This is a genomic window from Yokenella regensburgei, from assembly GCF_051486985.1.
GTDB lineage: Bacteria > Pseudomonadota > Gammaproteobacteria > Enterobacterales > Enterobacteriaceae > CBFFRJ01.
Map to the genome: position 1 here is coordinate 1 of NZ_JAHVDV010000027.1, position 57671 is coordinate 57671.

Genomic DNA, 57671 nt, shown 5'->3' on the forward strand with positions numbered 1-57671 from the left:
GAGTCAAACCGGCCGCAGGCTGAGGGCCGGGAGGTGAGCGCAGTGCGCAGCACCGGTTTCGGTGCGGGGCCGCGGGGATTGCAAAGGGGGCCGCGGTGGCCCCCTTTGCACGTTCACGGGTGACTGTTTCGGCATGTTCTGCAGGTCTGAAGGTGAACGTAACACACCTCAGAGCCACCCATTCCCCTCACCCCGCCCCTCTCCCCAATGGGGCGAGGGAGAAAAGCGAGCCCTTTTCAGGTTCAGCAGGACTGACAGGGAACGTAACACACCTCAGCGCCGCCCGTTCCCCCTCATGCCAGCCCTCTCCTCAATGGGGCGAGGGAGAAAAGCGAGCCCTTTTCAGGTTCAGCAGGACTGGCGGTGAACGTAACATACCTCAGCGCCACCCATTCCCCTCACCCCGGCCCTCTCCCCGGTGGGGCGGAGGGGGAAAAGCGTGCCCCTTTACAGGTTCAGCAGGACTGGCGGTGAACGTAACATACCTCAGCGCCGCCCGTTTCCCCTCACCCCGACCCTCTCCCCAATGGGGCGAGGGGGAAAACCGTGCTCCCTGGCATGTTCAGCAGGTCTGACAGGGAACGTAACACACCTCAGCGCCGCCCGTGTCCCCTCACCCCGACCCTCTCCCCAATGGGGCAAGGGAGAAAAGCGTGCCCCTTTGCAGGTTTAAAGGACGAGCGAGAAAATCGTGCCCGAAGCGCAACACCTTCCCTCGCAAAACTGCAATCTTAATCAGAATGTCGTCCAGCCATCATCCTGACTCTCCGGCGCTTTTGCTCGCGATTGCACCTTTAACGCCGGTCGCAGTAGCGGCTGCGCAGACGTAGCCTGCTCGCCCCCCGCTTCAAGCCGGAAGGTTGCCACCAGTTGCTCCAGAAGGCGCGCCTGCTCTTCAAGCGATCCTGCCGCGGTTGAAGACTCACTCACCAACGATGCATTCTGCTGCGTGGTACTGTCGAGCTCGCTAACCGCACGCGCTATCTGCTCAATACCCCTGCTCTGTTCTTCAGAGGCCGAAGAGATCTCACCCATAATATCGTTGACACGAGTAACGGACTGAACCACCTCATCCATCGTCGCCCCGGCTTTGACCACCAGGTCACTGCCTTTAGTGATACGCGATACGGATTCACTGATTAAGTGTTCGATGTCTTTTGCAGCCTGCGAACTGCGTTGAGACAGGTTGCGCACTTCGCTGGCGACCACGGCGAATCCGCGCCCCTGTTCACCGGCACGGGCAGCTTCAACGGCCGCATTCAGGGCGAGAATATTGGTCTGGAAAGCGATGCTGTTTATCACGGCGGTGATATCAGCAATTTTGCCGGAACTGGTATTGATATCGCTCATGGTTTTAACCACTTCGCGCATGACCAGGCCTCCTTCACTTGCCGTGGTTGAGGCCTGTGCGGCAAGGCGGCTGGCGTTACGGGCGTTGTCGGCGTTGTTTTTCACCGTCGCCGTTAACTCTTCCATACTGGCTGCCGTTTCCACCACGGCGGCCGCCTGTTGCTCGGTGCGGGATGACAAATCGGTATTACCTTCCGCAATCTCCGTTGCCGCACGAGAAACTTGCGACACACTGTTACGCACTTCGAAAATCATCTCGCGAAGCTTGCTGTTCATCCTCCCCATCGCGCCGGTCAGTTTACCCAGTTCATCCTGACTATGTGCGGTTATCTGCGAACTGAGATCGCCGCTTGCGATGCGCTCCGCCAGCGCCAGATTGTGTACAACCGGACGGGTTATCTGGCGGATAATCCACCAGGAGACCACCACGCCAATCATAATCGCAATCAGGCCAATAATGGCCGCGATAGTACTGGAGGTATTAGCCAGCGCGTCATTATGCGTTTTAACCAGGCCCAGCAGCTGCTTAATGTCAGCGCTACTTTCATCACCGCCGATTTTGACGTTATCTTCAGCGGCCTTCAGCGCCTGCACCGCGGTAAAGTAATTCACACTTTGTGCGTAATAGTTACGGGTATCTTCCCAGAGTGCGTTTAACGGTGCCTGGATGTCACCCGGTAACTGAGAGGAAAGCGCCTGCACGGAAGCCTGCGTTTCATTAAAGCGGGCGTCCAGCGTACTTCGCGCCTCTTTAGTGGGACTAAAGCGTAGTATCAGCGCCGCATCACGCACGCTACCGATATTAATCAGTTGATCAAAAAGTTGCCCGGAGAGTGCACTGTCTGCCACTGGGGTACGAATAAGGGTTGTGAAACGGGTTTTTTGATCCTGCCCCGCCAGAGCATCAAGAGAGGTGCGCACAGTGTTGAGCGCATTCATGGCCTGCTGCATCTCATTCACGCTGCTCTGAAATTTTGTCAGATGACCATTGAGCGCAGTGAGCCAGTTCTTCTCTTTTTCGGTCCAGCTCATCTCTGCTGCGCTGGACGTTAACTCAGAGGCATGCTTAACATAGCCAGACATTACCTGTCCGGCTTTATCATCCCCATAGAGATACTTAAGCCGATTTATTTTGGCCTGAAAGACTTCAATGTTGACGTTGTAAATGAGATTGGTTTTTTCGTATACGTCACGGATCTCTTTAAATCTGAGCACGCTTAATACGGTCGCAATGGCGACAAGAAAGAGAACGACGCCAAACCCTACCGACAATTTTTTACTGATGGTTATATTGCTCAACCCTTGGCTGAAAGACATCCGGGACTCCTTGCTTTACATCAATGTTAGCGCCTTACTGCGCACAATAACGTTATCGGCATAGGGTTTCGGTTTTTCAGAGAGGAGGCGAAGTTTGTGGCAAAAACGTGATATGAGTGCTCCTCTATGACAAATTATCAGTGAGGAGCATAGGCAGAAGAACGATTTTTAATCTCTTATCTGGTTAACTGACGACGTCAGTGCTTAAACTGCTTACGCAAAATGATAGCGCCATCATCAATAGCACGCCATATCGCTTGTTCGCACGCTTCACCGTCCCGTTTTTTAAGACCGGTTAATAAATCGCCATAGTCATGCCCGCGGGTTAACTCATTTGATGAAGGGTAAAGATAATTAAAGCAGGGTCCAATGCGCACCCATAATTGTTCGATAATAGCCGTTAGCGTTGGCATTTGGGCAGAGTGATATACGGCGAAACGAAACACACGATTAGTTTGTAAAGAAAGTTCAGTATTACCACTTTTGACCGCTTCATGAAAAATATCAGCGAGGCTGCGTAATTCATGGAGTATTCCTGGGGTCATATTCTGGCTGGCAGCGTGCACCGCCATCCCTTCCAGTTTTTTTCGAATAAGGTTAATTTCATTGAAGCGTTCGGCACTGACTTCAGGCACCAAAAATGCTTGTGCCGGCGTTGCATGAAGTGCCCCCGCAGAGACAAGACGGAGTAAAGCTTCTCTGACGGGCGTAATACTCGTGCCCAATTGATCAGCAATTTCCTTAGTAATGAGACGCGCGCCAGGTTTTAACGCACCAATAATAAGCGCACTTTTTAAACTCGCCTCTACCTGTAAAGTAAGGCTTGTTCGTTGCGCTTTTTCCAAGTCAAGCATGTGAGTATCCTGTAAAAAATTCTTATTAGTTATCAAACTGGTAGCGTGTATGGAATCATAATGTCCCTAGGATATGTTATGCAAATGCATGCCTGGTATTGGATTGTCGCGTTAATGTTAGAACAATTAGTTATTTATTATGCACAACTACCAGAAACCGTTGCCGTAAGGTCATCGATTCCTTATGCATGATTAATTAAAGCTGTTTTTAAAAATTTTGCACGAAATATGATGGCGGTTTATCGCCGCCATCATCCTGTTAGTCTTCGGCACCTACCCGAATGACAGCCTTACCAAAGTTTTTGCCTGCCAGCATCCCGATAAAAGCATCCGGCGCACTCTCAAGATCTTCGGTAATGTGTTCGCGATAATGGATCTTGCCGTCCGCAATCCACCCGGACATCTCCTGCTGGAATTCGTCAATACGGTGACCATAATCCTGGTTAATAATAAAGCCCTGCAAACGTATGCGTTTTTTCAAAAGCGTTGCCATTAATAATGGAACCCGATCAGGACCAGCAGGTAATTCTGTCGAATTATATCCACTGACCAGACCACAAAGCGGAATTCGGGCAGAGGTATTTAATAATGGCAGTACAGCATCAAAAACCGCCCCCCCCACGTTTTCAAAATAAATATCGATACCTTGCGGGCAGGCGCTGGCCAACTGCGCGGCAAAATCGTCCGCACGATGGTCAATACAGGCATCAAAACCAAGAACCTCGACGGCATGGCGACATTTCTCTGCACCGCCTGCCACCCCCACAACACGGCAGCCTTTGATTTTGCCAATCTGCCCGACGGTGGCACCAACTGGCCCGGTCGCCGCGGCGACCACCAGCGTTTCACCTGACTGAGGTTGTCCGATATCCATTAATCCCATATAGGCGGTAAAGCCCGGCATCCCGAGAATGCCCAGCGCCCACGAAGGATGGTCAGGGTGTGCACCCAGTTTCACCAGACCTTTACCGTCCGAGATTTCGTAGTCCTGCCAGCCGCTATAACCCAGCACCCACTCGCCTTCCTGAAAATCAGCATGACGGGATTGCACAACACGGCTTACCGTGGCACCACACATCACATCGCCGATCGCCACCGGCGGAGAATAGGATGGCGCATCGCTCATGCGACCCCGCATATAGGGATCCAGCGAGAGGTAAACGGTGCGTAACAGTACCTGCCCCTCTTCAGGGTTGGCGATGGGGGTATCTTCCAGCCGGAAATTGTCGGCAACCGGCGCGCCCTTCGGGCGTGAGGCCAGTAGCCAGCGGCGGTTTTTTTCGCGTTCTTGCTTCATAAAACTCTCCTGCATCAGACAACGATCTATAGATAATAGGAGCTATCCATCAAATGTGCGCACCCGACAGCGGGCAGAGCGTGGCAGATAAGGCAGCCGGAGCGTAATGCCAGTTACGCGCTCCCCGGATTGAGACGCACAATCAGGTAACGGCAGATTTCTGTGGTTTCATTGATGAAGCGGCAATCATTTGGCGGCCCCAGCTCAAGGCAGTCCCCCGCCTGCATTTCATGGCGCGTCTCTCCTTCAACAAAAACCAGTGCCCCCTGCTGTAACCAGATAAGTTGTCGGGCATGTAAATAGGCCGAGGCTGGCATGGGAATATCGCTGCCGCCCGGTAAGTCAATTTGCACCAGGTCAAGGGGTAAATCGCTGCGAGGTGAGAGATGACGGCGGAGATAATGGCTTTGCGGATCGCGCCACACCGGCTGCTCAGCAAAGCGGAGCAATTTGCCTTCCGGCATCTCTGCCCTGGCAATGAGTGTGGACATGCTGATGCCAAACGCCCCGGAAAGTCGCGCAAGCAGGGTCGCCGTGGGGCTACTCTCCCCGCGTTCAATTTTATGGATCATCGCCCTGGAAACGCCGGCCCGCAGAGCAAGGTCGCTCAGGGACCAGCCTCGTGACTCACGTTCTACGCGAATTCGCGCACTGATCCGTTGATTTATGCTGTCTGAGATAGTATTCATATCGTAATACTATAGTGTACAACCCCTGAGGTTCAACCATGCTCATCCGTCATGCTTTAAAAGAGGACTGCGCGGCTATCGCGGCAATCTATAACCATGCTGTTTTGCATACCGCTGCCATCTGGAATGACACAACGGTGGATGCGGATAACCGCATTGCCTGGTTTGAGGCGCGCGCACTGCTGGGCTACCCGGTTCTGGTAAGTGAGGAGAACGGCGTTGTAACAGGTTATGCCTCCTTTGGCGACTGGCGTGCTTTTGAGGGTTTCCGCCACACGGTTGAGCACTCGGTCTATGTTCATCCCGACTACCAGGGACGAAAAATCGGTCAGGCATTGATGGTCAGGCTGATCGAGGAAGCCCGGAAAATCGGTAAACACGTGATGGTCGCCGGCATCGAGTCCCGAAACCTCACCTCTATTCATCTGCATGAAAAACTGGGTTTCAACGTCACAGCCCAGATGCCGCAGGTGGGCACCAAATTTGGCCGCTGGCTGGATCTGACCTTTTTACAGTTGCAACTGGATAACCGCCAGGACCCGGACGCTATCGGATGAACCAGACGCTAACACTCTGCTTTCTTGTCGCCGCAGGCATTGGTCTGGTGGTGCAAAATATGCTGATGGTGCGTATCACCCAGTCAGCCTCCACGATTCTCATCGCCATGCTGCTTAATTCTCTGGTAGGCATTGTATTGTTCGTCACTATTCTGCTGGTAAAGCACGGCACCGCTGGCTTCAGTGAGCTTGCTTCAACAGTGCACTGGTGGACGCTTATTCCCGGCCTGCTCGGCTCGTTCTTTGTTTTTGCCAGTATCAGTGGCTATCAGTATGTGGGTGCCGCCACGACTATCGCCGTGCTGGTTGCGAGTCAGCTGATTGGCGGGCTGGTTATGGACGTCGTGAGAAGTCAGGGAGTGGCGTTAAAAGCGCTGGCAGGGCCAGTATGCGGCGCGGTCATGCTGGTAATTGGCGCCTGGCTGGTTGCCAGACGCCAGTTCTGAACTTACAAAATGGTGCCACCTTTGGTGAGCTGCTCACGGCGGGCTTCAAGTTCCTCTTTATGATGCCGGCCGTGGTCAAAGATCGCCTTGCGCAGACGCTGTTGCTGGGCATAACGCTCTTCCCGGCTCAGTGCATCATCGTCGCTGAGCGCCACCAGCAATTCATTCATATGCGTGATGACGCTCTCTGCAATGGTGCTATCCACACGGGCGACAACTTCATCCAGATGTGACATGCCAACTCCTGTTAATTCAGTTTTGCTTTAGAAAAATCACTGCCCATCAAACTGACGCTGTAACCGGTCACGTTACTGCGGGTGGCAAAAAGGTTTTCCCGTTTGCCAGCGCAATCCACGGTGCCTGCTCATAGAACACCTCTTGCGCCTGGCCATAAAGCGCGGCACGTTTTGCCGGGTCGCTGGTCAGTTTAGCCTGTTGTACCGGGCCATCATAGGCTTTATCACACCAGCGTGCGGCATTAGCGCCACTTTTCACGCTGTTGCAGCCCAGCAGGGTGTCAGCAAAGTTATCCGGGTCGCCATTGTCAGACATCCAGCCAAAGAGCGCGGTATCATGCTCGCCACGGCGCATACCTGCCAGGTATTCGCCCCATTCATAAGAGACAATTTTTGCTTTTACGCCCACTTTCGCCCAGTCACTCTGGATCATTTCCGCGATGCGTCGTGAGTTCGGGTTGTAAGGACGTTGAACCGGCATTGACCACAGTGTGGTTTCAAAGCCTTTATCAAGCCCGGCCTGCTTCAGCAGCGCTTTGGCTTTCTCTGGATCATAAGCATAATCTTTTAACTCTTTCTTATAACCGAGCATGTTTGGCGGCAACGGTGACTTCGCCACGGTCGCAGACCCCATAAAGACCGCATCAATAATTGCTTTTTTGTCGGTTGCATAGTTCAGCGCCTGACGCACGAGCGCATTATCAAAGGGTTTCTTCTCGGTATTAAACGCCAGGTAACCCACGTTGAGGGCATCAACGGTGTGCAGGGTCAACGCTTTGTTGCCTTTAATCTGGTCAAACTGAACCGGTGCCGGTGCCGGAATGATCTGGCATTCGTTGGTCTGCAGTTTTGCCAGACGGGTCTGTACATCCGGGGTAATAGCAAAAATCAGATGCTTTGTCGGAACCGCGCCGTCCCAGTAATTGGGGTTTGCCAGGTAACGGATCTGAGCATCGGCTTTGTACTGCTGCAGAACATAAGGCCCGGTGCCAATTGGCCAGTTATCTACGTTTTCAGGCGTCCCTTTTTTCATCATCGCATCGGCGTATTCCGCTGAGAGGATAGACGCAAAATCCATTCCCCAGTCGGCCAGGAAGGCAGCGTTAGGCTCCGTGAGAACAAACTGAACGTGATAATCATCGACTTTTTTAACTTCCTGAATGAGTTTATCCAGTCCTACATCGCTGAAATATTCATAATTTCCCTTAGAAACATTATGATAAGGATGGTTAGGGTCTTTCTGACGCATCACCGAGAAAATAACGTCATCGGCGTTGAAATCGCGCGTAGGTTTAAAGAATTTATTGCTGTTAAATTTCACACCCTGGCGCAACGTGAAGGTATAGGTTTTGCCATCCGGGGAGATGGTCCAGTCGGTTGCAAGGGAAGGAACCGGGGTATTTTTTACCGGATCAAAGTTTACCAGACGGTTGTAAAGGACCTGGGAACTGGCAACAAAAGAGGGGCCAGAGCTGGCGATTTGTGGGTTGAAGGACTCAGGAGAGGCTTCGGAGCAGTAAACAAGCGTGTCCTGGTTAGCAGCCCATGCCGCCCCTGTGGGTAGTAAGGTGCTCAGCGCCAGCGCGAGCAGGGTTTTCCTTGCGTTCATCGTTTGAAACCTTATTTTTATATGAAACCGTAATCTCAGCACAGCAGATGTGAACTGGCAAATAACGAATCACTATCAGGTTATTCTAAAGCAGTTGTTTTCGCTGAAATCTTCGCCAGAATTAAATAATAAAATCGACTTAAGCAAATTCAGCCTCGGCAGAACGTCGCCGGATCGCCAATGGGTCGAGAATTCAATGGTTTTGCGCTCTCTTCTGCCGTTTGTCTGGCATAACAATGCGTACAGTAGACGCGTGAAAAAGTCTATGGGATGAAAACGTGGCAAAAACTCTCTTGCGCAGCGGCTGTCTGGATGATTTCCAGGCCGTTGGTGGTGGTGGTCAGGCCGTCTTTGATTCGGCACTGCAAATTCGTGAAGCCCTGCGTCTGCGAAAGCAGCAGGCTCTGGTCGACTGCCTGGCCATTCCGCAGGTTAATGACGAAGGCGATCGCGTCGACTGGTACTCTCCTGTCGAGGGGCGCGCCGTTGCGTGGAAAGCTGCAGATGAAGAGGCCCGTTTTCGCGCCCTTCGCTACCTCGACAGCACGCTGGACAGCGCTGCGGCCCTGAGCCGAAAATGCATTCAGTCGCCGAAAACAGCGCAGCAACTGTTTGGTTCGCTGCTTGAAAAAGCGCTGCAGTTTCCTGGTGAAAACCACGTTTTCCTGGTGGAGGGTAAACCCGTTATCACCTTCTGGGGATTTGTTAACCTTAACGAAAGTGCACGCGACGATGTGCTGGAATGTTTACGCAAAGAAGACGTTCCTGAGCCGGTTATTCTGATTGAGCCGGAGCCAGAACCAGAGTCCGAGCCGGAACCTGAAGGGGTTGATGAACCCGTTATCGCAACCAGTTTCACTCATGCAGACGAACCGCTTCTGAGCGCGGTGCCGCCGGTTAGCGTTCCCCGCCCAGAGGCGCCGTCAGACGAGGTTGTTGCCCCCGTTACGCCGCCGCCTCCGCCAGCGGTCGAGCAAACCGCACCGGTTAAACGTCGTCGTTATGGTGTCTGGGCACTGCCCATTGCTGCCGCCGTAGCGGTGGCGGTTGCAGCACCCCTTGTGCTTAAGCAGCAGAACAGCGCACCGGTTGCGCGCTCTGTCATTGAGCAGACGGCGAGCGCGCCTGCACCTGCGCCCGTGGTAGCGCCAGTCGCCCCGCCCACCGTGCTCTCAGCAACCCTGCCATTGCATCAGGCTGAAGTCGTCGAACCGGTTGTGGAAAAAGCCGAACCGGCGCGTAAACCTGTGGTTATTGCGGCCATCCCGAAAGACGCACTGGTGATGGATGCACAACAAATCAAAACCGGGGCGACGCGTTTTCTAAACGGTAACTGGCGCGTGGTCATGGATGTGAAAGATGAGGCCACGGGTAAAGCACCGACTATCCGCTTCCAGATCCAGAACAATAAAGGGACGGCACGCATCATTCAGGGGAATAATATCTCCTGTCGTGCAGAGCTGTTCTCGGGTTTACATGATACGGGCGTGCTGATGATCAAGAGCCGTAGTACGGCACGTTGCAGCGACGGCACCCGCTATCCGATGCCGGAAATCGCCTGTAAGGCAGGTAATAACGATGTCGCGGAATGCACGGCGCAATTTGATGCTAATACCCCCGTTTCCGTGACCTTCAGAAAAACAGGTGCCTGATTTTATGCTGGTTAATCTTTGCGATTACAAACAGAGCGTCACCCTGATTGCCAACAGTGGCGTGCAGTTTCTCGATTTTGGCCTGACGCCACAGGAGTCGGCTCAGAGCGGTCGGTTCGTGCGTAAAACGGCAAATGGCCCGCTCCTGCGACTGGATTACGATCTGGTTAACGAGCGGTACACCTTGCCGGGCCGTCATGGCAGTCAGCCCGAAGTCGTGAAGCCTGAAAGCACCCAGTCGCTGCACACCTCCCTTGCCATCCTGGATGGCATATGGCTGCCCATTCCGTTTCTGCGCTTTAACCCGCCACGTACCTTCGTGGAGGGGCCGGACAACTGGGCGCGGGTACAGATCCGTAAACTCACTGCCCCGGACGGGGCCGGTAATACCCACCGTGTCACCCTTGCGCTGGACAGCCAGATCAACGGTAACTCCCCTTCGGCCCTTGCGCCGCAGGAAAACGACATTCTCAACGGCACACGTTTTTCGCTGGCCTGGCGCGATGATGAGGTTGCCGACTTTCTTGATCAAACCTGGGTTGACGGCTGGTTGCGGGAAGCCTTTCTTCAGTACGCCAGCCAGAACGATACGCGCAGCGAGCGCGACATAGCGCAGGCGATGCGTGGCTTTGAATACCAGTCCCACTGGCTGAACCTGCTCACGCTGCTCGGCACACAGCTTCAGGTGCCGGAAGTAAAAATTGTCACCCACACCCTCAGTACCCCTGCGATCCCGGTTGATCTTATTCTCGACGTCGGTAACACCCATACATGCGGCGTTATCATCGAAGATCATGGCGATGCCAACGACGGTCTGCGCCAGACAGCGGAGCTTCAGGTTCGTTCTCTGAGCGAGCCCCAGTTCCTTAATGAGCCGCTGTTTACCAGTCGCCTTGAGTTCTCTGAAGCCCGTTTTGGCAAACAGCATTTCTCCGTAGAAAGCGGTCGTGAAGATGCTTTCGTCTGGCCGTCTATTGTTCGTGTCGGCGATGAAGCCCGTAAGCTGGCCATGCAGCGGTTGGGTACAGAGGGCAATAGCGGCATCTCCAGCCCGCGTCGTTATCTGTGGGATGAGACGCCAGTATTACAGGACTGGCGCTTTAGTCAGATGAACAGCAAAACCCAGCGCGAACCGCTGGCAACGGCGTTCCCGCTGATGAATCTGATGAATGATGAAGGTCAGCCGCTCTATACCCTGCCGCTGGACGAACGTCTGCCGGTCTTCTCGCCGCAGTACAGCCGCAGCACGCTGATGACCCATATGCTCTGCGAACTTCTGGCGCAAGCGCTCGGACAGATGAACAGCGTGGCAACCCGCTTGCGGCTGGGTTTCCCGGCATCGCCCCGCCAGTTGCGTACCCTTATCCTTACGTTACCCTCAGCAATGCCTAAGCAGGAGCGTGAGATCTTCCGTCGCCGCATGTTTGAAGCGATAGCGATTGTCTGGAAAGCGATGGGCTGGCACCCGCAGGACGAGGACTTTGCTAACCGCAAACACCAGGATAAGAGCGTGGTGCCGGTTCCGCGTATTCAGATGGAGTGGGATGAAGCCAGCTGCGGTCAGCTGGTGTGGCTCTATAACGAAGCCATTTCTCGCTATTCCGGCCAGACGGAAACCTTCTTTGCCGCTCAGGCGCGCCCGGACAGAGCAGAGCCCGAAGGGATGCCAGCAGGCCGCTCGCTACGGGTCGCCTCGCTGGATATCGGTGGCGGTACTACCGATATGGCCATCACCCATTATCAACTGGACGATGGCACTGGCAGCAACGTCAAAATCACGCCGCAGCTGTTGTTCCGCGAGGGCTTTAAGGTAGCCGGCGATGACATTCTGCTGGATATTATCCAGCGCTGCGTCCTGCCCGCGATGCAAACGCAACTGCAAAAGGCTGGCATTACGGATGCGGCCTCCCTGATGGCAACCTTGTTCAGTGATTCAGGTCGCATTGATACGCAGGCAATTTTGCGCCAGCAGACCACATTGCAGCTGTTTATGCCTGTCGGTCATGCGATTCTGGCGGCCTGGGAAGAGAGCGATATCAACGATCCGTTAGCCGGTTTACATGCCACTTTTGGTGAATTGCTTACCCAGCGCCCTACCCGCAATGTCATGAACTACTTAAGACAGGCTATCGATCATGCGCTCCCCTCTGGTTCACCGGAATTCGACGTACTCAGCGTCCCGCTTCAGGTTAATTTCCGGGAATTGCAGGAGGCCATGCTCGCCGGGCAGTTCACTCTCACCGCCCCCTTACACGCGGTGTGCGAGGCTATCAGCCATTACTGCTGCGATGTCTTGCTGATTATGGGCCGTCCGGGCTGTCTGCCAGGGGTGCAGGCGTTGATTCGTCACCTGCAACCTGTTCCGGTTAACCGGATGATCTGGCTTGATAAATACCGTGTACATGAGTGGTATCCGTTCAGTCAGCAGGGCAAGATAGGCAACCCGAAATCCACAGCGGCAGTAGGCGCGATGTTATGCAGCCTGGCGCTCGATCTCCGTCTGCCGCGTTTTAACTTCAAAGCGGCAGACATTGGTGCCTACTCCACCGTGCGCTATCTCGGCGTGCTGGACAATGTGGTGAATACCTTGCGTGATGAGAATATCTGGTATCACGACATCGATCTGGATAAGCCCAACGCCAAACTGGATGCCCGTCTGCACTTCCCACTGCGCGGCAATATTACGCTGGGATTCCGCCAGCTTGCCAATGCGCGGTGGCCTGCCACCCCACTCTATACGCTGAGTATCAACTCCGCCGAACTGGCAAAAACCATCGCCGGTGATGGCGTCCTGAATGTGCGTTTACAGTTTAGTGGTGGCAATAAGCATCAAGGACCGGAGTCCTTTATGCTTAGCGAAGCCTGGCTTCAGGATGGCACGCCGGTTCCTGCCGACGCGCTAACCTTCAAACTGAATACGCTGGCCGATCGCCGCCACAGCGGCAGCCATTACTGGATCGACAGCGGGAGTGTGTACCTGAAATGAGTGCGAGCATGAACACAACCCAGGCGCTTCGTGCATGGATCAATGAGAACCGCCAGCATTCTCCTTTGCTGGAAGATGATGCCGATGCGCTGCTGGCCCGTCTGACCGCCAGCGCGGCAGAAGAACATGCCCTGGATGAGGCCGCGCGTGCGCCCTGCACTGTCGGGCTTTATGGCCACTCCCAGGCTGCCAAAGCCCATCTGCTGGGTGCGCTCTGCCAGAGCGGCAACGGACGATTAAATGTTCAGCCTGGCGAGAAAACGCTGGATTATTTCACCCATATCAACCCCGGCCATATGCTGACCCGCATGGCGCTGCGCTTTAGCCGTCATCATGAGGCGGTGGATGAGAATTTCCCGCTGCGTCTGCGCCTCATCAGTGAAGCGGACCTGGTGCAGATTTTTATCGTTCACGCCCAGACGATGCCCGATCTGCGACGCGTGGAAAAGTCGGTGGCAGAAAATCGTATTGCTAAATGGCGTGCGTTGCGTCAGCCCAACCCCGTTCCGGGGTTAATCGCTGAGGAGGTCGGGGCTATCGGTCGTTTCTGGCGTACCTGCGTGCCGGCATCCCAACAGCATCTGGATGATGCGCTCTGGTATGAACTTGCCTGCCTGCTGCCGTCGCTGGACTTGAGCGCCCGCGCCAGCGCCTGGTCTCTGTTATGGGGTGAACATCAGGAACTGACGCAGCTTTGGTTATCGCTGGCCCACACCCTGCATCAGACCGGTAATGCCGCTGAGCTTGCGGCACCGCTGAGCCTGCTGGTGGATAACTTCGCGCTGCCGACAGAAGGTTTCCTTACCCCCGCTGCTTCGTCCTTTGAAGAGGTCGCCAGCGAGGTGGTGGTGCACCCGTGGTCGCAGGCGCAACTGCAAAACGCAGTCAGTATTCCGTTATCCACGCTTGCCCTGCTGACCAAAGAGCTGGTGCTTCCGGTCGAAGAGAGCGTGCTGGAGAATGTCGATATTCTTGATATTCCGACTCCGACCAGAGCAGAGGGTGATCCCTTATGGAACAGTAAATGCCGCTGGTTACTCGACAGTTATCGCCAGTCTTTACAACCGGATGTCCTGCTCATCTGCAACGCTACCTCGCAACGCAGTGAGACATCAGCCACGGCCAGGGCACTACTGCACTGGGTGAAGGAGACGCAGTCAGGCCAGGAGGCCGCGCTTCCGGGTCTGGTCTGGACTATTACGCCACACGATGCGCGATTTACCGGTGGGCAGAATCTTGACGAGGTTATTCAGCAACTGGTGGGCAAACCCGGCCAGCACTGGGGTACACTGCAGGCGCTGGATTCCAGCAGTCTGCAACGGGTGCTGGAATGGCTGGCGCAGGCCACCGCGCCTGCGCTTCGGCAAAATCGCCTTCATGCGCTGCGCGAGCGACATCATGCTGCTCTCCACGATCTCATGCAGGCCTGGGTGACAACACCGGCTAAAGAAAACAGTGCGCAAAAGGCCCGTGCCGAAGCCGTTGTGCGGGAGCTGCAGGCGCATGCTTCCCGTCACGGGGAGCTGCTGGAGGGCATGATGCCGGACATGCAGCAGTTTGATAATTTATGGAAAGTGCAGCAACCGCGTGAAGAGCAGGTCAGCGGCCTGTTTAATGAAGCCATCGATCTCTTTGCTGAGTCGACGGATAACCGGGAGCAACTGCATACCTCACGCGATGTGGGCCAGCAGGCCCATGCCATGTGGGTGAATCATGTTCGCCAGTGGAGCCGTAACGATGATAATGCAGCCCGCCTGGGCGTAACGCCTACAACCCTGCGACAAATGGCTGAAATCGTGATTGTCTCCAGCTATCGCCTGGGGCTGCCGGAACAGTTGCAGAAAACCATGCAGCGCGACACCGCCTGCGCCGCGCAGTTGTATGCTGAAACGGGGAACTTTGTCGCCTGGCTTGGTTATGCCGCCGTGAAGCCCTCTGAACGCCCTTCCAGCCGCGTGCTGAAGGGGACGCCTGTTTTCGTTTCGGCCCCGGTAGTGACGGGTGAACGTCTGACAAGATTAGGTGATCAGCCGGTCCATGCGGCAACCCGCTATGTCTATGACTGGTTGGTGGCGTTGTACAGTCGCGCGGTTGAAAACATGGGGTACAGCCATCCGCTCGACGTTTCCACGACGGCGCGTAAGAAGCTCAAAGCCTTACTGCCATAAAAAAATGACCCGGCCACTGAGGTGTGTCGGGTCATTTTCTTTACGCATTTCATCTATAACAGAGAAAATGCCAGTGCCACCGGAAAGCTCAGGGGCCAGGTTGCGCCTATCAGTAGCGCGCTCAATGCTTTCATACGCCGGGTCTCTTTCGACAGAAACCACGTGCTCACTCCGGCCACCACTGCCATCACCGCATAAAAAACGAGCATCCAGAAATACAGGTCCATCTTCTGCCTCCTTTCCGTGGAAAACATCTGCAGACCTATGTTGCACAAGAGTGCCTTTCTGTAATGTCTGCGCCGTCACGCATTGGCAGGAATAATGGAAAACATCAGAAGATGGAGATCAGTAATGCCACGGGAAAACTCATGGGCCACGTCGACCCTACCAGAAACGCGCTCAGAAAACGGATGCGTTTGCGATCGCTGGAGAGAAACCAGGTAATCACTGAACAAATCAACGCCATAATAGCGTAAAAAACCAACATTTTTTGATAAAGCGTCATAGCCCGCACTAATATTTTGAAAACAAAACGACCGCAATATGCTCGTTTTGTTGACGCACATCAAGTTTTATTCACATAAAATGCGGTTTTTACAACGTAGATGTTAGCCAATGTAACCCTTTCGTCCAGGTCACGGCTTACTCCCGGGTGCTACGCTCGCCCGTCTGCCAGGCTGTGCACGCCAGGCTTTCACCATTTCCGGTGTGACCTCACTGACATAGCAGATAGGGGCGTAGCCGCCGGGTTTGCTCCAGGCGCTTCGCTTACCGCAAAGGCTACCATTTCGGGTTTGATTAAAGGGACAAGCACAGGGACCGGGATAGGCGGCAATAGAAACCTCAACAATCCGCTTTTTAATTTGCTCATCGTTAATTGGCGTTACGGCATGGCTGTAGGCGGCAGCAAAAACACCAACTGTCACAAAAAAGATTGCCACCAGGTTTCTGTATCTCATCGTCTGTCCTGTAGCAGAAGCATCCACGTTTTATTTCGATTATAAGGTAATCGGTCCTGATGACCTCGCGAACGACCGGCCTTGTTCTCAGGGCATAAACGTAGCGCGCGTTAATTTAACTTAAAGCTCAATATAATCAGTCATTCAACTTTTTGAATTAACCTGTACTGAGAATGTCTCATTATTTACGGCTTATCCCCCTGCTCTTCTTTAGCGCACAGGCAGCATTTTTGATATTCTTTACGGGTAAGAAATCATTTTATACAGGGTTAATGCTATGCAAAAGTTTGACGATCTGTGGCATGCCATAGAATTACGAGTGTGTGAAAACAATGACATCACACACGAGGATATGACCAACGACGACAGCGTAAGGGGTAACGCCGCCAAACAGCGCATCGCACATATTTTCATTCTGGAAGTTCTGCTCTCACGCCACCGTGAAAAATATGCCAGCCCTTATGTCTCGCTGGCTGGTGAGGAAGCGCTTTACCACCTTATTTTTAAGCGTACCGGCTGGAAACCCTTTGAAGTTAAACAGCTCTCTTTCAGCGACGCTATGTTTGTTATCTCTGAACTCTTTCGCGAAGAGAACCTGCCTGCTGATGTACGCGGCATCCTGCGTGCCAACGGCTTACGCGATCAGCCTTATTCCTTATATGATTTCTCAGAAAAGGACTGGGCACCACGGGAAAATGAAAATATCCTGAAACGATAGCCTGCACATACTTATAATGTTAAGGGCTTATTTGGCCCTTATTCTTTTGCCGCCATCAATATTCAGAATCTGACTAATAACAGCAATACCCTGCCTGAAACTGGACATAAGCCCTGCCAGCGCATCTGTTTTTTGGGCAGTTAAATAAGAAATGGTGGATGCCTCCTCTCCTTCAGGCAAACTCTCTATCCGTGCAAAATGAAACTCTTCCCCTTCACAAAAATAGGTTTCAATCGGCAGCATATAACCAGCATGACCTGGAACTTCTGCGCTGTTGAACCAGGTAATGCTTTTCTGATCATCATCAACCGTCAAATACTCAGGCGCACCGCCGGGTATCAGTATCACCACTAACTTACTCATTAAATTATCCCCAGCCCGATGAAAAAACGCGACATTATCAGTAGCAGGCCGTGACGATTCGTTGTCGGATCAATTAACTTAATATGACAATAAGGCCAGATAAGGTCTGTCTACGGTTCGTCTTGTTTTATATTTTATGAAACGCCTTAATACTGCTGGTGCAGGAAACGTACCATTAGAGATAAACTATCTTTACGTTTATTGACAGTAGCAAAAAGATAAATCGTGAGAATTACCGCAATATTTATATCGTTATTCGATTTTTGCAATAAAGCCGATAACGCTCCTATTACATTCTTGATGATATGGCCGGGTGCGTCATCACTGCCGGTGAAGCACCTGCTCTTTCACTCTCTTGAACCACTCTATCCCATCGCGTGGCCAGCGTCCGCCATGCTTTTCTTTCCCCTGACGTTCACTTGTAACAAGGGTGCAGACGAGGAAGCCTATAAAGTTTAAGAGCTTGAAAAGGACGACGACTGATACTTTAATGACACCGACCTGCCAGCTGTGCCGTTCCCGGGGCTAACGTTGCGGGTTTAACGGCCAAAGCGCATCAATAATAAAGAGAAATCAACCATGAGTTCAGATTACAAAGGCAAGAACGTTTTCGGTGCGGATATTTACCAGGGCTCGGACGGGATTTATCACACACAAGAGGAAGCGGACAGAACCTGGCGTTCTGATTATAAAAATCAGGACGACAGCACTGACACTCCCCCTGCCTGGCAAAGCACGCCTGCTGCTGCCCCGACACAAAGTCCCTTCGGCACCCCAGGCACCGGCACTTCCGCAGGCATGTCTGACACGTTCAAAAATCGCCTGTGGGGCGTGGTGTTATGTGTGGTGGGAAGCTGGGCTATTACATCGCTTATCCTGGCGGTCCCATACAGTTATCAGCCGCCCGGTCTGTTATTCCGCCTCCTTTCCCTGCTGTCGTTAGTAGTATTCTGGCCTGCTCGTATCCTTATCGCCCTGATGGCAGACAAAGCGCTTCCCTGGCTCGGTTTACTGTTCCCGCTTGTGTCACTGGCTAATATGTTATGGCTTGGTCTGGTGGGCAAATTTTTGCTGAAAAAAGAGAAAGCATTGAAGGTTTTTGGCCTTAAGCATAAAAAATACCGCCAGCTTTCCTGGGTTAAAGTCTCGCTGTTACTGCTGGCCGTTCAGCTTGTATTGGCGCTGGCATCAAGGTTGTAGTCGTGAGTACGGGTGTCAGGGCATGCTGCCCCGACACCCGCAGCCCGTTAATGTTTTATCATTACGTGACGCACCACGGTGTAATCTTCCAGCCCATAGACTGACATATCCTTGCCGTAACCGGAGAGTTTCTGCCCCCCGTGCGGCATCTCGCTGACCAGCATAAAGTGCGTATTAACCCAGGTACAGCCATATTGCAGCCTGGCGCTCAGGCGATGCGCCCGGCCAACGTCTTTTGTCCAGACAGAAGACGCCAGTCCGTACTGTGAATCGTTGGCCCACCCCAGCACCTGCTCTTCGTCATCAAAGAGGGTGACGCTCACCACCGGCCCGAAGACTTCACGTTGCACAATAGCATCGTCCTGTTTTGCGCCCGCAAGCAGGGTTGGTTCAAAGTAATAACCCGCTCCGTCACGTTTTTTACCTCCGGTGACGACGTTGATGTGTGCCAGTGCTTTTGCATCCTCCACTGCTTTAGCCACTCGCGCCAGGTGGGCTGCTGAACTTAACGGCCCAAGCTCAGTGGTGGCATCTTCCGGTGCGCCCATTTTCAGGCTGGCGACCGCCGCACCGAGTTTTTCCACAAGCTGGTCATAAATTCCCTTTTGCGCATAAATACGGCAGGCAGCAGTGCAATCCTGCCCGGCGTTATAAAAACCAAAGGTCCGCACGCCTTCCACAACCGCATCCAGATCGGCATCATCAAACACAATAACCGGTGCTTTGCCGCCTAACTCCATATGGGTGCGCTTAATCGAGGGGGCGGTGTGGCTGATGATATGCTCACCGGTTGCAAACGAACCCGTCAGAGAGACCATGCGCACTTTTTCATGACCGGTAAGGGGGTCGCCGACGGTTGTGCCGCGACCGAAGAGTACGTTGAGCACACCTGGCGGGAAAATATCCTTTGCCAGTTCCGCCAGACGAAGCGCGGTGAGCGGTGTAATTTCCGATGGTTTAATGACTACGCAGTTACCGGCCGCCAGTGCCGGAGCAAGCTTCCAGGCGGCCATCATCAGCGGGTAGTTCCAGGGGGCAATAGAGGCAACGACCCCAACCGGATCGCGGCGAATCATCGAGGTGTGTCCTTCCAGATATTCCCCCGCCGCCAGCCCGTTCATACAGCGAGCCGCGCCGGCAAAGAAGCGAAACACGTCCACCACGGCAGGTATCTCATCATTAAGCGCGCAGTGCAACGGCTTGCCGCAGTTGAGCGATTCAAGTGTCGCCAGTGCTTCTGCATTGTCTTCAATCACCTGCGCCAGCTCAAGCAGACAGGCCGCGCGCGTTTTCGGGCTGGTCTGCCCCCAGCTTTTAAAAGCCGCATCCGCTGCCAGAACCGCGGCATCGACCTGCGAAGGGGAAGCTTCCGCTATCTCCAGCAACACCTCACCGGTAGCCGGATTATAAACGGCCTGCTTTTCCCCTTCGCCGTTGACCAGTTGGCCATTGATAAATAATTGATGTTGCATAGGGCTATCCTTATTAAGTTGTCAGTTATTTGCCGGAACCAGCGACGGTTTCACCGTCACGGGTCAGCCACCACGCGCCCAGGATAGGCAGCGCCGTCGCCAGCATGACCAGCAGAGCCACCACGTTTGTGACCGGAACATCACGCGGCCGGCCCAACTGATTTAACAGCCAGAGCGGTAAGGTACGTTCATGACCGGCGGTAAACGTCGTCACGATAATTTCGTCAAACGATAGCGCGAACGCCAGCATGCCTCCGGCCAGCAGAGCCGACCCCAGGTTTGGCAGCACCACATAACGGAAGGTCTGCCAGGCGTTCGCCCCAAGATCCATCGAGGCCTCCACAAGACTCCAGGAGGTACGGCGAAAACGGGCAATGACGTTATTGAAGACCACCACTACGCAGAAAGTCGCATGGCCTGTCACTATGGTGAAAAAACCCGGTTCCAGATCCACCGTCTTAAAGGCCGTCAGCAGCGCCAGCCCCGTCACGATGCCGGGCAATGCAATAGGCAACATTAGCAACAGCGAGATGGCATTCCTCCCAAAGAATGTGCTTCGCCAGAGAGCCATTGCAGCAAGCGTGCCAAGGAGCAGTGCAATTAAAGTCGCCAGTGCTGCCACTTTAAGTGACAGTGTCACCGCATCGAGAATATCTCCCCTTGTCGCCGCTACGCTGAACCATTTGAGCGTCAGCCCCTGCGGCGGGAAACTGAATGCGGCCTCTTCGGTATTAAAAGCATAGATGGCGATTATCAATAACGGGAAGTGCAGAAAGAGCACGCCCCCCCATGCCGCCACTTTCAGAAACCAGGGTGCGCTTTCAGAGTGCATCGAATGCTCCAAGACGTTTCACAAACGACAAATAAAGGGCAATCAACAGGATGGGCACCAGGGTAAAGGCGGCGGCCATTGGCATATTGCCGATCGCTCCCTGTTGGGAATAGACCATGTTGCCAATGAAATAGCCGGGGGGGCCGACCAGTTGCGGAACGATGAAATCACCGAGCGTCAGTGAAAAGGTAAAAATTGATCCTGCCGCCACACCCGGTATCGCCAGCGGGAGAACGACATGACGAAAGGTTTGCCGGGGTGTCGCGCCCAGATCGGCAGAAGCCTGCAACAGGGAGGGCGGCAGCCGTTCCAGCGCGGCCTGCACCGGGAGGATCATAAACGGCAGCCAGATGTAGACAAACACCAGGAATCGCCCCAGTCCCGAAGTCGATAAGGTATTACCACCAATACCAGGAAGCGTTAATAATGCAGCCAGCAACGGCTCCAGCCCCAGATGGCTTAAAAACCATCGGGCGACGCCATCTTTAGCCAGCAGTAACGTCCAGGCATAGGCCTTTACGATATAGCTCGCCCACATCGGGAGCATGACCGCGATATAAAAGAACGCTTTCCATTTCCCGCTGGTATATCTCGCCATAAACCAGGCCATCGGAAAGGCCAGAATGGCGCTGGCGAGGGTGACTGCAACCGCCATTGTCAAGGTGCGCAGAATGATGTCGTAATTGGACGGGTTGAAGAGCGCCCATAAATTTGCCAGCGTCAGATCCGGCGTCACCGACATGGTGAAGTCGTCAAAGGTATAAAACCCCTGCCAGAGGAGAGTAAGCAGCGAGCCAAAATAGACGATGCCGAACCACATCAGCGGGCCAAACAATAACAGGAACAAACCCAGCGAGGGCCTGCGCCAGAAGAAACGACTCAGACGTCCGGGTGCCGGTTGAGGATAAACGCGCGCGTCCATATCAGGCGACTCCCTGCAACGGCACCATTGCGTCACGCGACCAGGAGGCCAGCACCCTCTGGCCCGGCTCCAGTGAGGGTGGTAACAGGGCGTCTGAAAGGTTCGGCTGGGTCACCAACAGCTTGACGCCGTCGGCCAGTTTCAGTTCAAAACGCGTGGCGGCTCCCTGATATTGCACGGCCTGCACCACGCCCTGAACCTGAACCTCTCCAGGCTGGTTCAGCCGGATATGTTCAGGTCTTAGTGAGAATGTACCCTGCATGGCACAAAGTTTTCCGGCAAGGGTGTTATCAAACACATTTGACGTCCCCACAAACCCGGCCACAAAGGGGGTGCGGGGGCGCAGATAGAGCTCACGCGGCGTATCCACCTGCTCTATCCTGCCATTATTAAAGACCGCGACCCGATCGGACATCGACAGGGCTTCCCCCTGGTCGTGGGTGACAAAAATAAAGGTGATGCCCAGATCCTGCTGCAGTTTTTTTAGCTCAAACTGCATCTGTTCACGCAGTTTTAAATCCAGCGCCCCCAGGGGTTCGTCAAGTAACAGCACGCGGGGTCGATTGACCAGCGCACGGGCGATGGCGACACGTTGCCGCTGACCACCGGAGAGTTGCGATGGTTTACGGGCATGAACAAAATCCAGCGCCACCTTCTCCAGCGCCTCACGGGCACTGGCATGACGCGTTTTTTTATCGACGCCTTTGACCATTAAACCGTAGGCAACGTTATCGAGAATCGACATATGCGGAAAGAGCGCGTAGTCCTGAAAGACCGTGTTGACGTCACGCTCCCAGGGGGGCAGTTCGCTGGCTTCGCGCCCGAAGATACGGATAGCGCCGCCACTTAACTGTTCAAAGCCTGCAACCAGCCGCAGGCAGGTGGTTTTGCCGGAGCCGGATGGCCCCAGCATTGAGAAAAATTCGCCGTCATTCACCACCAGACTGACGCCGTCCACCGCGCGGATATCACCGTACAACCGCGAGACATCCTGAAATTCTACCGCGTAAGTCATGCAAAGCTCCCGCCCGGTTAACGTCCACCCATAATGGCAATATAATCCTGGGTCCAGCGGCTGTACGGTACATACTTGCCGCCCTCAGCGGTCGGGGTCTTCCAGAACGCGATCTTGTCAAAGAAGCTGTAACCGTTGGTTTCACATCCTTTTTCCCCCAGCAGTTCGCTGGCTTTGCACCCCTGTGGCACCACCGGCAGCGAGCCGAACCAGGCGGCAACGTCCCCCTGCACTTTCGGCGTCAGCGACCAGTTCATCCACTTGTAGGCGCAGTTAGGGTGTTTGGCCTGAGCATGCAGCATGGTGGTATCCGCCCAGCCGGTGACCCCCTCTTTCGGGAACACGGTAGCAATCGGCTGTTTTTCTGCTTTGAGCGCATTGGCCTGATAGGGCCAGGCGCTGGAGGCGACCACCCCTTCGTTTTTAAAATCACTCATCTGCACGGTAGTGTCATGCCAGTAGCGGTGAATCAGGCCATGCTGAGCGCGCAGCACGTTGAGTACCGCCTGATACTGGGCTTCAGTGAGCTGGTAAGGATCTTTAATACCTGACTGCGGCTGGGTTGCTTTCACAAACAGCGCCGCATCAGCAATATAGATAGGGCCGTCGTAGGCCTGAACACGACCCTGATTGCTCTTGCCGTCCGGCAAATCCTGTTTCACAAAAATCACTGCCCAGCTGTCCGGCGGTGTCGGGAAGGTGTTGGTGTTATACATCAGCAGATTTGGCCCCCACTGGTAGGGTGTGCCATAAACCTTGCCGCCTACGTTAAACCATTCCCCTTTTTCAATTTGCGGATCCAGGGTCTTCCAGTTGGCAATGAGCGCGGTGTTTATCGGCTGGACGCGTTTGCCCATGATCAGGCGCAGCGAGGCGTCACCAGAGGCGGTCACCAGGTCATAGCCGCCTTTCGCCATCAGGCTTACCATCTCATCGGACGTGGCGGCGGTTTTTACGTTGACGGCACAACCACTCTCTTTTTCGAAGGCCGTCACCCAGTCGTAGGCCTTATCGGTTTGGCCCCGCTCGATGTATCCCGGCCAGGCGATAATATCCAGCCGCCCTTCTCCTTTGCCAATTTCTGTCGGTTCAGCAGCCTGTGCAGTTGCGATGGTCATGCCCAGCGCACCAAGGCAGCTCAGGGCAAATTTCTTGCTCATACGTTTTACTCCTGTCGCAATGAAATGAGCGGCCGCCCTGCCGTAAAAATATCTCCTGTTTTAAAAGTAGACGGCTGCCTGACGCGCCGAACCCCACCCGCGAGAAATTTCGCGATGTTGTGACCGGTAGCGCACTGCCTTAAGGGATGAAGCCTCAGGTGGTCCGTCTTTTGGAGTATAGACAACAGGTTAGCGGGGAAAAGCACTGCCTGTGAGCTATGCGAATTTCGTATGAATAGGTTAGTGGGGAGTAAAGAAAATAATGAAGCGCTTCTTTATTTTTTATTCTGCTTATTTCTGAATAAAGAAGAACGCATTGTGAAAATAAGAAGCATGCCGGACAGTTTTATTCCATCATTTCCTGAATAAGCGCTGCTAATAACATAATTCCCCGCTCTTCGCGCTCCCCCCATTGCCACGAGGTATTGAGGCGGAAAAAGGGGGTGGGTTCACGGGCAGTTGAGAACATTTTACCGGGTGCAATGCTGACCTGATGAGCCAGCGCACGCTCACTCAGCGCTCCGGCATCCAGGGGGGCCGGTAATTCCAGCCATAAAAAATAGCCACTTTCGTTGCGATGGATTTTGACTTCCGCCGGAAGATGACGCAACAGCGCCTGCCACGCCTGCTGTTTACGTTCTGCAAGCGCTCGCCGCAAACGTCGCAGGTGAGTGTCGTAGCGTTGCGTATCCAGATAATCGACCAGTGCCATCTGGATAGGCGAACTGGTCGAAAGCGTGCTCATCAGTTGTAACTGCTGGATGCGATGGGCATGTTTACCCGCCGCCACCCAACCGATGCGAAACCCCGCCACCAGGCATTTAGAAAATGACGAACAATGCAGTGTCATATCGCTGGTATCCCATGCCTTTGCGGGCAGCGGTTTTTCCCGACCATAATAGAGCTCGCTGTACACATCATCTTCTATCAGCTTTACGCCATGTTCCGTCAATAATGAAACCAGACGCGCTTTCTTTTCCGGACTGAGGGTAAATCCCAGCGGATTCTGGCTGTTTGGCATCAGCCAGCAGGCTTTGACCGGGTAGGTTTTCAGCGCGTCTTCCAGAGCTGCCATATCAATACCCTCATGGACATCCGTTGGCACGCTCAGCGCCTTTAACCGCAGCCGCTCAAGCGCCTGCAGTGCGCCGTAGAAACAAGGGGTTTCTACGATGACCCAGTCGCCGGGCTCGGTGACAGCCTGCAGGCTGAGGTTCAGCGCTTCCAGCGCCCCGGCAGTGATAACAATCTCATCAGCAGGAATTTTCATCCCCTGCTGCGCATAGCGGCGTGAGATAGCCTGACGCAGCGCTGCATTCCCCGGCGGCAGATTTTCAATAATGCTGACCGCAGTGGCGCTCTTGCTGACGTTGGCAAGCGAGCGGTTAAGTTGCTGCAACGGAAAGAGCCGCGGGTCAGGAAAAGCGGAACCGAACGGCAGAATCGAGGCATCCCGGCTCGCCTGCAGGATATCGAAAATGTAAGTGTTAATATCGACCGCTTCGTCGCGCTGCACCTGAGCTGCGGGCGCGGGCTGCGGGCGATGCGATCGCGGCGCAACATAGTAACCGGACTGGGGACGCGCGGTGATATAGCCCTGGCTTTCCAGTAACTGATAGGCATGGCCGACGGTCATAAAGCTGTAGCCGCTGCTTGCGACCTGCTCACGCAGGGATGGTAGCCGCTCACCGGGACGCCAGGCCCCCAGCTCAATTTGCTCAATTATCTGTTGTGCCAGCCGTTGATATTTTTTCATCACCCTCTTCCTGCCCCGGTACGATCATATCAGGTGCCTTAAAATAGCAGAATTCAGGAAACTGTTATGGTTAAATTTCACATTATTGCCTCTGACAGTTCGTTTTTTGCCGTTTTACCATAACAGGTACAGCGTTTGACTTTGAGGTTGTGCATGTTTGGTCTTGATGCGTTTCACCTGGCAAGGATCCAGTTTGCGTTTACTGTCTCCTTCCATATTATTTTCCCGGCGATCACTATTGGCCTTGCCAGCTTTCTGGCGGTGCTGGAGGGCTTATGGCTAAAAACCCGTAATCCTGTCTGGCACTCTCTTTATCACTTCTGGGCAAAAATTTTCGCCGTTAACTTTGGCATGGGCGTGGTGTCAGGCCTGGTGATGGCCTATCAGTTTGGTACGAACTGGAGCGGGTTTTCACAATTTGCCGGGAGCATAACCGGCCCGCTACTCACCTATGAAGTGCTCACTGCATTCTTCCTGGAAGCGGGTTTTCTTGGCGTAATGTTATTTGGCTGGCGTAAGGTCGGGCCGGGATTACACTTTTTCGCGACCTGTATGGTGGCGCTGGGAACCCTGATTTCCACCTTCTGGATCCTCGCCTCTAACAGCTGGATGCAGACCCCTCAGGGCTATGAGATTGTTAACGGGCAGGTTGTCCCTGTGGACTGGTTTGCGGTGGTCTTTAACCCTTCGTTCCCGTACCGCCTGTTCCATATGTCGATTGCCGCTTTTCTCAGTAGCGCGTTGTTCGTTGGAGCCTCTGCCGCCTGGCACCTGCTGCGCGGCAACAGTACCCAGAGCATCCGAACAATGTTTTCTATGGCGCTGTGGATGACCCTTATCGTTGCCCCTATCCAGGCGATGGTCGGGGATATGCATGGCCTCAATACCCTTGAACACCAGCCGGCGAAAATTGCCGCGATTGAAGGCCACTGGGAGAATGTACCTGGTGAACCCACCCCTCTGCTGCTGTTTGGTCTGCCCGACATGGAGCAGGAGCGTACCCGCTACGGACTCGAAATACCTGCGCTTGGCAGCCTGATCCTTACGCATAGTCTGGATAAACAGGTTCCGGCGCTGAAGGAGTTTGCCAAAGCAGACCGACCGAATTCCACCCTCGTATTCTGGTCGTTTCGCGTGATGGCGGGACTCGGCATGTTGATGATTTTGCTGGGCCTGATGGCAGTATGGTTGCGCTATAAACAGCGTCTCTACCGCTCGCGTCCTTTTTTATGGTTTGCCCTGCTGATGGGGCCATCCGGTCTAATTGCTATCCTTGCGGGCTGGGTAACCACCGAAGTGGGACGCCAGCCCTGGGTGGTGTATGGCTTACAACGCACGGCAGACGCCGTTTCTGCTCATGGCGATCTGCACATGAGCGTGAGTTTGCTGGGTTTCATCCTCGTCTACACCTCGGTGTTCGGTGTTGGCTACAGCTACATGGTGCGGCTGATTAAAAAGGGGCCACAGGAAGACGAGTCCTACCCTGACGAGAACGATGGCCGCCCCGCCCGACCTCTCTCGGCCGCTGGCCCTGACTTTCTGACCCAGGAGAAGCCGTAATGGGTATCGATCTTTCACTTATCTGGTTTGTAATCATCGTATTCGCCACGCTGATGTATATCGTCATGGACGGGTTTGACCTCGGGATTGGCATCCTTTTTCCGCTGGTAAAAGGCGCAGAGGATCGTGACGTTATGGTTAACAGTGTGGCACCAGTATGGGATGGCAATGAGACCTGGCTGGTGCTGGGAGGCGCTGCGCTTTTTGGCGCGTTTCCACTGGCCTATGCGGTGATCGTTGATGCGCTGACGATTCCGCTCACCTTAATGTTGATTGGGCTCATCTTTCGTGGCGTCGCCTTTGAGTTCCGCTTTAAAGCGACCCCTGCTCATCGACCTTTCTGGGATAAGGCATTTATGGGCGGATCGCTCCTGGCAACCTTCACGCAGGGCATAGTGGTCGGCGCGGTGATCAATGGGTTTCCGGTTGTTGCACGCACCTATTCGGGCGGCCCGTTTGACTGGCTGACCCCTTTCACCCTCTTTTGCGGCCTTGGCCTGACGGTGGCTTATGCGCTTTTAGGGTCAACCTGGCTTGTGATGAAAAGCGAGGATCGCCTTCAGGTAAGCATGCGCCATCTCAGCAGGAAGCTGCTGATGGTGTTGCTGGGGGTTATTGCGATCATCAGCCTCTGGACGCCCCTTATTCATCCTTCCATCGCCGGGCGCTGGTTTAGTCTGCCGAACCTCTTCCTGCTGCTGCCTGTCCCCGTGCTGGTTGCGGTGTTGAGCCTGTGGCAGTGGCGTACGCTTTACGATGCGAAGCATCACCATCTGCCTTTTGTTCTCACGCTGGGGCTGATTTTTCTCGGCTTTACCGGGCTTGGGATCAGTATCTGGCCGCATATTATTCCGCCAGCGATTACGCTCTGGCAAGCGGCGGCACCTGCGCAAAGTCAGGGTTTTATGCTGGTCGGCGCGTTGTTAATTATTCCCGTGATCCTGGTCTATACCTTCTGGAGCTATTACGTCTTTCGCGGCAAAGTGCAACACGGGGAGGGTTATCACTGATGCATCACTCTCTCTGGTATCGCCTGTTATGGCTGGTCATAATCTGGGGCGGTAGCGTGATGGCGCTGGCGCTGGTCGGGCTCTTCTTTCGTGTACTGATGGCGTCGGCGGGGTTCAGGGCGCATTAGTCCGGCGTTGCTGCACTACAACGAGAAACGGCAGCCCAGGCTGCCGTTTCTTTTAATTACCCACCCTTACGCTTAGGCAGTGTCTTCATCAACTCTTCCGGGCTGACCGACGCCACTACGCTTCCCGGCAACGGCATTTTCAGAATATGATTTTTAATTTTCCCAACTACGTGCATTTCGCACGGACGACAGTCAAATTTAAGCGTCAGTACCTCATCGCCATGCACCAGCTGCATCGGCGTGGCCTTCCAGCTTTTGATGTTACCTTTTGCCTGTTTCGGGCAGAGATTGAATGCAAAGCGCAGGCAATGCTTGGTGATCATCACCGGGACATCGCCCTTCTCTTCGTGCATTTCAAACGCGCCATCAATGAGTTTTACACCGTACTGCTGATAAAACTCACGCGCTTTGTGGTTGTAGACGTTGGCTAAAAACGTCAGGTGGGTATCCGGGTAGACCGGCGCGGGCACGGAAACAGGTTTACGGGTGCCGCGCCGGTAATTCGCCAGCCGGGCCTCGTCCAGCATCTCAACCGCTTCACGGCGCAGCTGATTCAACAGGCTGTTGGGCACAAAGAGCGCACCCGGCAGGTTGATGTCGATCTGGCGAGCATAAAAGAGAGTTTGCCCCAGTTTTGCCAGCCCCTCTTTCAGACTGTTTCGCGCTTTCTCCGCGTTGGTCGCCTCGTCAAACTGGCCATCGAGCGTATGCGTAATGGTAACGCCCTCTTCACTGGTCAGCGTCAGTACCAACTGCTCTTGCCACCCGCTGAGTGCAATATCCAGCGCAATGCGGCGCTCGCTCGACGTTTTGGTCAGCGCCTGTTGCCAGTTGTGGTCAAGGTTACGGTTGAGGGGATGGTTCGGGCGAACCTTGTACATGTCAGCCGGCATTTCATTGGGCCAGACGCGATAACGGTTTTCACCCGTCTTTTCGACGGTATTGGCACGAAAGCCCACAACTTCTCGCTTAATCAGCACGTTGAGGCCATCGCCGTTAGCCAGCGGCTCGGTGACCTGCACGTCAAGATGATCTTTGGTCACTTTCAGGACTTCGCCAACAGGCAGGCCAACAAATTTTGGCGAGTCAAAGGCACCGATGTCCCCTTTACGCGCATTGACGAAATAGTCGGTGCTGCCGCGATGGAAGGTTTTATCCGTTGAGGGGATAAAGAAGTGCTCGGTACGCCCCGCCGAGGATCGCGCTAAGTCACCGCGATCCTCAATAATAGCGTCGAGCATCTGGCGATAGTGAGCAGTGATGTTTTTCACATAGCTCATGTCTTTGTAACGCCCTTCAATCTTAAAGGAGCGCACACCGGCATCGATGAGTGCGGCCAGGTTTTCACTCTGGTCGTTATCTTTCATCGACAACAGATGCTTTTCGTAGGAGACCACGCGGCCCTGATCGTCTTTCAGGGTATAGGGTAGTCGACAGGCCTGCGAGCAGTCACCACGGTTAGCGCTGCGACCGGTCTGAGCATGCGAAATATTACACTGCCCGGAATAGGCCACGCACAGGGCGCCGTGAATAAAGAACTCAATGGTGGCATCTGTGGCCTGATGGATTTCGCGGATCTGATTCAGATTCAGCTCGCGCGCCAGCACAATCTGGCTGAAGCCAACATCCGAGAGGAATTTAGCTTTTTCAACGCTGCGGATATCACACTGCGTACTGGCATGCAGTTCAATGGGTGGGATATCAAGCTGCATGACCCCCATATCCTGCACAATCAGCGCATCGACGCCGGTTTCATAAAGCGACGTTATCAGCTTACGGGCAGGTTCCAGCTCATCATCATGCAAAATAGTATTCAGGGTGATAAACACCTTCGCGCCATAGCGATGGGCAAAGGGCACCAGCGCCGCGATGTCCTGCAAGCTGTTGCTGGCGTTATGGCGGGCACCGAACCCTGGTCCACCAATGTAAACCGCGTCCGCCCCGTGCAGAATAGCTTCGCGAGCGATCGCGGCGTCACGGGCAGGGCTTAAAAGTTCAAGATGCTGGGTTGGCAGGTGCATACAGTCGTTGTTATCCATGATGTGCAAAATGGCGGCTATTGTAGTCAGTTCCCTGCTGTTTCACCACCTGCACCAGAAGCCATTTTTCGTATGGCGGCAAAGGATTGACGAAATTGATATTTTCCAGCACCGCTCGTTGAATTTATCCTTGGTTCATTACGCGAAAATCTTCTCAGGCGCCACGGTAACGGGTGGCCGTATGAAGATGAAACGTAATACGGATATTTCCTCGTCACGTTGTACGTTGTGGTTAATCGTCGTCGTTCTTTGCCGCAGGCTTGCTTGCGGCTTTTTCTTTTGGGTAGTGGATAAGCGAGTGGAAATGGACGGTATGGGCGGAGCTATTGCGGTAGGCATGCGGCCTGTCACCGGCGAAACGCACCCCCGTTCCGGCTTTGAGCACCTTCCACTGCCCTTCAGTACACAGATCAAGCTCACCGGCAATCACCACGACGTGCTCAATCACCCCTTGCTCATGGGGCGTGGATTCACTGCGGGCCCCCGGTGCCAGGGTGATGGAAAAGTGATCGAAGCGCAGAACCTCGTCCCAGGGAAACAGGGGGGTAATCACCATCGCCTGTTGATCCGGATCGTAGGTCGTAGGCATATCATCTTCAGGCGGCGCGATAAAAGCAGAAAACGGCACGTTCAGACCCGTGGCTATCTTCCAGAGCGTGGCAACCGTCGGGCTGGATTCATTACGCTCAATTTGCCCGAGCATCGCTTTCGAAACGCCTGTTTCTTCAGCCAGCCGGGAGAGACTCCAGCGGCGGGACTGACGCAACGCTTTCAGCGTAGCCGCCAGATAACGCGTCGATTCCATGATATCTCCTCTCAGACGTAGCTCGTCTCGCTTGTGCGCTATAGCGCACAATGATAATTTTAACGGATGTTATAACGCACAAGGATAGCCGTATGCGCGTCTCATCGTTCCCCTTTACTTCCCTTCTGGCCGGATTTGTCGCCGTCCTCGTTGGCTACGCCAGTTCCGCGGCCATCATCTGGCAGGCCGCGGCTGCCACGGGGGCAACGCCCTCGCAGATTGCGGGCTGGATGACCGCACTCGGTATCGGTATGGGGTTCAGTACTCTCGCGTTATCGCTCTGGTATCGCATGCCGGTCCTTACCGCCTGGTCAACGCCGGGCGCAGCCTTACTGGCGACCAGTCTGGACGGTTTGTCTCCCGGCGAGGCCGTCGGCATCTTCATTTTCGCCAATGCGCTGATTGTGCTTTGCGGCATAACGGGCCTGTTTGCACGACTGATGAAAGTCATTCCTCATACGCTTGCCGCTGCGATGCTGGCGGGTATCCTGTTGCGTTTTGGTCTTCAGGCCTTCAGCAATGTACAAGATAACGTGGTTATGTGCGGCAGTATGCTACTGGCCTGGCTTATCTGTAAAGCGCTGGCGCCTCGCTATGCCATTGTTGCGACAATGATTATTGGCGCACTGGTTGCCGGGTTAAATGGGCATCTTGCCACAGAGCATCTCACCCTCTCGCTGGTGGTGCCTGAATTCACGCGTCCGGTCTTTAATCCGGCCTCCTTGCTCAGCATTGGTGTCCCCTTTTTCCTCGCTACGATGGCGTCACAAAATGCCCCCGGGTTTGCCACTATGCAGGCAGCGGGTTACCGGGTTGCGGTTTCGCCATTAATGATTTTTACCGGTGGCGTGGCGCTGCTGCTCTCGCCGTTTGGGGTCTACTCCATTTGCATTGCGGCGATCACCGCTGCCATCTGTCAGAGCCCGGAAGCGCATCCTGATGCGCAACAACGCTGGAAGGCCGCCGTGGCGGCGGGAGGATTTTACCTGCTGGCGGGCGTCTTTGGCGGTTCCATCACCTCCTTGCTGAATGCCCTGCCAGTAAGCTGGATCCAGACGCTCGCCGGCGTGGCGCTGTTGGGGACGATTGGCGGCAGCTTATTTCAGGCGCTGGCACATGAGAAAGAAAGGGACGCTGCGGTGGTCACCTTTCTGGTTACGGCAAGCGGCATCACCCTGCTGGGCGTGGGTTCGGCGTTCTGGGGACTGGTGGCGGGCGGTATCTGTTATGTCGCCCTGTCACGGACGCGTCGCACGTAATTGCGACGGCGTTACGCCATATACCGCTCGGAAACGGTTACTGAAGTGGCTCGGCGAACTGAAACCGCAGGCCATCGCAATCGCCGTCAGCGAGAGCTCGCTGTTTAATAATTGTGTTTTTGCCTGCGCCATGCGCCGTTGCATCACGTACTGATGCGGTGCCAGCCCCATCGACTGCCGGAACATGCGGGCAAAGTGGTATTCGCTGAGCGCCGCCTGTTCTGCCAGATCGGCGAGCAAAAGCGGCTGGGAAAGATGTGCTTCAATCCAGTCCACTACATGGCGTAACACTGCCGGCGCCAGACCGCCCTTTACGGTCGGTAACTGCCATTGCACGCTGCTGTAGTGCTGGATCAGGTGCGTTAACAGCAAGGTTGATGCCGTGCTGAAGGTCAGCTGGTTGGCTTTCTGATGCCAGTTACTGCCCAGTAAGAACTGGCGATACAGCAGCGTGATGCGTTCATCCTGAGCAAAGGTTTTTTCATCAAGGGTAAAAGCGGCCGGGCTGCGGTCCCAGATTCGTTCCCCGATATCACGCAAATGCGCGTCGGTGCAGTACAGGTGGACAAAGGACAAGTCATCACGAATGTCCCAGCTTGATTCGCTCTCCTGAGGCAGCAGGCAAAACCGGTCGGGCCCACCGCCATTCTTCCAGCCCGATGCGGTTTTATGGTAGCTCTCATACCCGTCAGCCACATACAGGCTCAGGGTATGGTGATCGCAGTACTGCGTAATGTTATCGCGTTTATTTGACCAGGCCGCCAGTTGAATACCAGAGTGCAACGCCACTGAATCATGCAGGACGGCATTATGATGTTTAAGATTTTCAAAGGCCTGATAGCTCGGTGACATAAACGCACGTAACAAAAAAGTAACCAGAATTGCAGTCTATGAATTCCTGCTGTGCGATGCCAGCCTTTCTCTAAAAAAGCGCAAGAATTTGCAAGTGGTGGCGGGCTTTATGCAAGCCCGGACGGCAGATTGCCGCGACACTAACGACTGGTCTGGTTTAAAAGGTAAAACAATGAACGCATTTTTATATTGTCTGGTGGTGGTTATCTGGGGAACAACGTGGATTGCGATATTCCTGCAACAGGGAACCGTTCCGGCACCAGTGTCTATCTTCTGGCGCTTCGCGCTGGCCACCGCCACCATCATGCTGGTGCTGCTCGCCCTGCGCCGGCTGCGTAAACTGGCGCTACAGGACCATCTGTTCTGTCTGCTGCAGGGCTGCTGTGTATTCGGCTTTAACTTTCTCTGCTTTTATACGGCAGCGGCATGGATCAATACCGGGCTGGAGTCGGTCATTTTCTCCATGGCGGTGCTGTTCAACGCGGTAAACAGTTTTCTGTTTTTTGGCCAAAAACCCCCTGCTCGTTTTTACCCGGCCGCTGCGCTCGGACTTATCGGCATGGTGACGCTGTTCTGGGAGGATTTGCGGGCCAGTGGGATCAGCAGTTCGCTGCTGATGGGTGTCGGTCTGTCGATGCTCGGCACCTTTGGTTTCTCACTGGGTAACATGCTGAGCATGCGCCATCAGCGCAAAGGGCTGGAAACCATGACGACCAACGCCTGGGCGATGTGTTATGGCACCCTCATCATGGGGTGTATTGCACTGGTACGGGGGGACAGCTTCATGCCTGAATGGACGTTCAGCTATCTGGGCGCGCTGGTCTATCTGGCTCTCTTTGGTTCCGTGATTGCGTTCGGTGCCTATTTCACGCTGGTGGGCAGGATAGGTGCCAGTAATGCGGCCTACAGCACCCTGCTGTTTCCTCTGGTGGCGCTGAGTTTTTCCACCCTTTATGAAGGCTATGTCTGGCACGCTAACGGCATTATGGGGCTGGTGTTAATCCTGACCGGTAACCTGGTGATGTTTGCCAGACCGGGAAATCTACTGTTACGCCGACGGGTTGCATAAAGGAGAGCGCCATCCGCAGGGATGGCGCAAAACATATCACTTCTGCTTCACTTCAAACATTTTTGCATCCAGTACCATGTCATCAATTACGTTTTTCAGCGTATCGACGGTCATTGGTGCATTTTCATTACTCAGATTTTTACCTTCAGCCTGACGAACGACCTTCACGACCGGCTTATTGGTTTGGGCATCAATCAATTCGCCTTCGAAGAAGAGATGCGTTTCCATAGTGCGGTGTCCTGTCGCCGCCTGCGTACCGGCAACAACCATCATCACCGGCAGCACTTCATAGAACTGCATCCCTTCTTTATTGCGATCAACACCGGTAATCGCACCACGGAAGATGAGGCTGTGCGCGCCCGGAGAGGTTACCAGCGGTTTGCGTTGAGCCGCAGCGGCTTTCAGTTTGGTATTGGTATAAGTGAGAATACCATCCAGAGTTTGTTGAGAAACCTGCGCTGTGGGTTTCGGCACCGGATAATAGGTGACCGGATGATAAACAATGCTGTCGTATTTACTTTCGTCAAATGACGGGTCAACCCAGCGTAGTACGGGCTTACCGTTGGCGGAGGTCGTTTGCTGTAAGCCTGAATAATCCTTTAAGAAACCGGAGTATTGTTCCGGTTGAGTCACTTTTGAGCCGCAGCCTGCAAGCGCGAGCAGCCCGGTAAGCACTGCAACTTTATATACAGTACGCATGGAAGGTCCTTTTTTGAGTGTGTAGACGCCATAAATGTTATAGCAAACAGGCGAGTACAATGCTGCTGAAAAAAAACCGCCACGCTCAACTTTCAGAAAATTAATATATTTATTTGTTGTATGTTTCTTTATTAACGCTGCCGATGCCCTGGTGGGCACCGGCAGCGTTAGCTTATTTATTAACATCTACCTGATAGAAAATATGTTTACCAAAGGGGTCGACTTCATATCCGGTGACCTCTTTGCGAACCGGTTCGAATATAGTGGAGTGAGCAATCATGACGGCGGGCATTTCGTCATGCATCATCTGCTGCGCTTGTTTGTATAACGTCACGCGCTTGTCATGATCGGTAATGGCTTTTGCCTCATTGATAAGCTTATCAAAGGCCTGATTACACCATTTTGCCGAGTTTGAACCGCCGTCTGCCGACTGGCAGGTAAACAGTGGACCAAAGAAGTTATCCGGGTCGCCGGTCGCCGTGGTCCAGCCCATGAGGGCGGCCTGGTGCTCACCGCTTTTTACCCGTTTTAAATATTCACCCCATTCGTAGGTGACGACTTTTGCATTGACTCCCACTTTCGCCCAGTCTGCCTGAATCATCTCCGCCATGCGTTTAGCATTTGGGTTGTAGGGGCGCTGAACCGGCATAGCCCACAAATCGATGGTCGTGCCCTCCGGCAATCCGGCTTCTTTCAGCAACGCTTTCGCTTTCTCGGGATCGTAAGGATAATCCTGCAATTCGCTGTCAGCGCTCCAGACACCCGGCGGTAAAAGATTTTTTGCCGCCGTGCCGGTCCCCTGGAAAACCGCGTTAATAATGGCCGGTTTGTTGATGGCCAGCGCCAGTGCCTGGCGCACTTTCACGTTGTCCAGCGGGGCTTTTTGCGTATTGAAGGCGAGGAAACCAGTGTTCAGTCCGGCTTTGCTCATGAGCGTTATATCTTTGTTTTCTTTCAGCCGTGGTAAATCAGCCGGATTAGGGAATGGCATAACCTGACATTCGTTTTTCTCAAGCTTCGCCACACGCACTGAGGCATCCGGGGTAATACTGAACACCAGGCGATCAATCTTCGCTTTGCCCTGCCAGTATTCAGGGAAAGCGGTAAACAGAATGCGGGAGTCTTTCTGGTACTGTGCCAGCTTAAACGGCCCGGTCCCGATCGGTTCCATATCCACCTTTTCAGGTGTTCCGGCTTTTAGCATCGCATCCGCATATTCCGCCGACAATATAGAGGCGAAATACCAGGCCAGGTCCGGTACAAAAGGCGCTTCCGGGTGGGCCAGGGTGAAGCGCACGGTATTATCATCGACCTTGTCAATCGCGGTAATCAGCTTGCCGAACTCAAGGCTTTCGAAGTTGGAGTAGTTACCGTTAGAGACATTGTGATACGGGTGTTTAGGGTCTTTCTGACGCATGAACGAGAAAATGACATCATCGGCATTAAAATCCCGCGATGGCGTAAAGAATTTATTGCTCTGGAACTTCACCCCTTTACGCAAATGGAAGGTATACACCTTGCCGTCTTCGCTGACGTCCCAGCGTTCTGCCAGGCTCGGCTGAAGGTCGGTTGTGCCGGCTTTAAAATCCACCAGCCGGTTGTAAACCGGTACGGCACTGGCATCCACGCTGGTGCCCGAGGTGTAAAGCTGCGGGTTGAAATTTTCCGGACTTCCTTCGGAGCAGTAGACCAGTGTTTTCGCTGCCACAGAGGAACTCACCGCTAATGCCATCAGGGTCAATGCAACTGTTGTCTGTTTGCGAGTCATCTTTTTTCCTGTCGTTTTTTGTCCATGTGCCAAATAGTGCTTGTCGTTTTCCCTTCCATAAATAACATTAAAGTAATATTGCAAGCACCTGATTAGTCAAATAAAGAAGGATTCACTATGACATCGCCGCTCTCCAGTCAATTAACGCAACGCTTCTTTCGCTATCTCGCCATCACCAGTCAGAGTGACGCCAGTGCTACCACACTGCCTACCACATCAGGGCAATTCGAGATGGCGCGCACCCTGGCGCAGGAGCTACAGGCTCTGGGTTTAGAGGAGATCGTACTGGATGAGCACGCAACGGTAACCGCGGTAAAAAGGGGGACGGTTGCCGGTGCGCCGCGCGTCGGTTTTATCACGCATATTGACACCGTTGACGTCGGATTATCGCCGGATATTCATCCACAAATTCTCCGTTTTGAAGGCGATGATCTTTGTCTTAATCAGGAGAAAGGCATCTGGTTGCGGACAAACGAACACCCGGAGATCCTTGCCTACCCCGGTGAGGAGATCATTTTCAGTGATGGCACCAGCGTACTCGGCGCAGATAACAAAGCGGCCGTAACGGTGGTGATGCAGCTTTTAGAGAATCTGACTCCTGCTGACCGACATGGCGATATTGTGGTTGCGTTTGTGCCGGATGAAGAGGTTGGGCTGCGGGGGGCTAAGGCGCTGGATCTGAAACGGTTCGATGTCGACTTTGCCTGGACCATCGACTGCTGCGAGAAGGGTGAAATCGTTTATGAAAACTTCAATGCCGCCTCTGCCACCGTCCATTTTACCGGCGTGACGGCGCACCCGATGTCTGCCAAAGGTGTACTGGTGAACCCGCTTTTGATGGCGATGGACTACATTAGCCATTTCGACCGCCAGCAGACCCCGGAGAACACCGAAGGGCGCGAAGGCTACGTCTGGTTTAATGGTATGGAGGCCGTTCAGGGGCATGCGAAACTGAGCGCCAGCATCCGCGATTTTGACCTTACCCGCTTTGAACAGCGTAAAGCAGAGATGCGGGACGTTGCGCAGAAAATTGCCCTGCAGCATCCAACGGCCCGCGTGGAGATAGACATCACCGATATTTACAGCAACATCAGCAATGCGCTTGGCGAAGACCGTCGCGCTGTGGATCTGCTGTTTACGGCGATGGCGTCGCTGGGTATCACCCCGAAACCGACGCCGATGCGCGGCGGTACCGATGGTGCGGCGCTCTCCGCCAAAGGCTTACTGACGCCAAACTTCTTCACGGGCGCCCACAACTTTCATTCGCCGTTTGAGTTCCTGCCCGTGAAGTCCTTCGAAGCATCTTATGAGGTGGCCCGAGCGCTGTGTCTGCTGGCTGCCCGTTAAGGCTTGCGGGCAAGCAGGGTCGCAAAGCGCAGCTTTATACGGTTCCCGTTGACGTCGGTGCGGTGAAGCTCGCCGACGTCTTCGTTGTACTTAATCATTTCCCATCCGGCGTAATAGTTGCGCAGTTCGTTCTCTTTAAACGCAAACGGGAAGCCCACCGTACAGGGAAAGTCCGGGGTATCCATCGCCGCCACGATCAGGTTATACCCTCCCGCTTTTGTGCAACGTTGCATATTAGCAATCAGGCCCGGAATGGTTTTCGCTTCCAGGAACATCAGCACCACAGTGGAGAGAATAAAGTCGTACTCGCCGTCAAAGGTGAGTGTATTCAGGTCTACCACCGCCGTTTGCAGGTGGGTTAACCCCTCTTCCTGCCGGATGCGTTCCATATTACTGATGCCCGCCGGGTTCTTATCCCACGCTGTTACATCATAACCCTTTGCCGCCAGAAAGAGACTGTTGCGGCCACTGCCACAACCCAGGTCCAGCGTTTTACCAGGAGGCACGAATTTTACGGCATTCAGCACCTCAGAATGGGTACGGGTTAAGCCATATTTCTCAGTGAAGTAATTGTCATCAAAAGGTGTCATCAGAAATCCTTGTTTAACGAAAAGCGGTGTGTAATTAAAAGTTGCATTTAATATGCATTTTATTGGTTTTCATATTCAATAGCCAGTATCGCAAAGTTTGCTACGTTTATCGTTGGCAAACAGTGGAAATGAACCATGAAAAAATATCGACTCAGTGATGAGCGCCGCGCGTTCAGCTATCACCTTAATGGTGAGAAACAGAGTGTCACGTTACAGCAGATTATTGCGGTCGCCGATTTCGGCGATGTTACGGCCGGTACGGCTGGCGGTTGGGTAGAGGATGAAAACGTGCTTTCCCAGGACGGTACGTGCTGGATTTATGACGTCAACAGCCTGGTGTTTGCCGGTGCCAGGGTAAGCGGTTATGCCCGTCTGACTCAGCCCTGTGTCGTCTGTCATGAGGTTCTCATTGAAGATAATGCCTGGATTGATAGCTGTCAGTTAAGTCATGGTGCGAGAATAAGTGACAACGTCACCGTTCAGGCGTCGACGGTGCGCGGTGCCTGCCATCTTTTTGGCGATGCCCGCATTCTGCATGGCAGTGAAATTATCGCCGCTAAAGGGTTAACCCTGGACAGTGAACAGATGCTGCAAATTTATGATCGTGCAACGCTTACCCACACGCGGGTCCTTCACCAGGCACAAATTTATGGTGATGCCATGCTGAACTACGCGTTTGTGGAGCACCGTGCTGAGGTGTTTGATTATGCCATTCTGGATGGTAATGATCTTAACGATGTCTGGGTGTGCGACTGCGCCAAAGTTTATGGTCACGCGCGAATTACGGCCGGTCGCGAAGAGGATGCGATCCCTACCTTACGTTACAGTTCACAGGTGGCAGAACATGCCGTCATTGAAGGCAATGTTGTCCTTAAGCATCACGTGCTGGTAGGCGGACACGCGAGGCTTGAGGGTGGCCCCGTTCTGTTAGATGAAGATGTCGTGATTCAGGGAAACGCGTGCGTCAGGGGAAATGTGATTATCGAGCATCATATTGAAGTCACCGATGACGCCTGCATTCAGGGGCTGGAGGGCGAGCAAATTTTACTGCGGGGCAGAAAGGTCATTAATGGCATGCAGCATATTACCCGCACGCCGGTTGCCGGACTACTCTGACGCTGGCGTGACGATACGCGCGTAGATATTTTGATCGCAGAAAGCGCCGTTAAGGAATTCAGCCTGTCGCAGGCAACCTTCCAGAATAAAGCCGTTGCGTAGCGCCACCCGATTACTGGCTGCATTCGCTACCCGGCATTTGATGACAAAACGGCGAATATCACCACGGCTGGCGTAAAAGGCGATCACTGCCTGTAACGAGGCGGATATTATCCCCTGCCGCTGATAATCCTGGTCAAGCCAGTAACCGATGTAACCCGTCTTATTGGTGGGCTCAATGGCGTTAAAAGAGAGCACCCCTACCAGTATGTTGTCTTTCAGGATAACAAACATTTTTGCGTAGCCACGCTGGTGCAGTAGCATATTGCTCTGCGCCGTCTGGCGGCTCTGTTCTACAGAGGTCACATACTGGGGCCAGTCGAGGAAATGCTGAAGCCACGCTTTATTCTTAATAATCAGTTGATGCAGGTCGTGAACAAAATGTTCGTCGATAGCCTGCAACTCCAGGTGCTCGTCTACCACAATTAAACTGTCGTTTAACGTCATCATCTCTTCCTGTTACTCACCCTCCCTCTGCCGAGGGAGGGTTCTGGATTAGCGCATAATACGGTCATCGACGTAATTGCGCTTGTCTGGCGCAGGCGGGAAGTAGTGATAAAGCCAGGTTTCACTAATGGCTTCACCCTGGCAACGCAGGAACATGCGCATATCGACAGTCTCGGTAGAATCGGAGGTCGGGTACCAGTCAAACTGGATGCGATAACCGTCAAACGGCTCCACGTACAGGATTTCAATCTGTTTCGCTTCACCACTGGAGAGGGTAATCACTGGTTCAATTCCGCGAGGTGCCGCCCCTTTCAGATCGCCGCCGACAAAATCAATTGCAAAACGACGCGCCCATTTTTGTGGGTAATGTTCCCCCGGCGCCCACCCTTCCGGGAAACCGCCCATGCCGGTACGGGTCGCATACACGCGGGATAACGGCGAGCGTACCGGCGGCATGGCGCTCCAGTAGAGACGGTACTGGAAGGCAAGGTCATCACCGGCACGCACCGGTTTCTCCGGCTGCCAGAAGCAGACGATATTATCCAGCGTTTCACCGGTGGTCGGGATTTCCATCAAACCGACCGCACCTTTACCCCATTTGTTACGCGGCTCCACCCAGAGACTGGGACGCTTGTTGTACCAGCCCATAATGTCCTGATAATGGGTGAAATCACGATCAAGCTGCAGTAACCCAAAGCCCTTCGGGTTGTTGTCCTGATAGGCGTTAAATTGCAGCTTCTGCGGATTATTCAGCGGACGACAGATCCACTCACCGTTGCCGGCCCACATGGCGAGGCGGTCCGAATCGTGGATTTGCGGATGGATGGTATCGCACACGCGGCGTTCATTATTGCCACAGCTGAACATACTGGTCATGGGGGCGATACCCAGTTGCTTGATGTCTTTACGGGCAAAGAGATGGTTGTCCACCTCCATGATCACCTGGCTCTTCTCGCAGTGGATCACGAATTTATAAGCCCCCGTCAGGCTTGGGCTATCCAGCAGCGTGTAGACGGTGAAGGTGGTATCTGACGCTTTCGCGGTTTCAAACCAGAATGAGGTGAAATCCGGGAACTCTTCCGGGGTGTCGGTGAAGGTATTAATGGCCGCACCACGGGCGGACAAGCCGTACTGATAGGTACTGTCCACGGCGCGGAAATAGCTTGCGCCGAGGAAAGAGACGATGTCACGACGCGCCAGCTCCGGCGCCTTAAAGGCGCGAAAACCGGCGAACCCCAAATCGCTTTGCCCTTCCAGCTGTTTCGTATCTACGCCAGCATCGTGGTAATTAAATAATTCAGGGCGGAAATGGATTTCACGCGCCTGCTGCGTCGCCGGGTCGAGTGAGAACATGCGTACACGCCGACGAAAGCCCATTCCCACATGGAAGAATTGCACGTCCAGTTGACGCTCTTCAACGTTATTCCATAATGAGTGCGCGGCATCATACTGAATACTGTTGTAAGCCTGCGGGGTCAGGTTGGCGAGCGTGTCCGGCAAAGGACGCGGCGCGCCGCCCCAGGGCTGTTGCGCAAGATCTTTTGCCATTGACTGCAACACGGAAAAATCGAAACGACGACTTTGACCATCGGCGATACCGGCGTCCGCAGCAAACGCAGCGCGGGAAAAGAGAGAAGCCACGCCTGTCGTTCCGCACGCAGCGGCCAGCGCCATAGATGCTTTAATAAAACGTCTGCGATTCATGCCCTGGAAGTTATCCTTTTGGTCGAAAAATGACATTTCGCGCAACCGCGAAACAGCGACTAATTCAGTACATTTATGACCGCACACTGTAGACAAAATCAGTTAAGAATCCAATTGTTGGATGGTGATTATCTGCTCAAAGCGGGAAATATCTTTGTCGATCGGAAGAGACCTAATTACAGGTAAAGTTAGGTATAAAAAAAACCCTGCCGGACATCGGACGGCAGGGGTTACAACAGCAAGGCTTTATTATTTGCTGACACTAACATCAATGCCTGGGAAGTACTTCTCCGCCAGCGTTTTGATGGTGCCGTCAGCACGTACTTTTTCAATCGCAGCATCAAGCTGCTTTTTGGTGGCCTCGTCACCTTTACGCAGCCCAAACCCAATCCCGCTGCCAAGGATGGTATCGTCTGACACCGGTTTGCCAATAAAGCCAAACCCCTTGCCCTGCGGCTTGCTGAGAAAACCTGCCTGGCCTGCCGCAGACATCACCAGCGAGGCGTCAATACGGCCATTGAGCAGATCGCTCCATGCCATATTCTGATCTTTATAAGACACCACGATGACACCGTGCTTTTCCCAGTGCTCTTTTGCATAGGTTTCCTGAATGGAACCCTGTAATACGCCGATGGTTTTTCCTTTCAGCCCTTCAGCGGTCGCCGCCATGCCGTCCCCTGCTTTGCCGACCAGTTGTGATGGAATGCGGTAAATGGGTTGCGTGAAGTCAATGCTCTGGCGACGCTGCCCGGTAATGTTCATGGCTGAATTTATGGCATCGTATTTTTTTGCCACCAGACCCGGTATCAATGCATCAAACGAGGTTTCCACCCAGCTACATTTCAGCGCAGCGGCTTTACAAATGGCATTGCCAAGCTCGATATCAAAACCCTCAAGCTCGCCGGCCGCATTGCGGCTTTCAAACGGTGGATATTCTGCTTCCAGCCCGTACCGCAGTTGTGTGGCGGCAAAAGACGATAATGAGCAAAGCATGCCCATGCCCAGACAGAGTGCTTTTACTTTCACGATTACGCTCCTTAGCGTGGCTTAACACGACACAGGGCCTGCGCGCCTGCTCTTAACATCGCCTCATCCTTCGCGAAAGAGAGGCGTATCAATTTGTTATCCGTCCCATCCGTGTAAAACGCTGACAGCGGAATGGTGGCCACTCCGTAATCCGTAATGAGTCTTTTCACCATGTCACTGTCGCTTTCGTCACTGAAGTGACGGTAGCTCGCCAGCAGGAAAAACGATCCCGCACTCGGCAACAGGTGAAACGGCGAGTCCGCCAGCAGCGTCTGCATCAGGTCACGTTTGCGCTGGTAAAACGCCGCCAGCGAAAGCCAGGTCTGCGCATCAGACATGTGGTCGGCGAACGCGTACTGCATGGGCGTATCGGCAGAAAACATGAGGAACTGATGGACCTTTACTATCTCGCCCATCAGTTCGGCGGGAGCCACGCAGTAACCTACGCGCCAGCCCGTCACGTGATAGGTTTTACCAAAAGAGGAGACAATCACGCTTCGCTCTGCAAGCTCAGGATGCGTCGCCATGCCATGATGCGGCTGTCCGTCAAAAACCACATGTTCGTAAACCTCATCAGACAAAACCACGATATCAGTATTGCGGGTAATCCTCGCAAGCTCGGTTAAGTCATTCCCGGAGAGAACCTGCCCGCTGGGGTTGTGCGGCGTGTTGATGATTATCATACGCGTGCGTGGCGTAATCGCGGCCCGCACTTCATCCCAGTTTACGGCAAAGTCCGGCACCGTCAGTTTGATGGCGACCGGCGTAGCGCCCTGCAAGCGCACGATGGGCGCGTAGCTGTCAAACGACGGCTCAAAATAGATGACTTCATCCCCGGGGTGCACCAGACCGCCGATGGCGGAATAGAGCCCCTGACTGGCGCTGGCGGTGACCAGAATTTCGTTGTCCACATCATAATCGGTACCGTAGAGATCACTGATTTTCTGCGCAATCCTGGCTTTCAGCGGTCTCAGCCCGGTCATGGGGGCATACTGGTTATGATCGGCCTGCATCGCCCGGGTGACGGCGGCAACCAGTTGCGGATCGCACGGAAAATTGGGTGCCCCCTGCGAGAGATTGATGGCGTTGTGCTGCGCGGAAAGCTGCCCGATAACGGTAAAAATGGTGGTGCCCACATCAGGCAGTTTTGAACGGGATGTCACCGGGGTACGCAAAGTCATTCTCACTCCTTTTAGTCATAAAGTGCATAACCATTCAAACCAGAAGTGCATTGAGCGGACAATCGAAATCTTGTCATAATAGCTATGACAAAAACGCATACCGGAGTCGCCATGTCCCCCCGTAATCTGCCGTTGAACGCCATTGACGCCTTCCTGGTGACCGCCCGCCACCTGAATCTTACCCATGCGGCAAAAGCGCTTTGCCTGACTCAGGGGGCGGTAAGCCGGAAAATCGCGGCGCTCGAAGGCTGGTTCGGTTTCCCCTTGTTTGAGCGTCATGCTCGGGGTTTACGGTTATCGCCGCAGGGCAGCGCATTGCTGCCGGAGCTGCGTGCGTCGTTTGAGCACCTGCTTACCGTCGCGGGACAGGCGCGCGCGCAACAGACCGTGGTACGTCTCAAAGCCCCCACCTGTGCGATGCGCTGGCTGGTCCCTCGTCTGCTGCATCTTGAGCGCCACTACCCGGATATTGAGATAGCCCTCACCACCACCACCGATCATGGCGTCAACTTCAAAACTGAGCCATTTGACGCGGCCATCGTCTTCGGTACGCACTTCAGCGCAGGCGATCTGCTGTTTGACGAAGCCCTGACGCCCGTTATGGGCGCAATGTTTGCAGATACCCCATCCCTGGAGCATTTAACCCTTCTGCACCCCACCCGGGATAAAACCGACTGGTCGTTGTGGCTGGCAAAACAGGATAACGTGCAGTTTGTCATGAAAAAAAATCAACACTTCGACACCATGGATCTCGCGATCACCGCGGCGATACAGGGGCTCGGCATCGCCATCGCCGATGAAACGCTGGTGGAAGAAGATATTCGCATGGGACGGCTGCTCAGGCCGTGGAAACAGAGCGTGAAAACAGGGGCAAGTTACCGCCTGGTGATGCGGGAATCAGGCAGCAATGCCGCTCTCCTGGCGGCATTGCGCCTTGGATTACTCCACGGTTAATCGAGTTTTACATGGTGGCGCATGACGCGCTTAAAGAAGCTCAGCCGCGCCCTCATAAACCGATTAACCATGCGAAATCCTGCATGTTTATTCAGCCCAATACGTAGCAGCCTGTCGCGCCCCTTCACACTTGCCTGCCACGGCACAGGCCCCGCCAGCGTCACGTTACGGGCGCTGGCATGACGAGCAAAGCTGACCCAGTAATCGGCTACGTGGGCGGCAAATGCGCGATCTCGTTTGTTGACATAGCGGCGGGCCGGTTCGGTCAGGGTGAGGTTATCAAACACATAAGGCACCTCGTTACCGTGCCAGGCACCGTTGGCGTAAGTGTCATGCTCAGCTTCGGCGACATAATCAAACCAGTACCGCCAGCAGGGTTGTCTTACCCGCTGCTGCGCCTGCATCACCACCAGTCCTGCCGTGGTAAAGGCCATATCGCGGCACACCTGACGCCCAAGCTCCCGATCCCCTTTTACCCCTGGGTAAAGTAATTTAATTATCCCAAAGCCAAGGCGCTGTTCACGGCGCAGTTTGTCAATCTGCCCGGCGAGATCGACCCCGAATTCGGCCATCACACTGGCTTCGTCGCTGTTCGAACCTATGATGACCGGGAGTGGATGCTGGCGTCCTGCGAAGAAGACGTCCATCATCGGTTCCGGTAATACCCGATCGCCACAGATGGGCGTGGGGGCAATTTTCAACGGCGACATCAGTGGCCAGAACTGCTCTGCGGGTAGTGAACGTAACTGCTCCGCCGTCGCCTGCTCAAAACCAAAGTGGCGCGCCACGGCAACCCCCTTCGCTTTGGCCGCCGCAAGTGGTGTGTCAGGCAGGGTATAACTGCTCTGAATAATCCCTTTGTGAAACAATCCTTTTGCCAGCGGAGAGGCCATCAGCGACATCACGCTGCGTGCCCCCGCCGATTCCCCAAACACCGTCACGTTACCGGCGTCCCCACCAAATGCGGCAATGTTCTCCTGCACCCATTGCAATGCGGCAATCTGGTCGAGCAGGCCAAAGTTGCAAACCGTCTCGCCCTCTTCACCCTCCAGCGCCGGATGGGCAAAAAAGCCCAGATGACCAAGACGATAGTTGAGCGTCACCACCACGACATTTCGCCTCGCAAGCGCCTTTCCATCGTAGGGGGGCAGGTCGCCGGCCCCCATAGTAAAGCCGCCACCATGAAGCCACACCATTACCGGTAGTGGCTTATGCCGTTCCACTGGTGACCAGACATTGAGATACAGACAATCTTCCGACAGCCGCCCCGGGTCGCCTCCGGCAAGGTGCGTGCAGCTTTCGCTGTTCTGCCAGCCTGAGGCGGAAAAGCTGTCTGCAAGACGGACCCCATTCCAGGGCTTAACGGGCTGCGGTGAACGCCAGCGCAACGCTCCCACCGGCGGTTCGGCATAAGGCAGGCCACGCCAGATATGGCAGCCGCCGTCAGTCACACCCACAACGGTGCCCTGTCGGGTTAAAACCAGTGGCGCGTTAGGGTTTTCCATAACAACATCCTGTTGATGAACATCCTTTCAGAGTACCGGTTTTACAAGAGACCGCAACGTCGTTTACTGCGCGCCTCCGCCTGCTGATACAGCACGAACTCATCCAGCACTTCGCACCCCAATGCGGCCTCAAACTCCTTTTTACTGGCATTGCCGTGGCTGCGCTGTTGGGTTTCATTGCCAAGATTAGACTGGAAAATACCCGCGGCGCTTACCGGAAGAAAATCCTCATAGATAATCGGCTGTGCGCTTACCCACCCGCGTTCAATCAGCGGTTGCGGATCATCGCCGGGCCGGATGGCATGCCGATGCGCCTCACCAGCCGGGGTCAGGCGATAGCGGAACCAGGCCAGTTGCTGATGGCGTAACAGCATTTCGCTGTCCGGGAACGGTTTAAAAACTTCCTGCAGATGCAGTTGATGGGTCAGATTGTCTTTACCGGTTCCCGCTTCAGCGAGCAGCCTGTCATATAACGCACGGCCTTTTGGCGTTAACGCGATGCCGCGTTGTTCAATCTCCCCAAAGCGTGCGGTATGGGTGCCTGAATGCTCGCCTTTAAACTGCACGGGTTCATCCAGCGCTTTAAAACTGGTCTGGCGTAACAGCACCGGCACATCCCGGCGCGGTGGGCCTTCAATCAGAATCTTCGGTTCGATGCCATATTCCGGCATCAGCGCCTGCACCCTGTCGATGTCGAGCGTTCGTGGCGTCAGGTGGTTAATATGGCAGCCGGGGAAACAGACCACATCCGCTATTAACCGGTGTTCATTATGCAACGCGTGATAGGTCTCTTCATCCACCGTGGCCTGACGGTGCCAGCGGAAGGTTTCCAGCGCCTCCCGGACAAAATCGGCCGCCTGGGTTTCACTGAATTCCCCTTCCCGTTCCCACACCCCGATTAGCTCGCGGCAGGCCGGGGTAAAAATATCCCGTTTGCGTAAAATGGCCGTCGCTTTATCCCGTAATCCTGCATCTTCAATCAATTCAGGACGCAACAAAGAGGTAAAAATGCGAAACGGATTACGTGCCAGCGCCGCGTCATCAATGGGGCGAAACGCCGTTGAATGAACCGGGACCCCTGCCTGAGAGAGATCGTAATAACTCACCGGGAACATCCCCATAATGGCAAACATTCGCCGCAGCGTGGAGAGCTCTTCAGCTGTTCCTACGCGGATCGCGCCGTGGCGCTCCACGTTCAGACGGGCCAGCTCATCGGCATTGACGAGCTGTTCGTGCAGACGGGGGTTGTCTTCCAGCACTGACAAATTAACGTCAGCCACCAGCTCCAGCAGGGTGCCGTACTGAGGGACTTCTTGTTGATACATCGCTGACATCGCCTGCGAAAATTGCTCCCGAATATCATCAGCCGTGATGGGGATCGCCATGTTGTATTACCTCCGGTGTCTGTTACCTGGAGTGTAGGAAAGCCCTTTCAGGCCCGTGAGGGAGAATTTACAAACTGTGATCGCGGCGTAACTCGAAAAATGCTGTTATTTCGGCAGCTTGCATAACCCTAGATTATGAATAGACCCCGAAAAAGATGCGGGTAAGGTCACACTGCATACAAAATGTGTTTGTAACTTAAGAAGATTAAATGTTAAAAATATTTTGCTATCAAGTTATCAAAATTAAACAACTCTACTTGTCACAGGCATCGCTTCGTTTTAGATCATCTTATGGAAAAAAACGGTCTGTTTTCTCAGCGCATCCGCTTGCGCCATTTGCATACATTTGTCGCCGTCGCCCAGCAGGGTACTCTGGGGCGTGCGGCTGAAACCCTTAAGCTCAGTCAGCCAGCACTGTCAAAAACACTGAATGAACTGGAGCAGCTAACCGGCACCCGTCTCCTTGAACGGGGTCGGCTGGGTGCCCAGCTGACGCTTGTCGGCGAACAATTTCTCACCCATGCCATCCGGGTTCTGGATGCGCTCAATACAGCCGGGCAGTCACTGAACTATCAGCCGGAACAAAATAATGCCGTGATCCGCATAGGTGCCTTGCCGACTGCGGCGTTGGGTATTCTGCCGGAGGTAATAGGACAGGTGCATAAACTCCAGCCCGACCTTAATCTCCAGGTGGCGACGACCAATAATCCAATGCTGCTGGCCGGGTTAAAATCCGGAGAGCTGGACATGGGCATTGGACGGATGTCCGACCCGGAAATGATGAGCGGGCTTAACTATGAGATGCTATTTCTGGAGTCGCTCAAGCTTGTCGTCCGCCCGGATCATCCTCTGTTGCACACCACCATTACCCTCAGCCGTGTGCTGGAGTGGCCTGTTGTGGTGCTGCCCACCGGCACCGTGCCGCGCCAGAACGCGGAGGATTTACTCCAGAGCCAGGGCTGTTCACTGCCCACGGGCTGTATTGAGACGTTATCGGCTTCGCTCTCCCGTCAGCTGACCGCTAATTTTGATTACGTCTGGTTTGTACCGTCCGGGGCGGTTAGAAACGATCTTCGTCAGGGTTCACTGGTGGCGCTGCCCATTATGCCTGCGGGCGTGGGCGATCCCATCGGTATTATCACCCGCGTCGATGCCCCGCTCTCAGCGGGCGTACAGTCCCTGATTAACGCCATCCGTAAAACCGTACCGGATTGATTGGTGGCGGTTTCCTGACGCAACGGGTAAAAATTGTGTTAATTATCTGCTAAATGTTGGTTGTTGATAAAAGATTGTTGTTAAGAGGCGTACACTTAACGGTAAGCAATCCGCTGTCCGGAAAACCACATGAAATTCAAAACTGCCATCAAACCCTATCACGCTGCCGCAGGTGGACTGGGGTCACTGGAAGCGACCACCCGCTTTGTCTTCGATAGCAAAAATGCCCTCAGGAACATGCGCAATCTCCTGCGTATGAACAAATCGCGCGGCTTCGACTGCCCCGGCTGTGCCTGGGGTGACGACAATAAAAGCACCTTCAGCTTTTGCGAAAACGGTGCAAAAGCCGTGACCTGGGAGGCGACCCGCCGACAGATTGGTGCCGACTTTTTTGCGCAACACAGCGTTGAATCACTCAACCGCCAGAGTGATTATTTCCTTGAATACCAGGGACGCCTGACGGAGCCATTAAGCTACAACCGCCACACCGATCGCTACGAGCCCATCAGCTGGCCGGACGCGTTTGCACTGATTGCGCAGCATTTGCACGCGCTGGACAATCCCAATCAACTCGAGCTCTATACGTCCGGGCGCGCCAGCAACGAGTCCTCTTATCTCTACCAGCTTTTTGGCCGCATGATGGGTACCAATAATTTCCCGGATTGTTCCAATATGTGCCATGAAGCCAGCGGCGCAGGCCTGAAACGCAGTATTGGCGTCGGTAAAGGGACGATTCACCTTAACGATTTTGAAAAGGCTGACGCCATTTTCGTCTTTGGGCAAAACCCCGGAACTAACCACCCGCGCATGCTGCATAGTCTGCGACATGCAGCGGACCGTGGCGCCCGTATCGTGACGTTTAATACCCTGCGCGAGCGTGGGCTTGAGCGTTTTGCCGATCCCCAGAAGCCGCTTGAGGTCGTGACACCGATGGCGGGCACCATCAGCTCCGATTACTACCAGCCTAACCTCGGCGGTGATATGGCTGCCGTGAGAGGCATGGCGAAAGCGCTGCTGGAAACCCAGCGCCAGAAACTGGCCAACGGAGAACCGGGCATTTTTGACGACGCCTTTATTGCGCAGCACACGAACGGTATTGCAGGCTGGTTTGCGCAAATTGATGCCACCGGCTGGGACACCATCGAAACGCAGTCCGGTTTAAGCGAACAACAACTGCGCGACGCGGCAGCGGTCTGGCAGCATGCCCGACGGGTGATTTGCACCTGGGCAATGGGGATAACGCAGCACAAACACTCTCTCGATACCGTTCGCGAGATTGTTAACCTGCAGTTGCTCGGTGGGCACCTGGGCAAACCTGGCGCGGGTCTTTGCCCGGTGCGGGGCCATAGTAATGTGCAGGGCAACCGCACGATGGGCATTGATGAAAAGCCGTCTGCTGCGCTGCTCGACAGCCTGGCGCGCCACTTTCATTTCAACCCACCTCGCGAGCCTGGACATCATACGGTCGAGGCCATTCAGGCCATGCTCCGCAATGAAGTAAAAGTGCTCATCGCGCTGGGAGGTAATCTTGCCGCCGCCGCGCCTGACACGCCTCTGACCTGTGAAGCCCTGACCCGCTGCGGGCTGACGGTTTATATCAGTACCAAGCTGAACCGCAGTCATCTGATGCCTGGCGCGGCGTCGCTGATCCTGCCTACCCTTGGACGTACTGAAGAAGACATTCAGGCAAGCGGTCGCCAGTATGTCACCGTGGAAGACTCCTTCAGCATGGTCCACGCTTCTGAAGGCATCGGCAAACCCCTTTCTGAAAATCAGCGTTCCGAAACAGCAATTGTCGCCGGTATCGCTCACGCCACCCTTGGCGCAGAGAGACTTGACTGGCTGGCGCTGGCGGATAATTACGACCTGATTCGCGATCACATTGCCGCTACGATCCCCGGATTCCAGAACTTTAATGTGCGTTGTGATGAGCCGGGCGGCTTCTGGCTGGGTAATAACGCAGCGGCACTGAACTTTGCGACGCCATCCGGGAAAGCCGAATTCAGTTCCGCCCCGTTACCGCTTGCCGTATGCCCGGAGGCTGATGCACCTTTTGTGCTGCAAACCTTGCGTTCTCACGATCAGTACAACACCACCATTTACGGCCTCGACGACCGCTACCGTGGGGTGTACGGTCAACGCGATGTGCTCTTTATGCATGAAGCAGACATTCAGGCTCTGGGATTAAACGATGGCGATCGCGTGGATATCGCCACACTAGCTGCTGACGGCATCGAGCGTCGTGTAGAGGGGTTTAAAGTCGTGGCTTATGCCATTCCCCGCGGCAACCTTGCGGCCTATTACCCTGAGACGAACCCGTTAGTGCCGCTCACCCGCTTTGGTGATGGCACCGGCACGCCCACTTCAAAATCCATTCCTGTTGTTGTGACACCGTCACGTATTACGGACAGCTTACGTATCGCCTGACTGATTTAATGCCCGCTATGTGCGGGCATTAATTTAATAATCCCCACAGGCCTACCCCCGCCGTTCACAACGACATCGGCTGTTGACCTCATTCGCAGCAACATGGTTTGACAGGTCAGGATACAAGGTGTTCGTGCGTCTATCTCTGTCGGTTAGGGATAAAAAAAGGGCCTTACGGCCCTTTTAACGGTTGGTCTTGAATTTATCAGAACGTTTCCCAGTTATCGCCGCCGCCTGCGGTGGCCGGGCGCTGGGGGGTAAAGGTTTTGCCAGGTGCGGATGGCGCACGTTCAATGCGTTGTGCGCTGGAGGTATTGACGCGGAACGCGCCTACGGCTTCGGTAAGACGAGCCGCCTGCTCTTCCAGTGAGCTTGCCGCCGCCGTTGCTTCTTCCACCAGCGAGGCATTCTGCTGCGTCACGTTATCCATTTCCGTAATGGCCTGGCTTACCTGCGTGATGCCTTTGCTCTGCTCATCCGAAGCAGCGGCAATTTCCAGCATAATATCGGTAACGCGTTTTACCGCCGTCACGATCTCATCCATGGTTTCACCTGCCGCCAGCACTTCGTTGGATCCTTTCCCAATCAGATTCACCGACTCGCTGATCAAGGCTTCAATCTCTTTCGCCGCCTGACCGCTGCGACTTGCCAGGTTACGTACTTCGCTTGCCACCACCGCAAACCCGCGCCCCTGCTCACCGGCACGCGCCGCTTCAACCGCCGCGTTCAGCGCCAGGATGTTGGTCTGGAAAGCAATACTGTTAATGACTGCGGTGATTTCGGAAATTTTCTTCGAGCTGGTGGTGATATTGCTCATGGTTTGCACCACGCCATCGACAATTTCTCCCCCTTTCACAGCTTTACCGGAGGCATCACGCGCCAGGCTGCTGGCGTGGTGCGCATTGTCGGCATTCTGTTTCACGGTTGCGGTGAGCTGCTCCATGCTGGCAGCCGTCTGCTCGATAGCGGCAGCCTGCTGTTCAGTACGGGAAGAGAGATCCGTATTACCTGCTGAAATCTCGCTGGTGCCACGGTAAATTTCATCGGCACCATCGCGCACGGTGGAGACCGTTTTCACCAGCGACTGCTGCATCGCCTGCAAGTCCTGGGTCAGACGGCCAATTTCACTGCGACCTGCCGCTTCTTCAGCAACGGTCAGATCGCCCGCGGCGATTTTCTCAATGCGCAGTGCCGCGCGTTGCAATGGATTAATCACCACACGACGCAGAACCATAAAGGTGATGAGGGTTAGCACCAGAGCGACGGCAAAGGCAATGACCATAAAGACCAGGCCCAGCTGGGTGCGGGAGTGAGCATCCGCGCTGAGCTGGCTTGCCCGCTCGGTACGGATCTTAATGGCTTTTAGCAGGACTTCGTTATACGAGGCATCCTGTACGCGCGCTTGCTCATTTTCATGATTAATGATCGCTTCAAACATGCCGTTTTTGGCATATTTCAGCATCGGTTGCATGCCGTCGACATAGGCATTAAAGCGGGTGGTCAGTTCGGCATCCAGCGCCGTATCTTCCGGCGTTTTAACCGCCCGGTCCATATAGGCTTTGAAACCCTCTTTTGACTGCCCGATGCGTTTTTCCGCATCAGCAATGTTCTTTTTCATCTCTTCCATTTCGGCAATGCGGCTGGCCGCACCGGCATGGATCAGGCTAATACGTGCAATTCGTAAATTATTAGAGCTGTTAGACAACCCCATGCGAACCTGCATCTCCTGGGTCAAATCCTGCTGATCCGTATCCGCCTGAATCAGAAAGTACCCTGCCAATCCCGAACTCAACGCAAACAACAACAAAATACCACTTAAAATTGCTGCAAATAGGGGAACCAACCGAATATTGTGCATAAATCCAATGCCTTGCGTTCTGAGCATCGCTGCTGTTTTATCCATGGCTTTCGACTCTCTTATAGTAAGAAGCGTAAAACACGCCTGTAAAAACGGTATCGGCAATTGTGGGAGTTTAGTTACAGGTAAAAACGCCAGACAGGTCACAGATTGGAACATTAAGACGCCAGCGGTGATCACCGCTGGCGGTTAAATCATTTATCGCCGAAATGAATTACGGTGCGGATAGACTTACCTTCGTGCATCAAATCGAATGCTTCGTTGATCTGATCCAGCGGCAGGCGGTGGGTAATAAAGGGGTCAAGATCGATTTTCCCCGTCATTGCATCTTCGACCATGCCCGGTAACTGAGTGCGTCCCTTCACGCCGCCGAATGCAGAACCGCGCCATACGCGACCGGTCACCAGCTGGAATGGACGGGTTTTGATCTCCTGTCCTGCGCCAGCAACACCGATAATCACGCTCTCACCCCACCCTTTGTGGCAGCACTCAAGCGCAGCACGCATAACATTCACATTACCAATACATTCGAAGCTGAAATCGACGCCGCCGTCGGTCAGTTCAACGATGACATCCTGCACCGGTTTCTCGTAGTCTTTCGGGTTAACGAAATCGGTCGCCCCCATTTCCCCTGCCAGCTTAAATTTCTCCGGGTTGGTGTCGACCGCGATGATACGGCCCGCCTTCGCCTGGACTGCACCCTGGATAACAGCAAGACCGATACCGCCGAGGCCGAACACCGCAACGGTGTCACCCTCTTTGACCTTCGCCGTATTGTGAACCGCACCAATACCGGTGGTCACGCCACAGCCCAGCAGGCAGACTTTGTCGAGTGGCGCCTGTGGATTGACTTTCGCCAGTGAAATTTCAGCCACCACGGTGTACTCACTGAAAGTACTGGTGCCCATGTAGTGGTAAATGGGTTCGCCGTTGTAAGAAAAACGGGTGGTGCCATCTGGCATCAGTCCTTTCCCCTGGGTGGCGCGAACGGCCTGGCAGAGGTTGGTTTTACCGGATTTACAGAACTTACATTCGCGACATTCAGCGGTGTAGAGCGGAATAACATGATCGCCAACGCTCAGGCTGGTGACGCCTTCACCGACCTCTACCACCACTCCACCGCCTTCATGGCCCAGCACCGCCGGGAACACCCCTTCAGGATCGTCGCCGGACAGCGTAAATGCGTCGGTATGGCACACGCCGGTATGGGTGATGCGAACCAGCACTTCGCCTTTTTTCGGTGGCGCGACATCGATCTCAACAATTTTGAGCGGTTGGCCCGGCCCGAAAGCTACTGCAGCACGTGATTTCATCAGACGTTTCCTTTTTATGTGTACGTAAGTTTTATTTTAGATAAGCGCGTAAAAGATGACCGACTTCCGCCATGCGCAGCGCACGCTGTTCGGGCGTGGTCTCCCCTGCGACCAGTTCATCTTTTAAGTGAATTTCAACCATCTCCCCCATCAGACCGTTTGACGCACCGCGAACGGCGGCGATCTGCTGCAAAATGGCGATGCAAGGGTCGCCGTTTTCCAGCGCCCGTTCTAACGCATCAACCTGCCCGCGGATACGACGAACCCGGGTAAGAATGCGTTTTTTATCTTCAGGTGAATGTGGCATTTTCGCTCCCATTGATACTATAGGGGGGTATGGTACATGAATTTCTCATCACATGTAAAAAAAGAACGTACATTTCGTAAAATCTGTCGCCTTTAACGCGCCGACGGCAGATCCGTAAAACGTGTCGTATAGCGGGGGCTCAGCATCTCTCTTTTCATCTGCCACGGCTGCTGAATGCCCTGCCCGGCAAAATAGAGCGTCCCTTTTCCACGTTTTTCATTGAGCGAATCGAGAAGTGTCATCAACGTCTCACTGTTGGCGCGCGGCGTGAGCTCATCAAATAAGTTAAGTTGCGCCACGCCGTGGCTAAAGAAATCGCCGAGCATGACCCCCGCTTTCTGATAACGATGGCCTTCCCGCCAGATGCTTTCCAGGCAGCGTATTGCTGCCTGGATAATGTCGCGCGTGTCCTGCGTAGGCGTGAGGAGGTGTACCGAGCCGCTGTTACCGTAATAGGGCTCGTCAGGGGCAAAGGGTGAGGTTTTTACAAATGTGGAAACAAAGCGACAGTACTGACGCTCCTTACGCAACTTTTCTGCCGCGCGCGTGGCGTGGGAGCAGATAGCCTGGCGCATATGCTCATACTCCGACACACGATCGCCAAAGCTGCGGCTGCATACAATCTCTTGTTTATTGGGTATGACCTCTTCCAGTTCAAGACAGGGCTCACCGCGTAGCTCCCGAATGGTTCTCTCCAGCACCACGTTAAAATGTTTGCGAATTACCCAGGTGCTTTGTTCGGAGAGGTCGAGCGCAGTTTTTATCCCCATCGCGTTCAGCTTTTTGGTAATACGTCGCCCGACGCCCCAGACCTCTTCAACCGGAAGAAGTGCCATCAGCCTGCGCTGGCGCTCCACGTTCGACAGATCAACCACCCCGCCCGTCTGACGCAGCCATTTTTTTGCCGCATGATTTGCAAGCTTAGCCAGCGTCTTGGTTGGCGCAATGCCGACTCCGATGCGCAAATGCGTACGCTTAAGCACCGTATCACGCAGTTCCTCCCCGAACGTCTGTAGCACCCGGCAATTACGGACGCCAGTGAGGTCACAAAATGCCTCATCAATAGAGTAAATCTCCACGCGTGGCGCCATCTCTTCGAGCGTCGTCATCACCCGGTGACTCATATCGGCGTAGAGCTCGTAATTACTGGAAAAGGCAACCACGTTATGCTGCCTGAAGGCCTCTTTTTGTTTGAAGTACGGCGCGCCCATAATGATGAAGGGTTTCGCTTCTGCGCTACGCGCGATAACACAGCCATCGTTATTGGAGAGCACAACCACGGGGCGACCTTTTAAATCGGGCCGGAACACCGTCTCGCACGATGCGTAAAATGAATTTACATCACACAAAGCAAACATATCAGCGGGTCGCTTTAACGATGAAAGTCACCACCCCAAAAATATCGAGCGTATCTTCATGACTGATAACAATAGGCCGGTAAGCGCTGTTCATGGGATTAAGTTGAATACGGGGGCGCAGCTGGAGCATTTTTACGGTGAATTCGCCATCTACGGCAGCGATGACAATATCGCCATGCTCTCCCGTACGCGCACTGTCGACTATCAACAGGTCACCGTCTGAAATACCGGCGTCTGTCATGCTGTCGCCCGCTGCTTTAACAAAATATGTGGAAGAAGGATGCTGAATCAGTAAGGCATTTAAATCGATGCGTTGTTCTACATAATCGGCTGCCGGGGACGGAAAACCGCACTGGACAAGATCGCTGAAAAGCGGAATGGCGGTTACCACATGCAACTCTGCGGGTCTGAAAAACTCCATACGTCACCTCCTGAAATAATTACTGTTTTTATATACAGTAGTTTTCTCCGGCGCGATGATCAAGATACCGTTGCGCTTGTTTCTGAACATGAAATACCCGTTTTGCCTTAAAGCAGTGGCTGATGAGCGGGTTAGAGGAAGTGTAAATTTTGCCTTGAGCGGTTTAATTGCTTATTTCATGGGCAGAAAGGAGGCGTCTGCGCTTGATGCTGTATGTATTTACAGTATACTTGTACCAGGTTTTTTATCTGGTCTGGAGACGGTTATGTTCGTGGAACTGGTTTACGATAAACGCAATTTTGCAGGCTTGCCAGACGCAAAGGAGCGCATTTTAGCCGAATTAACAAAACGCATCGGCCGTATTTTCCCGGACGCCGAAGTACGGGTTAAGCCGATGGTGACGCTGCCATCCATTAATACCGATGCCAGCAAACATGAGAAAGAGCAGATCAGCCGTACCGTGCAGGAGATGTTTGAAGAAGCCGATATGTGGCTGGCGGTGGATGAGTAAAACGGATTGGGCGTGCGCAGGTAAAGAGGCCGGACGCCCGATAGTAAATCTGTTTAACAGAACGTTATAGTTTGAAATCCAGCGTGGCAACTTTGATTTGCTCGTAGACCTCTGTTGAGGGCGGAGCCGGAAGCTGCGCGTGTTTCATCGCTGATATTAA

51 protein-coding genes and 1 pseudogene (1 of these 52 running past the window's edge) are annotated in these 57671 nt (G+C 54.1%); 18 read left to right on the forward strand and 34 right to left on the reverse strand.

Going from position 1 to position 57671, the window contains the following annotated elements:
* Positions 1-735: 735 nt before the first annotated feature.
* The 4 genes from KXR87_RS17435 to KXR87_RS17450 form a co-directional block, all read right to left on the reverse strand.
* Positions 736-2667, reverse strand: a complete 1932-nt coding sequence (locus KXR87_RS17435; RefSeq protein ID WP_437433476.1) for a methyl-accepting chemotaxis protein — start codon at positions 2665-2667, stop codon at positions 736-738.
* A gap of 197 nt (positions 2668-2864) precedes the next feature.
* The gene (locus KXR87_RS17440; RefSeq protein ID WP_437433477.1) at positions 2865-3521 is read right to left on the reverse strand and encodes a GntR family transcriptional regulator; all 657 of its coding nucleotides are present in this window, start codon (positions 3519-3521) and stop codon (positions 2865-2867) included.
* A gap of 259 nt (positions 3522-3780) precedes the next feature.
* A complete protein-coding gene (locus KXR87_RS17445) occupies positions 3781-4818 on the reverse strand; it encodes an NADP-dependent oxidoreductase (RefSeq protein WP_437433478.1) in 1038 nt (345 codons plus the stop codon).
* A 113-nt stretch (positions 4819-4931) separates the two neighbouring features.
* Complete coding sequence (locus tag KXR87_RS17450) at positions 4932-5507, reverse strand: helix-turn-helix domain-containing protein (protein ID WP_437433479.1); 576 nt, start codon at positions 5505-5507, stop codon at positions 4932-4934.
* Positions 5508-5545: 38 nt separating this feature from the next.
* Between KXR87_RS17450 and KXR87_RS17455 the strand changes: the two genes are divergently transcribed.
* Both KXR87_RS17455 and KXR87_RS17460 read left to right on the forward strand, forming a co-directional pair.
* Complete coding sequence (locus KXR87_RS17455; protein WP_437433480.1) at positions 5546-6064, forward strand: N-acetyltransferase family protein; 519 nt, start codon at positions 5546-5548, stop codon at positions 6062-6064.
* Positions 6061-6510: a DMT family transporter gene (locus KXR87_RS17460; RefSeq protein ID WP_437433481.1), complete on the forward strand. Its 450-nt coding sequence runs from the start codon at positions 6061-6063 to the stop codon at positions 6508-6510. Before KXR87_RS17455 ends, KXR87_RS17460 begins: the two co-directional genes overlap by 4 nt.
* Positions 6511-6512: 2 nt before the next feature.
* Here the strand turns inward: KXR87_RS17460 and KXR87_RS17465 are convergent, their stop codons facing one another.
* A complete protein-coding gene (locus KXR87_RS17465; protein WP_437433482.1) occupies positions 6513-6746 on the reverse strand; it encodes a YdcY family protein in 234 nt (77 codons plus the stop codon).
* Positions 6747-6757: 11 nt separating this feature from the next.
* Positions 6758-8355: pseudogene (locus tag KXR87_RS17470) on the reverse strand (ABC transporter substrate-binding protein).
* A gap of 278 nt (positions 8356-8633) precedes the next feature.
* Between KXR87_RS17470 and KXR87_RS17475 the strand changes: the two are divergent.
* The 3 genes from KXR87_RS17475 to KXR87_RS17485 are packed head-to-tail and all read left to right on the forward strand — an operon-like array spanning position 8634 to position 15161.
* Complete coding sequence (locus KXR87_RS17475; protein ID WP_437433483.1) at positions 8634-10007, forward strand: SrfA family protein; 1374 nt, start codon at positions 8634-8636, stop codon at positions 10005-10007.
* A gap of 4 nt (positions 10008-10011) precedes the next feature.
* Positions 10012-12993 (forward strand): virulence factor SrfB, encoded by a 2982-nt coding sequence (locus tag KXR87_RS17480; protein WP_437433484.1) that lies wholly within the window; start codon positions 10012-10014, stop codon positions 12991-12993.
* The gene (locus tag KXR87_RS17485; RefSeq protein ID WP_437433485.1) at positions 12990-15161 is read left to right on the forward strand and encodes a virulence factor SrfC family protein; all 2172 of its coding nucleotides are present in this window, start codon (positions 12990-12992) and stop codon (positions 15159-15161) included. The genes KXR87_RS17480 and KXR87_RS17485 overlap by 4 nt, the downstream gene beginning before the upstream one ends.
* A gap of 53 nt (positions 15162-15214) precedes the next feature.
* Here KXR87_RS17485 and KXR87_RS17490 read toward each other — a convergent pair whose 3' ends face one another.
* The 3 genes from KXR87_RS17490 to KXR87_RS17500 all read right to left on the reverse strand — a co-directional run bounded on the left by KXR87_RS17490 (position 15215) and on the right by KXR87_RS17500 (position 16120).
* Positions 15215-15388, reverse strand: coding sequence for a GhoT/OrtT family toxin (locus KXR87_RS17490; RefSeq protein WP_437433486.1), 174 nt, complete (start codon positions 15386-15388; stop codon positions 15215-15217).
* Between the two features lie 104 nt (positions 15389-15492).
* Complete coding sequence (locus tag KXR87_RS17495; protein WP_437433487.1) at positions 15493-15666, reverse strand: GhoT/OrtT family toxin; 174 nt, start codon at positions 15664-15666, stop codon at positions 15493-15495.
* A 130-nt stretch (positions 15667-15796) separates the two neighbouring features.
* Positions 15797-16120, reverse strand: a complete 324-nt coding sequence (locus tag KXR87_RS17500) for a hypothetical protein (protein ID WP_437433488.1) — start codon at positions 16118-16120, stop codon at positions 15797-15799.
* Between the two features lie 277 nt (positions 16121-16397).
* On the opposite strand from KXR87_RS17500, the gene KXR87_RS17505 reads away from it, so the two are divergent.
* Positions 16398-16838 (forward strand): ECs1072 family phage-associated protein, encoded by a 441-nt coding sequence (locus KXR87_RS17505; RefSeq protein WP_437433489.1) that lies wholly within the window; start codon positions 16398-16400, stop codon positions 16836-16838.
* Positions 16839-16865: 27 nt separating this feature from the next.
* Here KXR87_RS17505 and KXR87_RS17510 read toward each other — a convergent pair whose 3' ends face one another.
* Positions 16866-17201, reverse strand: a complete 336-nt coding sequence (locus KXR87_RS17510) for a hypothetical protein (RefSeq protein ID WP_437433490.1) — start codon at positions 17199-17201, stop codon at positions 16866-16868.
* Between the two features lie 579 nt (positions 17202-17780).
* Between KXR87_RS17510 and KXR87_RS17515 the strand changes: the two genes are divergently transcribed.
* The gene (locus tag KXR87_RS17515) at positions 17781-18401 is read left to right on the forward strand and encodes a hypothetical protein (protein WP_437433491.1); all 621 of its coding nucleotides are present in this window, start codon (positions 17781-17783) and stop codon (positions 18399-18401) included.
* Positions 18402-18448: 47 nt separating this feature from the next.
* Here the strand turns inward: KXR87_RS17515 and patD are convergent, their stop codons facing one another.
* From patD to KXR87_RS17545, 6 genes are all read right to left on the reverse strand, one after another.
* Positions 18449-19873 carry an aminobutyraldehyde dehydrogenase gene (patD, locus tag KXR87_RS17520; RefSeq protein WP_437433492.1) on the reverse strand — a complete coding sequence of 475 codons (1425 nt, stop codon included), beginning with the start codon at positions 19871-19873 and terminating at the stop codon, positions 18449-18451.
* Positions 19874-19898: 25 nt separating this feature from the next.
* A complete protein-coding gene (locus tag KXR87_RS17525; RefSeq protein WP_437433493.1) occupies positions 19899-20705 on the reverse strand; it encodes an ABC transporter permease in 807 nt (268 codons plus the stop codon).
* Positions 20695-21627 carry an ABC transporter permease gene (locus tag KXR87_RS17530; protein WP_437433494.1) on the reverse strand — a complete coding sequence of 311 codons (933 nt, stop codon included), beginning with the start codon at positions 21625-21627 and terminating at the stop codon, positions 20695-20697. The genes KXR87_RS17525 and KXR87_RS17530 overlap by 11 nt, the downstream gene beginning before the upstream one ends.
* 1 nt (position 21628) lies before the next feature.
* Positions 21629-22642, reverse strand: coding sequence for an ABC transporter ATP-binding protein (locus KXR87_RS17535; RefSeq protein ID WP_437433495.1), 1014 nt, complete (start codon positions 22640-22642; stop codon positions 21629-21631).
* Between the two features lie 17 nt (positions 22643-22659).
* On the reverse strand, positions 22660-23802 hold the full coding sequence (ydcS, locus tag KXR87_RS17540) for a putative ABC transporter substrate-binding protein YdcS (RefSeq protein WP_437433496.1): 1143 nt from the start codon (positions 23800-23802) through the stop codon (positions 22660-22662).
* Positions 23803-24148: 346 nt separating this feature from the next.
* Complete coding sequence (locus KXR87_RS17545; protein ID WP_437433497.1) at positions 24149-25558, reverse strand: PLP-dependent aminotransferase family protein; 1410 nt, start codon at positions 25556-25558, stop codon at positions 24149-24151.
* A 153-nt stretch (positions 25559-25711) separates the two neighbouring features.
* Between KXR87_RS17545 and KXR87_RS17550 the strand changes: the two genes are divergently transcribed.
* The 3 genes from KXR87_RS17550 to KXR87_RS17560 are packed head-to-tail and all read left to right on the forward strand — an operon-like array spanning position 25712 to position 28256.
* The gene (locus tag KXR87_RS17550; protein ID WP_437433498.1) at positions 25712-27118 is read left to right on the forward strand and encodes a cytochrome ubiquinol oxidase subunit I; all 1407 of its coding nucleotides are present in this window, start codon (positions 25712-25714) and stop codon (positions 27116-27118) included.
* Positions 27118-28128, forward strand: coding sequence for a cytochrome d ubiquinol oxidase subunit II (gene cydB / locus KXR87_RS17555; RefSeq protein ID WP_437433499.1), 1011 nt, complete (start codon positions 27118-27120; stop codon positions 28126-28128). The genes KXR87_RS17550 and cydB overlap by 1 nt, the downstream gene beginning before the upstream one ends.
* Positions 28128-28256 carry a DUF2474 domain-containing protein gene (locus KXR87_RS17560; RefSeq protein ID WP_437433500.1) on the forward strand — a complete coding sequence of 43 codons (129 nt, stop codon included), beginning with the start codon at positions 28128-28130 and terminating at the stop codon, positions 28254-28256. The genes cydB and KXR87_RS17560 overlap by 1 nt, the downstream gene beginning before the upstream one ends.
* 56 nt (positions 28257-28312) lie before the next feature.
* On the opposite strand, the gene KXR87_RS17565 is transcribed toward KXR87_RS17560, so the two are convergent.
* Together KXR87_RS17565 and KXR87_RS17570 are read right to left on the reverse strand one after the other, a co-directional pair.
* On the reverse strand, positions 28313-30277 hold the full coding sequence (locus tag KXR87_RS17565; RefSeq protein WP_437433501.1) for a peptidase U32 family protein: 1965 nt from the start codon (positions 30275-30277) through the stop codon (positions 28313-28315).
* Positions 30278-30527: 250 nt separating this feature from the next.
* Positions 30528-31100 carry a helix-turn-helix domain-containing protein gene (locus tag KXR87_RS17570; protein ID WP_437433502.1) on the reverse strand — a complete coding sequence of 191 codons (573 nt, stop codon included), beginning with the start codon at positions 31098-31100 and terminating at the stop codon, positions 30528-30530.
* A gap of 92 nt (positions 31101-31192) precedes the next feature.
* Between KXR87_RS17570 and KXR87_RS17575 the strand changes: the two genes are divergently transcribed.
* Positions 31193-32359: a benzoate/H(+) symporter BenE family transporter gene (locus KXR87_RS17575; protein WP_437433503.1), complete on the forward strand. Its 1167-nt coding sequence runs from the start codon at positions 31193-31195 to the stop codon at positions 32357-32359.
* Here the strand turns inward: KXR87_RS17575 and KXR87_RS17580 are convergent.
* The gene (locus KXR87_RS17580; RefSeq protein ID WP_437433504.1) at positions 32339-33211 is read right to left on the reverse strand and encodes a helix-turn-helix domain-containing protein; all 873 of its coding nucleotides are present in this window, start codon (positions 33209-33211) and stop codon (positions 32339-32341) included. The two genes, KXR87_RS17575 and KXR87_RS17580, sit on opposite strands and share 21 nt — an antisense overlap.
* A gap of 172 nt (positions 33212-33383) precedes the next feature.
* Here KXR87_RS17580 and KXR87_RS17585 point away from each other — a divergent pair, with 172 nt between their 5' ends.
* Complete coding sequence (locus tag KXR87_RS17585) at positions 33384-34280, forward strand: DMT family transporter (RefSeq protein WP_437433505.1); 897 nt, start codon at positions 33384-33386, stop codon at positions 34278-34280.
* 36 nt (positions 34281-34316) lie between these two features.
* On the opposite strand, the gene KXR87_RS17590 is transcribed toward KXR87_RS17585, so the two are convergent.
* A complete protein-coding gene (locus KXR87_RS17590; protein ID WP_437433506.1) occupies positions 34317-34979 on the reverse strand; it encodes a DUF3313 domain-containing protein in 663 nt (220 codons plus the stop codon).
* Positions 34980-35151: 172 nt separating this feature from the next.
* Positions 35152-36747, reverse strand: coding sequence for an ABC transporter substrate-binding protein (locus KXR87_RS17595; RefSeq protein ID WP_437433507.1), 1596 nt, complete (start codon positions 36745-36747; stop codon positions 35152-35154).
* A 117-nt stretch (positions 36748-36864) separates the two neighbouring features.
* On the opposite strand from KXR87_RS17595, the gene pepT reads away from it, so the two are divergent.
* A complete protein-coding gene (pepT, locus tag KXR87_RS17600; protein WP_437433508.1) occupies positions 36865-38094 on the forward strand; it encodes a peptidase T in 1230 nt (409 codons plus the stop codon).
* On the opposite strand, the gene tehB is transcribed toward pepT, so the two are convergent.
* Positions 38091-38684, reverse strand: a complete 594-nt coding sequence (gene tehB, locus KXR87_RS17605) for a tellurite resistance methyltransferase TehB (protein ID WP_437433509.1) — start codon at positions 38682-38684, stop codon at positions 38091-38093. The genes pepT and tehB overlap by 4 nt on opposite strands.
* A gap of 135 nt (positions 38685-38819) precedes the next feature.
* Here tehB and ydcK point away from each other — a divergent pair, with 135 nt between their 5' ends.
* Positions 38820-39800 carry a YdcK family protein gene (ydcK, locus tag KXR87_RS17610; RefSeq protein ID WP_437433510.1) on the forward strand — a complete coding sequence of 327 codons (981 nt, stop codon included), beginning with the start codon at positions 38820-38822 and terminating at the stop codon, positions 39798-39800.
* On the opposite strand, the gene rimL is transcribed toward ydcK, so the two are convergent.
* From rimL to KXR87_RS17630, 4 genes are all read right to left on the reverse strand, one after another.
* On the reverse strand, positions 39792-40346 hold the full coding sequence (gene rimL, locus KXR87_RS17615; RefSeq protein ID WP_437433536.1) for a 50S ribosomal protein L7/L12-serine acetyltransferase: 555 nt from the start codon (positions 40344-40346) through the stop codon (positions 39792-39794). The genes ydcK and rimL overlap by 9 nt on opposite strands.
* A 48-nt stretch (positions 40347-40394) precedes the next feature.
* Entirely contained in the window at positions 40395-42050 is a 1656-nt protein-coding gene (locus KXR87_RS17620; protein WP_437433511.1) for a glucan biosynthesis protein D, read from the reverse strand.
* Positions 42051-42299: 249 nt separating this feature from the next.
* Positions 42300-43076: a transporter substrate-binding domain-containing protein gene (locus KXR87_RS17625; protein WP_437433512.1), complete on the reverse strand. Its 777-nt coding sequence runs from the start codon at positions 43074-43076 to the stop codon at positions 42300-42302.
* Positions 43077-43087: 11 nt separating this feature from the next.
* Positions 43088-44257: a methionine aminotransferase gene (locus KXR87_RS17630; protein ID WP_437433513.1), complete on the reverse strand. Its 1170-nt coding sequence runs from the start codon at positions 44255-44257 to the stop codon at positions 43088-43090.
* 111 nt (positions 44258-44368) lie between these two features.
* Here KXR87_RS17630 and KXR87_RS17635 point away from each other — a divergent pair, with 111 nt between their 5' ends.
* Positions 44369-45211, forward strand: coding sequence for a LysR family transcriptional regulator (locus tag KXR87_RS17635; RefSeq protein WP_437433514.1), 843 nt, complete (start codon positions 44369-44371; stop codon positions 45209-45211).
* On the opposite strand, the gene KXR87_RS17640 is transcribed toward KXR87_RS17635, so the two are convergent.
* Positions 45208-46716: a carboxylesterase/lipase family protein gene (locus KXR87_RS17640; protein ID WP_437433515.1), complete on the reverse strand. Its 1509-nt coding sequence runs from the start codon at positions 46714-46716 to the stop codon at positions 45208-45210. The two genes, KXR87_RS17635 and KXR87_RS17640, sit on opposite strands and share 4 nt — an antisense overlap.
* Before the next feature lie 41 nt (positions 46717-46757).
* Positions 46758-48101, reverse strand: coding sequence for a 2-oxoadipate dioxygenase/decarboxylase HglS (gene hglS / locus KXR87_RS17645; protein WP_437433516.1), 1344 nt, complete (start codon positions 48099-48101; stop codon positions 46758-46760).
* A gap of 291 nt (positions 48102-48392) precedes the next feature.
* Between hglS and KXR87_RS17650 the strand changes: the two genes are divergently transcribed.
* Positions 48393-49316: a LysR substrate-binding domain-containing protein gene (locus KXR87_RS17650; protein WP_437433517.1), complete on the forward strand. Its 924-nt coding sequence runs from the start codon at positions 48393-48395 to the stop codon at positions 49314-49316.
* 129 nt (positions 49317-49445) lie between these two features.
* Positions 49446-51743: an FdhF/YdeP family oxidoreductase gene (locus KXR87_RS17655; RefSeq protein ID WP_437433518.1), complete on the forward strand. Its 2298-nt coding sequence runs from the start codon at positions 49446-49448 to the stop codon at positions 51741-51743.
* 205 nt (positions 51744-51948) lie between these two features.
* Here the strand turns inward: KXR87_RS17655 and KXR87_RS17660 are convergent, their stop codons facing one another.
* The 5 genes from KXR87_RS17660 to KXR87_RS17680 all read right to left on the reverse strand — a co-directional run bounded on the left by KXR87_RS17660 (position 51949) and on the right by KXR87_RS17680 (position 57000).
* A complete protein-coding gene (locus KXR87_RS17660) occupies positions 51949-53646 on the reverse strand; it encodes a methyl-accepting chemotaxis protein (protein ID WP_437433519.1) in 1698 nt (565 codons plus the stop codon).
* A gap of 149 nt (positions 53647-53795) precedes the next feature.
* On the reverse strand, positions 53796-54914 hold the full coding sequence (locus KXR87_RS17665; RefSeq protein ID WP_437433520.1) for an S-(hydroxymethyl)glutathione dehydrogenase/class III alcohol dehydrogenase: 1119 nt from the start codon (positions 54912-54914) through the stop codon (positions 53796-53798).
* A 31-nt stretch (positions 54915-54945) separates the two neighbouring features.
* Positions 54946-55221 carry a metal/formaldehyde-sensitive transcriptional repressor gene (locus KXR87_RS17670; protein WP_437433521.1) on the reverse strand — a complete coding sequence of 92 codons (276 nt, stop codon included), beginning with the start codon at positions 55219-55221 and terminating at the stop codon, positions 54946-54948.
* A gap of 92 nt (positions 55222-55313) precedes the next feature.
* Positions 55314-56579, reverse strand: a complete 1266-nt coding sequence (locus tag KXR87_RS17675; RefSeq protein ID WP_437433522.1) for a Y-family DNA polymerase — start codon at positions 56577-56579, stop codon at positions 55314-55316.
* Position 56580: 1 nt separating this feature from the next.
* Positions 56581-57000, reverse strand: coding sequence for a translesion error-prone DNA polymerase V autoproteolytic subunit (locus KXR87_RS17680; RefSeq protein WP_437433523.1), 420 nt, complete (start codon positions 56998-57000; stop codon positions 56581-56583).
* 265 nt (positions 57001-57265) lie between these two features.
* Here KXR87_RS17680 and KXR87_RS17685 point away from each other — a divergent pair, with 265 nt between their 5' ends.
* On the forward strand, positions 57266-57511 hold the full coding sequence (locus KXR87_RS17685; RefSeq protein ID WP_437433524.1) for a DinI-like family protein: 246 nt from the start codon (positions 57266-57268) through the stop codon (positions 57509-57511).
* A gap of 64 nt (positions 57512-57575) precedes the next feature.
* Here the strand turns inward: KXR87_RS17685 and tolA are convergent, their stop codons facing one another.
* Positions 57576-57671: the end of a cell envelope integrity protein TolA gene (gene tolA / locus KXR87_RS17690; RefSeq protein WP_437433525.1), read on the reverse strand. It continues 321 nt past the right edge of the window; the window shows 96 of its 417 coding nt (coding positions 322-417); its start codon lies off the right edge, out of view; it ends in the stop codon at positions 57576-57578.

What these genes read in the sequence shown, in the direction of transcription:
- ydcS (WP_437433496.1), bottom strand. Translation starts at nt 23,802, where the DNA reads ATGAGCAAGAAATTTGCCCTGAGCTGCCTTGGTGCGCTGGGCATGACC.
- KXR87_RS17510 (WP_437433490.1), bottom strand. Translation starts at nt 17,201, where the DNA reads ATGAGTAAGTTAGTGGTGATACTGATACCCGGCGGTGCGCCTGAGTAT.
- KXR87_RS17490 (WP_437433486.1), bottom strand. Translation starts at nt 15,388, where the DNA reads ATGGACCTGTATTTCTGGATGCTCGTTTTTTATGCGGTGATGGCAGTG.
- hglS (WP_437433516.1), bottom strand. Translation starts at nt 48,101, where the DNA reads ATGGCGATCCCCATCACGGCTGATGATATTCGGGAGCAATTTTCGCAG.
- KXR87_RS17505 (WP_437433489.1), top strand. Translation starts at nt 16,398, where the DNA reads ATGCAAAAGTTTGACGATCTGTGGCATGCCATAGAATTACGAGTGTGT.
- KXR87_RS17460 (WP_437433481.1), top strand. Translation starts at nt 6,061, where the DNA reads ATGAACCAGACGCTAACACTCTGCTTTCTTGTCGCCGCAGGCATTGGT.
- KXR87_RS17665 (WP_437433520.1), bottom strand. Translation starts at nt 54,914, where the DNA reads ATGAAATCACGTGCTGCAGTAGCTTTCGGGCCGGGCCAACCGCTCAAA.
- KXR87_RS17575 (WP_437433503.1), top strand. Translation starts at nt 31,193, where the DNA reads ATGCGCGTCTCATCGTTCCCCTTTACTTCCCTTCTGGCCGGATTTGTC.
- KXR87_RS17465 (WP_437433482.1), bottom strand. Translation starts at nt 6,746, where the DNA reads ATGTCACATCTGGATGAAGTTGTCGCCCGTGTGGATAGCACCATTGCA.
- KXR87_RS17485 (WP_437433485.1), top strand. Translation starts at nt 12,990, where the DNA reads ATGAGTGCGAGCATGAACACAACCCAGGCGCTTCGTGCATGGATCAAT.
- KXR87_RS17450 (WP_437433479.1), bottom strand. Translation starts at nt 5,507, where the DNA reads ATGAATACTATCTCAGACAGCATAAATCAACGGATCAGTGCGCGAATT.
- patD (WP_437433492.1), bottom strand. Translation starts at nt 19,873, where the DNA reads ATGCAACATCAATTATTTATCAATGGCCAACTGGTCAACGGCGAAGGG.
- KXR87_RS17580 (WP_437433504.1), bottom strand. Translation starts at nt 33,211, where the DNA reads ATGTCACCGAGCTATCAGGCCTTTGAAAATCTTAAACATCATAATGCC.
- ydcK (WP_437433510.1), top strand. Translation starts at nt 38,820, where the DNA reads ATGAAAAAATATCGACTCAGTGATGAGCGCCGCGCGTTCAGCTATCAC.
- KXR87_RS17655 (WP_437433518.1), top strand. Translation starts at nt 49,446, where the DNA reads ATGAAATTCAAAACTGCCATCAAACCCTATCACGCTGCCGCAGGTGGA.
- KXR87_RS17530 (WP_437433494.1), bottom strand. Translation starts at nt 21,627, where the DNA reads ATGGACGCGCGCGTTTATCCTCAACCGGCACCCGGACGTCTGAGTCGT.
- KXR87_RS17620 (WP_437433511.1), bottom strand. Translation starts at nt 42,050, where the DNA reads ATGAATCGCAGACGTTTTATTAAAGCATCTATGGCGCTGGCCGCTGCG.
- KXR87_RS17525 (WP_437433493.1), bottom strand. Translation starts at nt 20,705, where the DNA reads ATGCACTCTGAAAGCGCACCCTGGTTTCTGAAAGTGGCGGCATGGGGG.
- KXR87_RS17680 (WP_437433523.1), bottom strand. Translation starts at nt 57,000, where the DNA reads ATGGAGTTTTTCAGACCCGCAGAGTTGCATGTGGTAACCGCCATTCCG.
- KXR87_RS17495 (WP_437433487.1), bottom strand. Translation starts at nt 15,666, where the DNA reads ATGACGCTTTATCAAAAAATGTTGGTTTTTTACGCTATTATGGCGTTG.
- KXR87_RS17455 (WP_437433480.1), top strand. Translation starts at nt 5,546, where the DNA reads ATGCTCATCCGTCATGCTTTAAAAGAGGACTGCGCGGCTATCGCGGCA.
- KXR87_RS17570 (WP_437433502.1), bottom strand. Translation starts at nt 31,100, where the DNA reads ATGGAATCGACGCGTTATCTGGCGGCTACGCTGAAAGCGTTGCGTCAG.
- KXR87_RS17650 (WP_437433517.1), top strand. Translation starts at nt 48,393, where the DNA reads ATGGAAAAAAACGGTCTGTTTTCTCAGCGCATCCGCTTGCGCCATTTG.
- KXR87_RS17445 (WP_437433478.1), bottom strand. Translation starts at nt 4,818, where the DNA reads ATGAAGCAAGAACGCGAAAAAAACCGCCGCTGGCTACTGGCCTCACGC.
- cydB (WP_437433499.1), top strand. Translation starts at nt 27,118, where the DNA reads ATGGGTATCGATCTTTCACTTATCTGGTTTGTAATCATCGTATTCGCC.
- KXR87_RS17585 (WP_437433505.1), top strand. Translation starts at nt 33,384, where the DNA reads ATGAACGCATTTTTATATTGTCTGGTGGTGGTTATCTGGGGAACAACG.
- KXR87_RS17660 (WP_437433519.1), bottom strand. Translation starts at nt 53,646, where the DNA reads ATGGATAAAACAGCAGCGATGCTCAGAACGCAAGGCATTGGATTTATG.
- KXR87_RS17565 (WP_437433501.1), bottom strand. Translation starts at nt 30,277, where the DNA reads ATGCACCTGCCAACCCAGCATCTTGAACTTTTAAGCCCTGCCCGTGAC.
- KXR87_RS17685 (WP_437433524.1), top strand. Translation starts at nt 57,266, where the DNA reads ATGTTCGTGGAACTGGTTTACGATAAACGCAATTTTGCAGGCTTGCCA.
- KXR87_RS17535 (WP_437433495.1), bottom strand. Translation starts at nt 22,642, where the DNA reads ATGACTTACGCGGTAGAATTTCAGGATGTCTCGCGGTTGTACGGTGAT.
- KXR87_RS17640 (WP_437433515.1), bottom strand. Translation starts at nt 46,716, where the DNA reads ATGGAAAACCCTAACGCGCCACTGGTTTTAACCCGACAGGGCACCGTT.
- pepT (WP_437433508.1), top strand. Translation starts at nt 36,865, where the DNA reads ATGACATCGCCGCTCTCCAGTCAATTAACGCAACGCTTCTTTCGCTAT.
- KXR87_RS17550 (WP_437433498.1), top strand. Translation starts at nt 25,712, where the DNA reads ATGTTTGGTCTTGATGCGTTTCACCTGGCAAGGATCCAGTTTGCGTTT.
- rimL (WP_437433536.1), bottom strand. Translation starts at nt 40,346, where the DNA reads ATGACGTTAAACGACAGTTTAATTGTGGTAGACGAGCACCTGGAGTTG.
- KXR87_RS17595 (WP_437433507.1), bottom strand. Translation starts at nt 36,747, where the DNA reads ATGACTCGCAAACAGACAACAGTTGCATTGACCCTGATGGCATTAGCG.
- KXR87_RS17545 (WP_437433497.1), bottom strand. Translation starts at nt 25,558, where the DNA reads ATGAAAAAATATCAACGGCTGGCACAACAGATAATTGAGCAAATTGAG.
- KXR87_RS17480 (WP_437433484.1), top strand. Translation starts at nt 10,012, where the DNA reads ATGCTGGTTAATCTTTGCGATTACAAACAGAGCGTCACCCTGATTGCC.
- tehB (WP_437433509.1), bottom strand. Translation starts at nt 38,684, where the DNA reads ATGACACCTTTTGATGACAATTACTTCACTGAGAAATATGGCTTAACC.
- KXR87_RS17590 (WP_437433506.1), bottom strand. Translation starts at nt 34,979, where the DNA reads ATGCGTACTGTATATAAAGTTGCAGTGCTTACCGGGCTGCTCGCGCTT.
- KXR87_RS17515 (WP_437433491.1), top strand. Translation starts at nt 17,781, where the DNA reads ATGAGTTCAGATTACAAAGGCAAGAACGTTTTCGGTGCGGATATTTAC.
- KXR87_RS17675 (WP_437433522.1), bottom strand. Translation starts at nt 56,579, where the DNA reads ATGTTTGCTTTGTGTGATGTAAATTCATTTTACGCATCGTGCGAGACG.
- KXR87_RS17630 (WP_437433513.1), bottom strand. Translation starts at nt 44,257, where the DNA reads ATGACTTTGCGTACCCCGGTGACATCCCGTTCAAAACTGCCTGATGTG.
- KXR87_RS17440 (WP_437433477.1), bottom strand. Translation starts at nt 3,521, where the DNA reads ATGCTTGACTTGGAAAAAGCGCAACGAACAAGCCTTACTTTACAGGTA.
- KXR87_RS17560 (WP_437433500.1), top strand. Translation starts at nt 28,128, where the DNA reads ATGCATCACTCTCTCTGGTATCGCCTGTTATGGCTGGTCATAATCTGG.
- KXR87_RS17670 (WP_437433521.1), bottom strand. Translation starts at nt 55,221, where the DNA reads ATGCCACATTCACCTGAAGATAAAAAACGCATTCTTACCCGGGTTCGT.
- KXR87_RS17435 (WP_437433476.1), bottom strand. Translation starts at nt 2,667, where the DNA reads ATGTCTTTCAGCCAAGGGTTGAGCAATATAACCATCAGTAAAAAATTG.
- KXR87_RS17500 (WP_437433488.1), bottom strand. Translation starts at nt 16,120, where the DNA reads ATGAGATACAGAAACCTGGTGGCAATCTTTTTTGTGACAGTTGGTGTT.
- KXR87_RS17635 (WP_437433514.1), top strand. Translation starts at nt 44,369, where the DNA reads ATGTCCCCCCGTAATCTGCCGTTGAACGCCATTGACGCCTTCCTGGTG.